General features: G+C 71.6%; 55 protein-coding genes (1 of these 55 only partly in view). 23 read left to right on the forward strand and 32 right to left on the reverse strand.

All coding sequences use genetic code 11. From position 1 onward, the window contains the following. Positions 1-155: 155 nt before the first annotated feature. From KBY32_RS30815 to KBY32_RS30830, 4 genes are all read right to left on the reverse strand, one after another. A complete protein-coding gene (locus tag KBY32_RS30815; protein WP_210982404.1) occupies positions 156-908 on the reverse strand; it encodes a GntR family transcriptional regulator in 753 nt (250 codons plus the stop codon). 147 nt (positions 909-1,055) lie between these two features. Further along, a complete protein-coding gene (locus KBY32_RS30820; protein ID WP_210982405.1) occupies positions 1,056-2,240 on the reverse strand; it encodes a DUF4190 domain-containing protein in 1,185 nt (394 codons plus the stop codon). Positions 2,241-2,532: 292 nt separating this feature from the next. Beyond that, entirely contained in the window at positions 2,533-4,110 is a 1,578-nt protein-coding gene (locus tag KBY32_RS30825; protein ID WP_210982406.1) for a S8 family peptidase, read from the reverse strand. A 188-nt stretch (positions 4,111-4,298) separates the two neighbouring features. Beyond that, positions 4,299-5,129, reverse strand: a complete 831-nt coding sequence (locus tag KBY32_RS30830; protein ID WP_210982407.1) for an SDR family NAD(P)-dependent oxidoreductase — start codon at positions 5,127-5,129, stop codon at positions 4,299-4,301. A 92-nt stretch (positions 5,130-5,221) separates the two neighbouring features. Here KBY32_RS30830 and KBY32_RS30835 point away from each other — a divergent pair, with 92 nt between their 5' ends. After that, positions 5,222-6,133: a LysR family transcriptional regulator gene (locus tag KBY32_RS30835; protein ID WP_210982408.1), complete on the forward strand. Its 912-nt coding sequence runs from the start codon at positions 5,222-5,224 to the stop codon at positions 6,131-6,133. A 15-nt stretch (positions 6,134-6,148) separates the two neighbouring features. On the opposite strand, the gene KBY32_RS30840 is transcribed toward KBY32_RS30835, so the two are convergent. Beyond that, complete coding sequence (locus KBY32_RS30840) at positions 6,149-8,326, reverse strand: DEAD/DEAH box helicase (RefSeq protein WP_210982409.1); 2,178 nt, start codon at positions 8,324-8,326, stop codon at positions 6,149-6,151. A gap of 124 nt (positions 8,327-8,450) precedes the next feature. Here KBY32_RS30840 and KBY32_RS30850 point away from each other — a divergent pair, with 124 nt between their 5' ends. After that, on the forward strand, positions 8,451-9,203 hold the full coding sequence (locus KBY32_RS30850) for a HEAT repeat domain-containing protein (protein ID WP_247690235.1): 753 nt from the start codon (positions 8,451-8,453) through the stop codon (positions 9,201-9,203). Positions 9,204-9,206: 3 nt separating this feature from the next. Further along, positions 9,207-9,839 (forward strand): DUF6000 family protein, encoded by a 633-nt coding sequence (locus KBY32_RS30855; RefSeq protein ID WP_210982410.1) that lies wholly within the window; start codon positions 9,207-9,209, stop codon positions 9,837-9,839. A 57-nt stretch (positions 9,840-9,896) separates the two neighbouring features. Here KBY32_RS30855 and ychF read toward each other — a convergent pair whose 3' ends face one another. Next, entirely contained in the window at positions 9,897-10,985 is a 1,089-nt protein-coding gene (gene ychF, locus KBY32_RS30860; RefSeq protein ID WP_055621807.1) for a redox-regulated ATPase YchF, read from the reverse strand. Between the two features lie 534 nt (positions 10,986-11,519). On the opposite strand from ychF, the gene KBY32_RS30865 reads away from it, so the two are divergent. Next, complete coding sequence (locus KBY32_RS30865; protein ID WP_308293811.1) at positions 11,520-12,032, forward strand: DUF6542 domain-containing protein; 513 nt, start codon at positions 11,520-11,522, stop codon at positions 12,030-12,032. Positions 12,033-12,040: 8 nt separating this feature from the next. On the opposite strand, the gene ppgK is transcribed toward KBY32_RS30865, so the two are convergent. Further along, a complete protein-coding gene (gene ppgK, locus KBY32_RS30870) occupies positions 12,041-12,796 on the reverse strand; it encodes a polyphosphate--glucose phosphotransferase (RefSeq protein ID WP_210982411.1) in 756 nt (251 codons plus the stop codon). 29 nt (positions 12,797-12,825) lie between these two features. Then, complete coding sequence (locus tag KBY32_RS30875; protein WP_079033619.1) at positions 12,826-13,839, reverse strand: 4-hydroxy-3-methylbut-2-enyl diphosphate reductase; 1,014 nt, start codon at positions 13,837-13,839, stop codon at positions 12,826-12,828. Positions 13,840-13,980: 141 nt separating this feature from the next. On the opposite strand from KBY32_RS30875, the gene xseA reads away from it, so the two are divergent. The 3 genes from xseA to KBY32_RS30890 all read left to right on the forward strand — a co-directional run bounded on the left by xseA (position 13,981) and on the right by KBY32_RS30890 (position 16,208). Next, positions 13,981-15,201, forward strand: coding sequence for an exodeoxyribonuclease VII large subunit (xseA, locus tag KBY32_RS30880; protein WP_210982412.1), 1,221 nt, complete (start codon positions 13,981-13,983; stop codon positions 15,199-15,201). Between the two features lie 10 nt (positions 15,202-15,211). Then, positions 15,212-15,454 (forward strand): exodeoxyribonuclease VII small subunit, encoded by a 243-nt coding sequence (locus KBY32_RS30885; RefSeq protein ID WP_210982413.1) that lies wholly within the window; start codon positions 15,212-15,214, stop codon positions 15,452-15,454. 163 nt (positions 15,455-15,617) lie between these two features. After that, on the forward strand, positions 15,618-16,208 hold the full coding sequence (locus KBY32_RS30890) for a malonic semialdehyde reductase (protein WP_055621803.1): 591 nt from the start codon (positions 15,618-15,620) through the stop codon (positions 16,206-16,208). Positions 16,209-16,295: 87 nt separating this feature from the next. Here the strand turns inward: KBY32_RS30890 and KBY32_RS30895 are convergent, their stop codons facing one another. Continuing rightward, positions 16,296-16,817, reverse strand: a complete 522-nt coding sequence (locus KBY32_RS30895) for a DUF4245 domain-containing protein (protein ID WP_210982414.1) — start codon at positions 16,815-16,817, stop codon at positions 16,296-16,298. Positions 16,818-16,943: 126 nt separating this feature from the next. Here KBY32_RS30895 and glpX point away from each other — a divergent pair, with 126 nt between their 5' ends. Next, the gene (glpX, locus tag KBY32_RS30900) at positions 16,944-17,981 is read left to right on the forward strand and encodes a class II fructose-bisphosphatase (RefSeq protein ID WP_055621801.1); all 1,038 of its coding nucleotides are present in this window, start codon (positions 16,944-16,946) and stop codon (positions 17,979-17,981) included. A gap of 69 nt (positions 17,982-18,050) precedes the next feature. Here the strand turns inward: glpX and KBY32_RS30905 are convergent, their stop codons facing one another. Together KBY32_RS30905 and KBY32_RS30910 are read right to left on the reverse strand one after the other, a co-directional pair. Then, on the reverse strand, positions 18,051-18,428 hold the full coding sequence (locus tag KBY32_RS30905) for a WhiB family transcriptional regulator (protein WP_079033618.1): 378 nt from the start codon (positions 18,426-18,428) through the stop codon (positions 18,051-18,053). Between the two features lie 164 nt (positions 18,429-18,592). After that, positions 18,593-19,270 carry a DUF1707 domain-containing protein gene (locus tag KBY32_RS30910; RefSeq protein ID WP_210982415.1) on the reverse strand — a complete coding sequence of 226 codons (678 nt, stop codon included), beginning with the start codon at positions 19,268-19,270 and terminating at the stop codon, positions 18,593-18,595. Between the two features lie 168 nt (positions 19,271-19,438). Here KBY32_RS30910 and KBY32_RS30915 point away from each other — a divergent pair, with 168 nt between their 5' ends. The 4 genes from KBY32_RS30915 (at position 19,439) to KBY32_RS30930 (ending at position 25,762) form a co-directional block, all read left to right on the forward strand. Further along, positions 19,439-21,106: a fumarate hydratase gene (locus KBY32_RS30915; RefSeq protein ID WP_210982416.1), complete on the forward strand. Its 1,668-nt coding sequence runs from the start codon at positions 19,439-19,441 to the stop codon at positions 21,104-21,106. Positions 21,107-21,183: 77 nt separating this feature from the next. Further along, positions 21,184-22,587, forward strand: coding sequence for an aspartate ammonia-lyase (locus tag KBY32_RS30920; protein WP_210982417.1), 1,404 nt, complete (start codon positions 21,184-21,186; stop codon positions 22,585-22,587). A 72-nt stretch (positions 22,588-22,659) separates the two neighbouring features. Beyond that, positions 22,660-23,355: a DUF402 domain-containing protein gene (locus tag KBY32_RS30925; RefSeq protein WP_181890381.1), complete on the forward strand. Its 696-nt coding sequence runs from the start codon at positions 22,660-22,662 to the stop codon at positions 23,353-23,355. Positions 23,356-23,638: 283 nt separating this feature from the next. After that, positions 23,639-25,762: an ATP-binding SpoIIE family protein phosphatase gene (locus tag KBY32_RS30930; protein WP_208645949.1), complete on the forward strand. Its 2,124-nt coding sequence runs from the start codon at positions 23,639-23,641 to the stop codon at positions 25,760-25,762. A gap of 42 nt (positions 25,763-25,804) precedes the next feature. On the opposite strand, the gene KBY32_RS30935 is transcribed toward KBY32_RS30930, so the two are convergent. Then, complete coding sequence (locus tag KBY32_RS30935; protein ID WP_210982418.1) at positions 25,805-28,192, reverse strand: transglycosylase domain-containing protein; 2,388 nt, start codon at positions 28,190-28,192, stop codon at positions 25,805-25,807. A 247-nt stretch (positions 28,193-28,439) separates the two neighbouring features. On the opposite strand from KBY32_RS30935, the gene KBY32_RS30940 reads away from it, so the two are divergent. The 6 genes from KBY32_RS30940 to KBY32_RS30965 all read left to right on the forward strand — a co-directional run bounded on the left by KBY32_RS30940 (position 28,440) and on the right by KBY32_RS30965 (position 33,931). Continuing rightward, entirely contained in the window at positions 28,440-29,384 is a 945-nt protein-coding gene (locus KBY32_RS30940) for an SPFH domain-containing protein (protein WP_210982419.1), read from the forward strand. Then, the gene (locus KBY32_RS30945; RefSeq protein WP_055621793.1) at positions 29,381-29,626 is read left to right on the forward strand and encodes a hypothetical protein; all 246 of its coding nucleotides are present in this window, start codon (positions 29,381-29,383) and stop codon (positions 29,624-29,626) included. The genes KBY32_RS30940 and KBY32_RS30945 overlap by 4 nt, the downstream gene beginning before the upstream one ends. Before the next feature lie 105 nt (positions 29,627-29,731). Continuing rightward, positions 29,732-30,256 (forward strand): PadR family transcriptional regulator, encoded by a 525-nt coding sequence (locus tag KBY32_RS30950; protein WP_015658114.1) that lies wholly within the window; start codon positions 29,732-29,734, stop codon positions 30,254-30,256. Continuing rightward, the gene (locus tag KBY32_RS30955) at positions 30,253-30,942 is read left to right on the forward strand and encodes an ABC transporter ATP-binding protein (protein ID WP_055621791.1); all 690 of its coding nucleotides are present in this window, start codon (positions 30,253-30,255) and stop codon (positions 30,940-30,942) included. Before KBY32_RS30950 ends, KBY32_RS30955 begins: the two co-directional genes overlap by 4 nt. Further along, positions 30,939-33,275 carry an ABC transporter permease gene (locus KBY32_RS30960; RefSeq protein ID WP_210982420.1) on the forward strand — a complete coding sequence of 779 codons (2,337 nt, stop codon included), beginning with the start codon at positions 30,939-30,941 and terminating at the stop codon, positions 33,273-33,275. The genes KBY32_RS30955 and KBY32_RS30960 overlap by 4 nt, the downstream gene beginning before the upstream one ends. 116 nt (positions 33,276-33,391) lie before the next feature. Continuing rightward, positions 33,392-33,931: a carboxymuconolactone decarboxylase family protein gene (locus KBY32_RS30965; protein ID WP_210982421.1), complete on the forward strand. Its 540-nt coding sequence runs from the start codon at positions 33,392-33,394 to the stop codon at positions 33,929-33,931. Between the two features lie 8 nt (positions 33,932-33,939). On the opposite strand, the gene KBY32_RS30970 is transcribed toward KBY32_RS30965, so the two are convergent. The 5 genes from KBY32_RS30970 to KBY32_RS30990 form a co-directional block, all read right to left on the reverse strand. After that, positions 33,940-35,331, reverse strand: a complete 1,392-nt coding sequence (locus tag KBY32_RS30970) for an AI-2E family transporter (protein WP_210982422.1) — start codon at positions 35,329-35,331, stop codon at positions 33,940-33,942. A 134-nt stretch (positions 35,332-35,465) separates the two neighbouring features. Next, positions 35,466-36,176 carry a transglycosylase SLT domain-containing protein gene (locus KBY32_RS30975; protein WP_079033616.1) on the reverse strand — a complete coding sequence of 237 codons (711 nt, stop codon included), beginning with the start codon at positions 36,174-36,176 and terminating at the stop codon, positions 35,466-35,468. 418 nt (positions 36,177-36,594) lie between these two features. Beyond that, a complete protein-coding gene (locus tag KBY32_RS30980) occupies positions 36,595-37,920 on the reverse strand; it encodes a PhoH family protein (RefSeq protein ID WP_055621787.1) in 1,326 nt (441 codons plus the stop codon). 323 nt (positions 37,921-38,243) lie between these two features. Further along, positions 38,244-39,017 (reverse strand): isoprenyl transferase, encoded by a 774-nt coding sequence (locus tag KBY32_RS30985; protein ID WP_055621786.1) that lies wholly within the window; start codon positions 39,015-39,017, stop codon positions 38,244-38,246. Positions 39,018-39,720: 703 nt separating this feature from the next. Next, entirely contained in the window at positions 39,721-40,524 is an 804-nt protein-coding gene (locus KBY32_RS30990) for a methyltransferase domain-containing protein (protein WP_210982423.1), read from the reverse strand. A gap of 50 nt (positions 40,525-40,574) precedes the next feature. On the opposite strand from KBY32_RS30990, the gene KBY32_RS30995 reads away from it, so the two are divergent. After that, positions 40,575-41,090 (forward strand): DinB family protein, encoded by a 516-nt coding sequence (locus tag KBY32_RS30995; protein ID WP_210982424.1) that lies wholly within the window; start codon positions 40,575-40,577, stop codon positions 41,088-41,090. A gap of 15 nt (positions 41,091-41,105) precedes the next feature. Here the strand turns inward: KBY32_RS30995 and KBY32_RS31000 are convergent, their stop codons facing one another. Further along, entirely contained in the window at positions 41,106-41,984 is an 879-nt protein-coding gene (locus KBY32_RS31000; RefSeq protein WP_210982425.1) for an LLM class flavin-dependent oxidoreductase, read from the reverse strand. Between the two features lie 70 nt (positions 41,985-42,054). Between KBY32_RS31000 and KBY32_RS31005 the strand changes: the two genes are divergently transcribed. Next, entirely contained in the window at positions 42,055-42,420 is a 366-nt protein-coding gene (locus KBY32_RS31005; protein ID WP_115507406.1) for a DUF192 domain-containing protein, read from the forward strand. Between the two features lie 21 nt (positions 42,421-42,441). Here the strand turns inward: KBY32_RS31005 and KBY32_RS31010 are convergent, their stop codons facing one another. The 13 genes from KBY32_RS31010 to KBY32_RS31070 all read right to left on the reverse strand — a co-directional run bounded on the left by KBY32_RS31010 (position 42,442) and on the right by KBY32_RS31070 (position 52,165). Beyond that, positions 42,442-43,056, reverse strand: coding sequence for an OmpA family protein (locus tag KBY32_RS31010; RefSeq protein ID WP_055621781.1), 615 nt, complete (start codon positions 43,054-43,056; stop codon positions 42,442-42,444). Positions 43,057-43,063: 7 nt separating this feature from the next. Further along, positions 43,064-43,648 carry a hypothetical protein gene (locus KBY32_RS31015; protein WP_055621780.1) on the reverse strand — a complete coding sequence of 195 codons (585 nt, stop codon included), beginning with the start codon at positions 43,646-43,648 and terminating at the stop codon, positions 43,064-43,066. 15 nt (positions 43,649-43,663) lie between these two features. Then, on the reverse strand, positions 43,664-44,302 hold the full coding sequence (locus KBY32_RS31020) for a pilus assembly protein TadG-related protein (protein WP_210982426.1): 639 nt from the start codon (positions 44,300-44,302) through the stop codon (positions 43,664-43,666). Next, a complete protein-coding gene (locus KBY32_RS31025; RefSeq protein ID WP_055621778.1) occupies positions 44,299-44,493 on the reverse strand; it encodes a Flp family type IVb pilin in 195 nt (64 codons plus the stop codon). Before KBY32_RS31025 ends, KBY32_RS31020 begins: the two co-directional genes overlap by 4 nt. A gap of 123 nt (positions 44,494-44,616) precedes the next feature. Next, positions 44,617-45,339, reverse strand: a complete 723-nt coding sequence (locus tag KBY32_RS31030; protein WP_210982427.1) for a response regulator transcription factor — start codon at positions 45,337-45,339, stop codon at positions 44,617-44,619. A 9-nt stretch (positions 45,340-45,348) separates the two neighbouring features. Further along, positions 45,349-46,242 (reverse strand): DUF5936 domain-containing protein, encoded by an 894-nt coding sequence (locus tag KBY32_RS31035; RefSeq protein WP_210982428.1) that lies wholly within the window; start codon positions 46,240-46,242, stop codon positions 45,349-45,351. A gap of 11 nt (positions 46,243-46,253) precedes the next feature. Beyond that, positions 46,254-47,201: a type II secretion system F family protein gene (locus KBY32_RS31040; RefSeq protein WP_210982429.1), complete on the reverse strand. Its 948-nt coding sequence runs from the start codon at positions 47,199-47,201 to the stop codon at positions 46,254-46,256. Positions 47,202-47,211: 10 nt separating this feature from the next. Beyond that, on the reverse strand, positions 47,212-48,549 hold the full coding sequence (locus tag KBY32_RS31045; RefSeq protein WP_055621775.1) for a CpaF family protein: 1,338 nt from the start codon (positions 48,547-48,549) through the stop codon (positions 47,212-47,214). A gap of 12 nt (positions 48,550-48,561) precedes the next feature. Beyond that, a complete protein-coding gene (locus KBY32_RS31050; protein ID WP_055621774.1) occupies positions 48,562-48,912 on the reverse strand; it encodes a TadE/TadG family type IV pilus assembly protein in 351 nt (116 codons plus the stop codon). A 1-nt stretch (position 48,913) separates the two neighbouring features. After that, entirely contained in the window at positions 48,914-49,240 is a 327-nt protein-coding gene (locus KBY32_RS31055) for a pilus assembly protein (RefSeq protein WP_234350844.1), read from the reverse strand. Positions 49,241-49,287: 47 nt separating this feature from the next. Beyond that, positions 49,288-50,568 carry an AAA family ATPase gene (locus tag KBY32_RS31060; protein ID WP_055621772.1) on the reverse strand — a complete coding sequence of 427 codons (1,281 nt, stop codon included), beginning with the start codon at positions 50,566-50,568 and terminating at the stop codon, positions 49,288-49,290. 9 nt (positions 50,569-50,577) lie between these two features. After that, the gene (cpaB, locus tag KBY32_RS31065; RefSeq protein WP_210982430.1) at positions 50,578-51,285 is read right to left on the reverse strand and encodes a Flp pilus assembly protein CpaB; all 708 of its coding nucleotides are present in this window, start codon (positions 51,283-51,285) and stop codon (positions 50,578-50,580) included. Positions 51,286-51,355: 70 nt separating this feature from the next. After that, positions 51,356-52,165: a hypothetical protein gene (locus tag KBY32_RS31070; RefSeq protein WP_247690254.1), complete on the reverse strand. Its 810-nt coding sequence runs from the start codon at positions 52,163-52,165 to the stop codon at positions 51,356-51,358. A gap of 278 nt (positions 52,166-52,443) precedes the next feature. Here KBY32_RS31070 and KBY32_RS31075 point away from each other — a divergent pair, with 278 nt between their 5' ends. Then, complete coding sequence (locus tag KBY32_RS31075; protein ID WP_055621769.1) at positions 52,444-54,147, forward strand: chitinase; 1,704 nt, start codon at positions 52,444-52,446, stop codon at positions 54,145-54,147. Here the strand turns inward: KBY32_RS31075 and KBY32_RS31080 are convergent, their stop codons facing one another. After that, positions 54,148-54,573 carry a hypothetical protein gene (locus KBY32_RS31080; protein ID WP_210982432.1) on the reverse strand — a complete coding sequence of 142 codons (426 nt, stop codon included), beginning with the start codon at positions 54,571-54,573 and terminating at the stop codon, positions 54,148-54,150. Between the two features lie 127 nt (positions 54,574-54,700). Between KBY32_RS31080 and KBY32_RS31085 the strand changes: the two genes are divergently transcribed. Both KBY32_RS31085 and KBY32_RS31090 read left to right on the forward strand, forming a co-directional pair. After that, positions 54,701-55,207, forward strand: coding sequence for a SigE family RNA polymerase sigma factor (locus KBY32_RS31085; RefSeq protein WP_055621767.1), 507 nt, complete (start codon positions 54,701-54,703; stop codon positions 55,205-55,207). A 42-nt stretch (positions 55,208-55,249) separates the two neighbouring features. After that, positions 55,250-55,267, forward strand: partial view of a hypothetical protein gene (locus KBY32_RS31090; protein WP_210982433.1) — the 5' end (the start) only. It continues 1,209 nt past the right edge of the window; 18 of the gene's 1,227 nt are visible here — the first part of the coding sequence; its start codon is at positions 55,250-55,252; the stop codon falls past the right edge of the window.

The raw sequence follows: 55,267 nt of genomic DNA on the forward strand, positions 1-55,267 counted from the left end.
TCGCGGGCGTATCGCGCACACCCGCGCCGACCTGCGGGAACGACCGGCGCACAACAGAGTGCGCGGGGACGGGTGTTACCGGTCCGCACAGGGCAACGGATGGGAGGTGTGCGCTACTTCACTCGCACACACGCTTCGTCACTCGCACACGCGCGCTACTTCACCGGCAGGTGGTACGCGACCCGGTAGCGGTCGGCGGGGACGACCACGTCCGCCGTCTCCACCGGGCGGCCCGAGGCGTAGTAGGTGCGCTGGATGACGAGGACGACATGGCCGGGGACACCGCCCAGCGCGTGCAGCTCCTCGGCGAGGCCGGGGCGGGCGCCGACCTCCTCGGTGACGTTGTCCACGACGACGTCGATGGCGGCCATGCGCTCGACGACGCCCATGCCGCCGAGCGGTCCCTCCTCGGGCAGCAGCACGGGCGTGCGGCCGGTGACGGAGAGGGGCTCCCAGGAGGTGGAGAGCATCATGGGCTCGCCCGCCTCCCGGAACAGATACCGCGTGCACATCACGCGCTCGCCCGGCCGGATGGCCAGCCGCTCGGCGACGGCACGGCCGGCGAGCGCCTGCTCGCTGCTGGACTCCCAGGTGCCGCGCACTTCCCCGTCGGCCTGCTCCTGCCGGAAGGGCGTGGCACCGCTCGGCGGGCGGAAGCCGGAGCGGGCGATACGGCGGGGCACGGGCCGCTCGCGCACATAGGTCCCGGAGCCGGAGCGGCCCTCGACCAGGCCCTCGGCCATCAGCACCTTGCGCGCCTCCAGGGCGACGGTGTCGGAGACGCCGTACTCCTCGCGGATCCTGGCCTGTGAAGGGAGGCGGGTGTGCGGAGGGAGTGAACCGTCGACGATCTTCTTACGGAGATCACCCGCGACACGCAGATACGCCGGCTGCTCACCGAAAGTCACTGGCCGCTCCCATCAGGTTGTACAGACAGCAACAGCGTGGCAACCATCCGTTGTCCTGTGCAAGCAAAGGCCAGAGAATCACTCGATGTGATGACTTGTGGTGGCGGGGGGCTTTACGCAGGCACTTTCTCCCCGCTATGGCCGCGCTCACACCTGGAGATCGCCCGCGTCCTCGCCGCCGCCCCCGCTGTCGGAGTCGTCCGTGTACTCCGGGACGGTGGTGTCGAGGCCCAGAGCCTCGCGCGCGGTGACCGTCGTGGGCCCGTCGACGTACGCGTAGCCCTTCTCGTAGTGCGCGAAGTACGTGTCCGTGTCCTTCGCGGCGGCGGCCCGCGCCCACTCCTTGCGGGCGTCCTCCATCTCCTCGACCAGGTCGGTGACCGGCTTCTCCGCCGTGCCGGACCAGCCGTGCCCGCGCAGCGCCGTGATCTGCTCGCCCAGCACCCGGTGCACGTCCCTCGCCCACGCCTGGTTGGCGCCCAGGTCGTCGTCGGGGTGGTCCTCCGGCTCCTCGTAGAGGACCGTGTCGACGGCGTTGACCGCGGACAGGAAGGCGACCTGGTCGGCGTCGAGCGTGGTGGCGTCGCCGCGCAGCGAGCCGGTCAGCCGGCGCTCCTCGACGCTGCCGAACAGACAGGTGAGTTCACGGTCGCCGAACCGCCAGCTCTGCGCGGTGGGGATGAAGTAGTAGACGTCGACGTCGTCCGGCACGCCCCAGGTGTCCATGGCGTAACCGTCGCTCAGCGCGTAGCACTTGTCGTCGGCCGTGCGGGACAGCTCGTCCTCGCCGGGGTAGCCGCCGTCCGGCAGCTCGACCACCGCGAAGACCTCACCGTCGTGCTCACCGGAGCAGGGCACCTTCTCGGCGTCGAAGGTCTCCCCCTCCAGGCTTCCCGCCGGGGTGTCGAAGCAGTCGCCTTTTTCCAGCGCGAAGGCGCTGCCCTCCCCGGTCGCGGCGCCCTTGAAGCCGTCCCAGAAGTCGGCGGCGGCACCGGTGGACAGCGTCAGCGCCCACAGCGCGAGGCCCACCGTGGAGAGCACCGAACCGGCGATGGCCATGCCCTTGCCGCGCTCGCCCTTCCGCCGGATCTGCGCGAGCGCGACGATGCCGAGCACCAGGCCGACGGCCGGCACGAAGCACAGGATGCCGAGCACGAGGGAGCCGATCGCCAGCCCGTTCACCGGCGCCTGCCCGCCGAAGGCCCCGTACGGACCGTAGGGGGCCCCGTACGGCGCCCCGTAGGGCGAGCCGGGACCGGCGGCGTACGGCCCGTGGGGCGGTGCCGGTGGCCCGTACGGCTGCTGGGGTCCGGACGGCGGGGGTATCGACACGGCTACCGTGCTCCTGGTTCGGGCGGTGGGGAGGGGCGTACGACTGCGCGCATCGTAAGCGCGCCGCGAACCGGGACGGCACGGGGGGCGGCCGGGTTCACCAGTCGTCGCCGATGTCGAAGTCGGCGGCGACCGGCATGCCGTCGTACGCGAACACCACCACGAGGCAGTCGCCCGACGCAGTCAGCCCGTCGTACAAACGCCTCGTCCCCGCGGGGAGCCGGGTCACGGGACCCGGACTCCGCCGCGAGGACGAGGACGTGGATGGCTGGTGGTCACTCAGAAGCCTGGGCTAGAACTGCAGCGCCCAGGAGTCGATCCGCCCTGTGTCCAGTCGGGCGTTGTCGCTGACCCTCAGTTTCCATGTGCCGTTGGCCGCTTCGGAAGAGGCGTTCACGGTGTACGTGGTGTCGATGTTGTCGGCGCTGCCGCCGGTGCCGTACGACTTCAGGGTGTAGGCGGTGCCGTCGGGGGCGACCAGCTGGACCTGCAGGTCACCGATGTAGGTGTGGACGATGTGCACCTCGACGGCGAGGGCCGAGGGCGCGTTGCCGGAGACACCGGAGACCGTCACCGGGGACTCCACGGTGGAGTTGTCGGCGATGGTGAAGTCGGCGGCGTTCTCGAAGCGCGGCCCGGGCGGGGTGGTCGTGCCGCCGCCCACGTACAGCAGACGGTTGGGCGAGCCGGTGCCGGGGCTGGTGACGACGCCGGACGTGGCGGCCGCCGTGAGTGCCGAGGCGACCTGCGCCGGGGTGGCCGTGGGGTTGTCGGCGAGGTACAGGGCGGCGGCGCCCGCGACGTGCGGGGTGGCCATCGACGTACCGGAGATGGTGTTGGTCGCCGAGTCGCCGCTGTTCCAGGCCGAGGTGATGGAGGAGCCGGGCGCGAACAGGTCGAGCGCCGAACCGTAGTTGGAGTAGCTCGCCCTGGCGTCGGTGGAGGTCGTCGCGCCGACCGTGATCGCCTCGGCGACGCGTGCGGGCGAACGGGTGGAGGCGTCGGTCGACTCGTTGCCGGCGGCCACCGCGAAGGTGACGCCGGAGGCGATGGCGTTGCGTACGGCCGTGTCGAGCGCGGAGTCGGCGCCGCCGCCGAGGGACATGTTGGCGACGGCCGGCTTGACCGCGTTCTGCGCGACCCAGTCGATACCGGCGACGACCTGGGCGGTCGTGCCCGATCCCGAGTTGTTCAGCACCCGGACGCCGACGATCTTCGCCTTCTTGGCGACGCCGTACGAGGATCCGGCGACCGTGCCGGCGACGTGTGTGCCGTGCCCGTGCCCGTCCTGGGCGGTGTTGTCGTTGTCGATGGCGTCATAGCCGTAGGAGGCCCGGCCGCCGAAGTCGCTGTGCGTGATGCGGACGCCGGTGTCGATGACGTACGCCGTCACACCCTGCCCGGCCGAGTCCGGGTAGGTGTAGGAGCTGTTGAGCGGCAGGTTCTTCTGGTCGATGCGGTCCAGGCCCCAGGACGGCGGGCTGGGCTGGGTGCCCTCGACGTGGAACGTGCGGTTCTGGACGACGGAGGCGACGGCCGGGTCGGCGGCGAGCCGCTTGGCCTCCGCCTCGGACGCCTCGACCTCGTAGCCGTTGAGCGCCTTGCGGTAGGTGCGCTCGATGCCGGCGCCGTAGCGCTCGACGAGGGCGCGCGCGGACTTCGAGCCCGAACGGGCCTGGTCGGCCTTGAGGGTGACGATGTAGCTGTCGGCGACGGCGTTCGCCGCGCCCGCGTACTGGACGCGGCCCTCGGGGGCGGCCACGGCGGGGAGTGCGGTGACGAGGCCCGCGGCGAGGACCGCGGTGGCCGCCGTGCTGAGCAGCGCCAGTCTTCGGCGGGTCGTGCGCTGGGGGGTACGCATCACTGCCATCTGAGGGTTCCTCCTCAATCGGTGGTGCGCCGGCGTGGGGTGGCACGAGAACGACGAAGGAAGGCATGATCATGTCAAGTTCCGACGCGTCAGGTGCGCCAGCCGAAAGATTGAGGCCTGCACAGGAATTGCACAAGAGTGCTGCGTGAGCCAGTCATGGGGCGGCCGGCTCACGCAGGGAGGAACCGTCAGTCGTCGAAGGCGGTCGCGCGGGCGCTCTTCTCCCAGGGCGCGATGTCCTCGCGGACCTGGTCGAGGTGGCCGAGGACCGCGCCGACCCCGTCGTCCCCGAGGGGCAGCCGCAGCGGGGTCCGCTCCGCCTCCAGGGCGGCCACGATGAGGGCCGCCGCCTTCGCCGGGTCACCGGGCTGCGATCCGTCGCCGCCCGCGACGAAGCCCCGGGTCCGGCTCACCTTCGGGTAGAGCCCGCTGTCCGGGCTGGCCCCGGCCCGGTCCGTCTCGAACAGCGAGGTGCGGAAGGCGCCCGGCTCCACGATCAGCACCCGGATGCCGAAGTCCGCGACCTCGTCGGCCAGCGCCTCGGACATGCCCTCCAGCGCGAACTTCGTGCCGCTGTACGCCGAGAAACCGGCGAACGACATCTGCCCGCCCATGCTGGAGAACTGGACGATCGCCCCGGACCTCCGCCCGCGCATGTGCGGCAGCACGGCCCGCACCAGGGCGGCAGGGCCGAAGACATGCACGTCGAACAGCGCGCGCAGCTCGTGCTCCGTGGTCTCCTCGAAGGCGCCGACATGCGTACGTCCCGCGGCGTTGACCAGCACGTCGATCCGTCCGTGCCGCGCCACGACGTCCGTCACGGCCGCCTCGGCGGCGCCCGTCTCCGCGACGTCCAGACGCAGCGCCTCCACCTGGTCGGGGTGCGCGGCGACGAGGTCGTCCAGTGCCTCGGGCCGCCGTACCGCGCCGACCACCACATCGCCGTCGGCGAGCGCCAGCTCCGCGAGGGCACGTCCGAAACCGCTGTTCGCCCCGGTGATCAGCCACACCTTGTTCATGTCCGCTCCTCGATCCGCGGGGCCCCCGTCGGCCCACGGGTTCAGCCTGCTGCGGAACGGCCTTGCCCGTCCAAGACCCACGCTGATAACCGATGGCTATGACGTCGGACGTTCATGTACGGGACCTGCGGTACTTCGTGACGGTCGCCGAGGAGCTGCACTTCACCCACGCGGCCGCCCGGCTGTACGTCTCCCAGCCCGCCCTCAGCAAGCAGGTACGGGCGCTGGAGCGGCAGTTGGGCGTGGAGTTGCTGGACCGGGGGCCGCGCGGGGTGACGCTCACCGAGGCCGGTGCGGCTCTGCTGCCGCACGCGCGGCGGGTGCTGGCCGCCTGGGCGGAGGGGGCGGCGGCGCTGGACGCGGTGCGGGCGGCGGCCCGCGGCACCCTGGTCGTGGGCATGAGCACCAGCCCCGGCCGTGGCGGGCTGCTGCCGGCGATCAGGTCGCGGTTCACGGCCGCGCACCCCGAGGTGTCGGTCCGGTTGCGGCAGGTGAGCTGGGAGGACCCCACGGCCGGTCTGGCGCACGGCGAGGCGGACGTCGCCTTCGTCTGGCTGCCGCTGCCCGACGCCGGCCGCTACGGCTGGACGGTGGTCGCCGAGGAGCCCCGGCTGGTCGCGCTGCCCGAGACGCATCCGCTGGCCGACCGGCCCGAGGTGGACTTCGCGGACCTCGCCGACGAGCCGTTCCTCGCCCTGCCGCAGAGCGCCGGGCCGCTGCGCGACCACTGGCTGGCGCTGGACGAACGCGGCGGACGGCCACCGCGGATCGGCGCCGAGATCGCGAGCACCGAGGAGACCTACGAGGCCCTGGTCGCCGGCCTCGGCGTCTGCCTGCTGGCCTCGGGCAACGCGCCCCTGATCACCCTCGGCGGTGTGGTGACCCGCCCGGTCCGGGGCCTCTCCCCGACCCGCTACGCCCTGGCCTGGCGCCGCACGGACGCCGACCGCCCGTGGGTACGGGCGTATGCGCGGGCGTGCGGGGAGGTGAGGGGGCAAGGGTGACCGGCTCCGTGACGGTCAGGCGTCCTCGGTGGCCGCCTGGCGGGCCCCCGCACCCAGCCGGGCCTGTTCCTCCTCGACGATACGGCGGGCCAGGCCCAGGTCGGAGACGTCCACCGCGTCCGGGGTCGACTCGGCGACCGCGCTGCGGCGGGCGTAGGCGTCGAAGAGGCGGGACTTGTTCTCCAGGAGCCGCACCAGGCGTTCGTCCACGCCGCCCGTGCACAGCAGGCGGTGCACCTGCACCGAGCGGACCTGGCCCATACGGTGGGCGCGGGCGACCGCCTGGTGCTCGACGGTCGGCTTGAGCTGCGGCTCGCACAGGATGACCACGGACGCGGCCTGCATGTTCAGGCCCACTCCCCCGGCCTCGATCTGCGCGAGCAGCACCGCGTGGCCGGGCGCGGCGGCGAAGTCGTCGACGAGCCGCTGCCGGCGCGCGGGCGGCACACTCCCGGTGAGCGGCCCGAACATGTGCCCCTCGCCGCTCTTCCCGAGTGCCTCGTGAACCGTGCTGAGCACGTCACGGAACGCGGAGAACACCACGACCTTGAGCCCGTTCTCGGCGGCCTCCGCGGCGATCTCCCGCAGCCGGTCCAGCTTCGCGGACGCGGCGGGCCGCGCGTAGGCCGCCCTGCGCATGGCCATGAAGTTGCCCGCCCGCACGGCCTCCCGGTACGCCTCCTCGTCCTGGGCGCTGGGCTCCTCCCACTCGTCGGTGTGCTGCAGCGCGGGGAGTTCGGTGAGGACGTCCTGCTGGTTGCGCCGGAGATAGACCGGCGCGACGGCCTTGCGGAACGCCTTCGAGCCCGCGACGCCGTCGTGTTCGTCCACGCGCGCGGCGAGGTCCGGCTGCAGGATCCGCACCAGGCTGCGGAACTCCTCCACCCGGTTCTCCATGGGTGTGCCGGTCAGGAACAGCACGCGGTCGCAGGTGCCCGCCCAGGCGGAGACGGCGCCGGCGCGGCGCGTGCTCGGGTTCTTGACGTAGTGCGCCTCGTCGACGACGAGCAGGCCGAGCTCGCCGGTGCCGGGCGCGGGGAAGCCGCGCAGGGCGTCGAAGGTGGTGACGGCGACGCCGCCCCGCTCCTTCCAGTCGGTGAACGCGTCCTGCCGGTCCGGGCCGTGCACCGGGGTGACCCGCAGCGTGCTGCGCTTCTCGATCTCCCGGGTCCAGTTGATGAGCACGCTGGCCGGGCAGACCACCAGGAAGTGGGTCTCGCCCCGGGCCGCCAGATGCGCCAGCGCGGCGATGGCCTGGATCGTCTTGCCGAGCCCCATCTCGTCGCCGAGGATCACCCGGCGCTGGGCGAGCGCGAAGCGGGTGCCGAACGCCTGGTAGCCGCGCAGCGACACCCGGCGGTGGGTGTCGTCCAGCGGCTGGTCCCGCACCCGGTCGGCCACCTCGTCCGGCAGGAAGCCCTCGGCGGCGGCCGGGTCGGGGGCGCGGCCCGTGACCTCGGCGAGCAGGCTGTAGTACTCGGCGGAGCGCAGCTCGAAGTCGACGAGGGCGGCCAGGTCGGACTCCGGGCGGCGCAGCAGGTCCACCGAGGCCTGCGCCAGCAGCTCCGGCACCCCGTCCTCGCGCGCCCGCTCCGTCAGCGCGCGGACCTCCGCCACGGCGGCGACCGCCCGCTCCCGGCCGGCCCGCCCGGCGAACAGCATCCGCAGCCGCCCGGCCGCTGGAGCCGCCTCGGCCAGCAGCGGGCCGAGCCGCTTCTCCAGCCCGGCGGCCGTCTCCACGGCCCGGCGCGCCTCGGGCCCCGCCTCCACCAGCACGTGCAGGGCCGCGACCAGCGCGGTGGTCCGCGGCTCCGGCCGGTCCACGTCGATGTGCACGGCCACGGTGTCCCGTACGGCGTCGGCGATCCGCCGCGCGGCGGCCACCGTCTGATCGGCGGTCTGCCTGCCGACGCCGGGCAACTGCTGCAAGCGGTAGGACCCGGCATCGAGCACCTGCCCGACCGTCCGGAACCCGCCCTTCTCCACCTCGCCGAGCCGCAGCCGGCCCTCGGTGAGGTCCTTCAGCCGGGCGACCGGGATCGCGTCCAGCTCATGCCGTACGAGCTCGTCGTGGATCGGCTCCAGCGCCGCGCGCACGGCGGCCACGGCCCGCGCGTGGTCCCCGGCCACCCCCTGCACGGCCTCGTACAGCCGCCGCCCCCCGGCAACCGCGTCCCGCTCACTGCGCCCCATGCCGCCCCCGCCCTCCCGACGCGTCCTCGCATCCTGCCACTGGGACGGGGGCACCTCCGAGCCCGGTCCACCGACACCGCACCATCCCGCGCTCGGACCTGCGCCGAGTCGCTACCGTCGCACCATGACAGCGCTGCCCGACTGGATGCGCCCACCACGTGAGGAGGGCTGGTCCGCGGACGACCTGGATCACCTCCCCGCGGCACCTCGCCACACCGAACTGATCGACGGGGGCGGAGTCGTCCGACAGGAGGAGGACCGGGTCGGAGACCTCCCGCAGCTCGATGACGCGTCCGGCCGGTCGTACGACGCCCGCGCGGAACTGATCGACATCGGCCCCGACGCGATCCCCGCCCTCATCGGCGGACTGCCCTCCCTCGGCGGCTTCGGTCAGCTGACCGCCATCGAGGTCTTCGAAGAGGTGGCGGACCCCCGCTGCGGCCCGGCTCTGATCGCCCTCCTCGGCAGCGACGACTCGACCGTCCGGGAGTGGGCGGCGACGGCCCTGGCGAGCCTGAAGATCGACGGCGCGGTCGAGCCCGTACGCCGCGCCTACCGCGCCTGCCTGGAACGGGCGACCCCACCGGACTGGACCGAGTCCGTCGGCATCCGCTGGGCCCTGACCGAACTCGGCGCCCGCACCCCCGTCGTCCCACCACACACGGCGCGCCTACGAGCCAGCGCCGCGGACGACGCCCCCGGCTGGCCCTCGGCCCATTTCACCGAGATCATCGACGACCTGGCCGACCACGCCCAGGTGATCCTCTACTCCCAGTTCTGGCGAGTGGACACCGGCCGCACCTACGGCGTCCCCGGCCCCGGCCTGGACTGGGAACTCGACTGGATCGACCGCGCCGACCTGCACCCGGAGAGGTGACCGATGCCGTTCCAACACCCCGAGGAAGTCGGCTACGGCCACGTGATCGAGCGCTACGCGGCAAGGAAGGACTCGGGCCGAGCGCGCTACCTCGTCCTGAAGAGTGGTCGATTCCTGCGGCCCGAATGGCCTCACGGCGAAAGCTTCGCCCATCACCTCATCGACGACGCGGCCACGATCACCGATGCGGAGTTGGAAGCCCTCCTCGGCTACGAGTGGCGTTCGCGCCTCACCGCCGCATGGCTGATCGGCGTCGACCGCCGCGACCGGTTCCGCGAACGCATCGGCGACCTGCTCCTGGCCAGCGAGGTCTGCTTCTCGGGTAGCGCCTACTGCTTCGCCCTGGCCCGCTTCGGCACCCACGCGGACGCCGAGATCCTCACCGCCTACCTCGACCACTACCTCCCGCGCACCGATCTCCGCTACGACCAGCACGCAGCCCTGGGCGCCCTCCTTCGCCTGGACGCCCACCTCGGCACCCACCACGCCGACCGCTTCACCCGGCCCGACGGTCTCTGGGACCAGTGGGTCGACGCCCTGCCCCACCTCCGCGGCCACCCCGCCTACACCCCCGTCGAGCGGCGCCGCGCGACAGACCTCCAGTGCGACTTCGCCAACGGCTGGCGACGCCCGTGACCACAAAGGCCGCCCGACCCGCCGCATCGCAGGTCGGACGGCCTTTGGCCGGGCGTATCAGACGTTGAAGCGGAACTCCACCACGTCGCCGTCCTGCATGATGTAGTCCTTGCCCTCCATGCGGGCCTTGCCCTTGGCGCGGGCCTCGGCGACCGAGCCGGTCTCGACCAGGTCCTCGAAGGAGATGACCTCCGCCTTGATGAAGCCCTTCTGGAAGTCCGTGTGGATGACTCCGGCGGCCTCGGGGGCGGTGGCGCCCTTCTTGATGGTCCAGGCGCGGGACTCCTTGGGGCCGGCCGTCAGGTAGGTCTGCAGGCCGAGGGTGTTGAAGCCCACGCGGGCCAGCGTGGCGAGGCCGGGCTCCTCGGCGCCGACCGACTCCAGGAGCTCCATGGCGTCCTCCTCGTCCAGCTCGGCGAGGTCCGCCTCCAGCTTGGCGTTGAGGAAGATCGCCTCGGCGGGGGCGACCAGGGCGCGCTGCTCGGCCTTGAAGTCGTCGTCGACCAGCTCGTCCTCGTCGACGTTGAAGACGTAGAGGAAGGGCTTGGTGGTCAGGAGGTGCAGGTCGTGCAGCAGCTCCTCGTTGCCGGAGCCCTGGACGATGCCCGCGGAGAACAGGGTGTCGCCCTTCTCCAGGATCTCCTTGGCCTCCTCGACGGCCTTCACCTTCGGCGCGATGTCCTTCTTGATCCGCGACTCCTTCTGCAGGCGCGGCAGGACCTTCTCGATGGTCTGGAGGTCGGCGAGGATCAGCTCGGTGTTGATCGTCTCGATGTCGTCCTTCGGCGAGACCTTGCCGTCGACGTGGACGACGTTCTCGTCCTTGAAGGCTCGGATGACCTGGCAGATCGCGTCCGACTCACGGATGTTCGCCAGGAACTTGTTGCCCAGACCCTCGCCCTCGGAGGCGCCGCGCACGATGCCCGCGATGTCGACGAAGTCGACGGTCGCCGGGAGGATCCGCTGGGAACCGAAGATCTCGGCCAGCTTCGCCAGACGCGCGTCGGGGACGCCGACCACACCGACGTTGGGCTCGATCGTGGCGAACGGGTAGTTGGCCGCCAGCACGTCGTTCTTGGTCAGGGCGTTGAACAGGGTCGACTTGCCGACATTCGGCAGACCGACGATTCCGATCGTGAGCGACACGTTGCGACTTCCCGTACGTGAGAGGTGAGGACTGGGGGGCTTGGCCGATCCACCAGTCTACGGCGTGCCGGGCCCGCCTCCCGCGTGCCGTCGAACACCTGGCCAAGGTGCGCCCCCGGGCGTGTCCGTCGCCCGCCGCACCCCGTGCCCCGGCCTAGGTTGGTCCGGTGGAGCGGCACGGCGCGCGACCCGCCGGGTACGGAATGCCACGAGATACGCGGTTCCACGTGGGGTGAGGGCGGGTACGCGGCGCGCGAGCGGTTTGCGGATGTCGAGGCGGACGGGGACACGGTGGAACGGCGGGGCGAGGGCCGTACGAGGCGCGGCGAGGGCGGGCTCATGCCCGGCGGTGGTGAGCGGGGTGGCGGAGAAGGCGGTGGCGGGAACGGGCGGAGGTCCGCCTGGCCGGCCTCGCGGTCCGCACAGTCGCCTCAAGGGCTGTCCCGGTCGGCACAGTCGCCCCAAGGGCTGTCCCGGTCGGCCCGGTCCGCTCAGGACGCCCGGGAGCGGCGGCCGCTGCGGAGGGACGCTCCCGTGCGGCCCGCTCCGGCCACGCGGCCCGTCGCCCAGCGGCGGCCCGTCTCCGCACGGCCCGCAGGGGCCGTACGGCGGCCCGGTCCGGCCCCGGTGGCAGCGCAGGCCCGGCGGTTTCCGAACCCCCGGCTGACCGGACTCGGCAGCGGGCTGTTCTGCGGCGCCGCGATGCTGCTGCTCGGCTTTATCGACGCGGCGGTGTCCGGCTCGCTCGGTCTCTACAGCGTCGCGTTCCTGCCGGTGTGCGCGCTGACCGCGCTGTGGGTGCGCGAGGGTGATCTGCTGACCGCCCCCGTGGTTCTGCCGAACGCGTTCGCGCTGGGGCTGCTGCCGGCGGCCGACCATGGCGGGGGCTTCGGCGGTCACCTGATGGGGCTGGTGACCGCCCTCGCGACCGAGGCCGGATGGCTGTACGGCGGGACGCTGCTCGCCGGTGTGGTCGTCCTGGTGCGCCGGGTCCGGCTGGTGGCCCGCCGGAACGCCGCCCGGCACCCCGGGCACCCCGGGGTCTGAGCGCCGCCCTACCCGGCGATGTCCGTCTCCGCCGCGTGCATCGCGGCGCCCACGATCCCCGCGTTGTTCTGCAGCTGCGCCGGGACGATCTCCGCGCGGATGCCCTCGATGTGGGGCAGGAACTTGTGCGCCTTACGGCTCACGCCGCCGCCGATGATGAACAGCTCGGGCGAGAACAGCATCTCCACGTGCGCGAGGTACTTCTGGACCCGGCGGGCCCAGTGCTCCCACGTCAGGTCCTCGTCCTCCTTGGCCTTGCTGGAGGCGCGCTTCTCCGCGTCGTGGCCGTTCAGTTCCAGGTGGCCGAGCTCGGTGTTGGGGACCAGGCGACCGTCGATGAACAGGGCGCTGCCGATGCCCGTGCCGAAGGTGAGCAGGACCACCGTGCCCTTGCGGCCGCGCCCGGCGCCGAAGTGCATCTCGGCGACACCGGCGGCGTCCGCGTCGTTGACCACCGTCACCGGCAGGCCGCCGAGGCGCTCGCCGAACAACGCGCGCGCGTCGGTGTCGATCCAGCTCTTGTCGACGTTCGCGGCGGTGCGGATCGTGGAGCCGTCGGTCACCACACCGGGGAAGGTGAGGCCGACCGGGCCGGTCCATCCGAAGTGCTCGACCACCTGGCGCGCACCGTCGGCGACCGAGTCGGGGGTCGCCGGGTGCGGGGTGAGCACCTTGTGGCGCTCCTGGGCGAGGTCGCCCTTGTCGAGGTCCACCGGGGCACCCTTGATCCCGGATCCGCCGATGTCCAAGCCGAAGATCTGCATGGCCCTACGGTACGACGGACGCCTGACGGTCACTCACCGGTCGCGGTGGCGGTCCGCTCGGCGATGAGCGTGGCCGCCTCCTCGCGCAGGTCGCGGCGGAGCTCCTTGGGCAGCGAGAAGGTGATGGACTCCTCGGCCGCCTTGACGATCTCGACGTCCTCGAAGCCGCGCTGCGACAGCCACTCCAGGACCTGCTCGACCAGAACCTCCGGCACCGAGGCGCCCGAGGTGACGCCGACCGTGGTGACGCCCTCCAGCCAGGACTCCTCGATCTCGTCGGCGAAGTCCACGAGGTACGCGTCGCGGGCGCCCGCCAGCTTGGCGACCTCCACCAGCCGCTTGGAGTTGGAGGAGTTGCGCGAGCCGACGACGATGACCAGGTCGGCCTCGGCGCCCATCTGCTTCACGGCGAGCTGGCGGTTCTGCGTGGCGTAGCAGATGTCGTCGCTGGGCGGCGAGATCAGCTGGGGGAACTTCTCCTTGAGCGCGTCGACGGTCTCCATGGTCTCGTCGACGGAGAGCGTGGTCTGGGAGAGCCAGACGACCTTGGACTCGTCGCGGACCTCGACCTTGGCGACGTCGCCGGGGCCGTCGACGAGCTGGATGTGCTCGGGGGCCTCGCCGGACGTGCCGATGACCTCTTCGTGGCCCTCGTGTCCGATGAGGAGGATGTCGTAGTCCTCGTTGGCGAAGCGGACCGCTTCCTTGTGGACCTTGGTGACCAGCGGGCACGTCGCGTCGATGGTGGCCAGCTTGCCGCGCGCGGCCTCCTCGTGGACGACGGGGGCGACGCCGTGGGCCGAGAACATCACGATGTTGCCCGGCGGCACCTCCTCCGTGCGCTCGACGAAGACGGCGCCCTTCTTCTCCAGGGTCTGCACGACGTACTTGTTGTGGACGATCTCGTGCCGGACGTAGACGGGAGCGCCGTACTGCTCCAGGGCTTTCTCGACGGCGATCACGGCGCGGTCCACACCCGCGCAGTAGCCACGGGGGGCGGCGAGCAGGACACGGCGGCCAGGCGAAGCAGTCATGCGTCCCATCGTAAGGGTGCGCCGCCCGCCCCGAAGATCGCCCGGGGTGTGGGGTGGTGCGAGGGGCGGAACGCGGCGCGCGGGGCGCCCGTCCACGCCCTCGCCGCACGGACGGGCGGTGTTGTCGGTGGCGGCCGTTACGCTCGCGGCATGGCTGTGAACACGTCGCCCGAGTCCCCGTTGCCCGTCGGTGAGGTGTCCCGGCTCATCGGGGGGTGGATCGACCGGCTCGGCGCGATCTGGGTGGAGGGGCAGATCACCCAGCTGTCGCGGCGGCCCGGCGCGGGCGTGGTGTTCCTGACGCTGCGCGACCCGTCGTACGACATCTCGGTGAGCGTGACCTGCTACCGGCAGGTGTTCGACGCGGTGTCGGACGTGGTGAGCGAGGGCGCGCGGGTCGTGGTGCTGGCCAAGCCCGAGTGGTACGCGCCGCGCGGGCAGCTCTCGCTGCGGGCGACCGAGATCAAGCCGGTCGGCGTCGGGGAGCTGCTGGCCCGGCTGGAGATGCTGAAGAAGTCCCTGGCCGCGGAGGGTTTGTTCGCTCCGGAGCGCAAGAGGGCGCTGCCGTTCCTGCCGCAGCTCGTCGGCCTGGTGTGCGGGCGGGCGTCCGCCGCCGAGCGGGACGTCCTGGAGAACGCGCGGCACCGCTGGCCCGCCGTCCGCTTCGAGGTGCGCAATGTCCCGGTGCAGGGTGTGCACGCGGTGCCGCAGGTGGTGCAGGCGGTCAAGGAGCTGGACGCCCTCGACGACGTGGACGTGATCATCGTCGCGCGGGGCGGTGGCAGCGTCGAGGATCTGCTGCCGTTCTCCGACGAGCAGCTGGTGCGGGCCGTGGCTGCCTGCCGTACGCCCGTGGTGTCCGCGATCGGGCACGAGCCGGACAATCCGCTGCTGGACCTGGTCGCCGATCTGCGCGCCTCCACCCCGACCGACGCCGCCAAGAAGGTCGTCCCGGACGTGGGCGAGGAGTACGAGCGGGTGCGGATGCTGCGGGACCGGGCCCGGCGGTGCGTGGAGGCGTACGTCGAGCGGGAGGAGCGGGGGCTCGCGCACGCTCTCGCGCGCCCCTCGATAGAGGATCCGCACCGGATGATCGACGAGCGGGCCGACCATGTGGCCTCGCTCCTCGACCGCGGTCGCCGCTGCCTCGGGCATCACCTGGACCGGGCCGCGTCCGAGCTGACGCACACGCACGCGCGCGTGGTGGCCCTCTCCCCGGCGGCGACCCTGAAGCGGGGGTACGCCGTGCTGCAGCGGGAGGACGGGCATGTGGTGCGCGATCCCGGTGAGGTGACGGCGGCCGAGGTGCTGCGCGCCCGGGTCGCCGAGGGCGAGTTCTCCGTACGAGTCGACGCAGGAAGCGATGCATAGGGTGGGCGGCATGACCGGCAAGGTGGAAGAGGCCCTCGGGTACGAGCAGGCCCGGGACGAGCTGATTGAGGTCGTACGGCGGCTGGAGGCGGGCGGCACGACGCTGGAGGAGTCGCTCGCGCTCTGGGAGCGCGGCGAGGAGCTGGCGAAGGTGTGCCGGCGCTGGCTGGACGGCGCGCGGGCGCGCCTGGACGCGGCGCTCGCCGGGGAGGAGGCCGGCGACGGGCCGGAGGAGACCGGCGACGACGACTGAGCCGCCCGCTCGGGGACTGTGAGGCGACTCACCAGAGACCATTTGTTGAACATTGAACTTTTCTCGCGTACTGTCGCTCGCGTAAGCGGTCCACGGTCCGTTTACGCGTGCCGTGCGGCCCCCGTGCGGCGCCCCCCACGACGTACCACCGAGAAGGTTCCGCATGTCTCTCGTCCTCGACCCCGCCGCCCAGGACCTGCTGTTCCGTGAGGCCCGCACCGCCAACACCTTCACCGACGAGCCGGTGACCGACGAGCAGGTGCAGGCGGTCTACGACCTGGTCAAGTACGGCCCGACCTCCATGAACCAGTCCCCGCTGCGGGTCACGCTGGTCCGCTCCGCCGAGGCCCGTGAGCGCCTGGTGCAGCACATGGCCGAGGGCAACCGGCAGAAGACCGCCACCGCCCCGCTGGTCGCGATCCTCTCCGCGGACAACGAGTTCCACGAGGAGCTGCCGGCCCTCTTCCCGCACTTCCCGCAGGCCAAGGACGCCGTCTTCGGCGACCGCGTGGTCCGCGAGAACAGCGCCGCGCTGAACGGCGCCCTCCAGGCCGCCTACTTCATCGTCGGCGTCCGCGCCGCCGGGCTGGCCGCCGGCCCGATGACCGGCTTCGACTTCGAGGGCGTCCGCAAGGAGTTCCTGGACGACGACCACACCCCGCTGATGGTCGTCAACATCGGCCGCCCCGGCCCGGACGCCTGGTACCCGCGCTCCCCGCGCCTGGCGTACGAGCAGGTCGTCACCACGGTCTGATCCGGCGCGCGGCCCAGGTCGTGTCCGCCCGCCCATGACGAAGGCCCCCGGCAGCACTCGCCGGGGGCCTTCGCCGCGCTCAGGGGGTCACTCGGCCCGCAGGGCCTTCGCCATCCGGGTCAGCTCGCCGAAGGAGCCGGTCCCGGCGACCACGGTCGTCGCGCCGTCCTCCTGGGAGACCAGGGCGTCGTAGCGGCCGCCGGTCCAGCGGGTCCAGGTGCGCTCGCCGATCCGCTCGGTGACGTCCGTCCTGCCCGCACCCTGGGTGGCCTGCTCGATGAACTCGGCCGGCTTCTCCGTCGACTGCTGGACCTGCACATAGCCGCCGTCCGGGGTGTGATAGCCGAGATGCCATGCGTCGAACTGGTCGGCCCGGAAGCGGACGGAGGTCGGCTTCCACGTGTCGGGCAGCCCCTGGGGCGCCACCACCGGGTAGGACGCCGCCCGGCGGGCGGTGAGCAGCTCGACGCGGTAGTCGACCCGCGGGATGTCGGGCGTGCCGTCGTCGTGCGGCACGAAGAGATAGACGACTCCCGCCGCGAGCACGGTCACCCCGAGGGAGAGAACCATGTTGCGGACCGACTTCTGCTTAACCTTCGAACCAGCCACGCCTCTATCGTCGCAGGTGCCCTGGCTGCTCATCCGTGGGGCCCCCTGCTCATTCTGTTCACCCGGGGATAGAGTCGAGCCGGTCACCCTCATCCGGCCGTCGTCGTATCAGAAAGGTGCGCTCCGATGACCGAGAATCATCATCATCTGCCGTCCGAACTCGAGGTACCGAGCGAAGCCCCCGACCGCAACCTGGCCCTGGAACTGGTCCGTGTGACCGAGGCGGCCGCGATGGCGGCGGGCCGCTGGGTCGGTCGCGGCGAGAAGAACGGCGCCGACGGCGCCGCGGTGCGCGCCATGCGGACCCTCGTCCACACCGTGTCGATGAACGGCGTCGTCGTCATCGGTGAGGGCGAGAAGGACGAGGCGCCCATGCTCTTCAACGGGGAGCGGGTCGGCGACGGGACGGGCCCGGAGTGCGACATCGCCGTGGACCCGATCGACGGCACCACGCTCACCGCCAAGGGCATGCCCAACGCGATCTCCGTGCTGGCCGCGGCCGACCGGGGCTCCATGTTCGACCCGTCGGCCGTGTTCTACATGGACAAGCTCGTCACCGGGCCCGAGGCCGCCGACTTCGTCGACATCGACGCGCCCGTCGGGGTCAACATCCGCCGGGTCGCCAAGGCCAAGCGGGCCACCGTCGAGGACGTCACCGTCGTCATCCTCGACCGCCCCCGCCACGAGGGCATCATCAAGGAGATCCGGGACGCCGGCGCGCGGATCAAGCTGATCTCCGACGGCGATGTCGCCGGCTCCATCTACGCGCTCCGCGAGGGCACCGGCGTCGACATGCTGCTCGGCATCGGCGGCACCCCCGAGGGCATCATCTCGGCCTGCGCGGTGAAGTGCCTCGGCGGCACCATCCAGGGCAAGCTGTGGCCCAAGGACGACGAGGAGCGGCAGCGGGCGATCGACGCCGGGCACGACCTGGACCGGGTCCTCATGACGGACGACCTGGTCGCCGGCGACAACGTCTTCTTCGTCGCGACCGGCATCACCGACGGCGAGTTGCTGCGCGGTGTGCGCTACCGGTCGGAGACGGCGACGACCGACTCGATCGTGATGCGCTCGAAGTCGGGCACGGTGCGCCGGATCGACTCCGAGCACCGGCTGAGCAAGCTGCGGGCCTACAGCGCCATCGACTTCGACAGGGCGAAGTGACGGCGGAGCGGTCCCGCTGAGCGGCAAGGGCGCCCCCGGTGCGGAGGGGGCGCCCTTTTCCGTCGTGTCTCAGCCGGCCTGGGCTATCCGGTTCGCGGCGCCCACCGTCTTCTTCAGCTCCATCTCGCGGCGGCGGCGCCGGGCGAGGACGACCCGGCGCTCGGCCGCGGTCAGTCCGCCCCACACGCCGTACGGCTCGGGCTGGAGGAGGGCGTGCTCCCGGCACTCGACCATGACCGGACAGCGCGCGCAGACGCGCTTGGCGGCCTCCTCGCGGGAGAGGCGGGCCGCGGTGGGCTCCTTGGAGGGTGCGAAGAACAGGCCCGCTTCGTCGCGCCGGCACACCGCTTCGGTGTGCCACGGGGCGTCCTGATCCCTGTCTCGCGCTGGCACCCGCTGGGCCGGAACGGCGGCTACCTGCAGGGACGAATGCGGCGGTTGCAGCACGGTCTACTCCTGACGACGGCTTCGCGAGCGAGAGACGATGCGACAAGGTCTACCCGCTGTACGCGCGCCTATGCGGGGAGTTCCGAACCGCTGGGTCCCGGGCCGCCCCAGACGCCCCGCCGGGCCCGCCGAGCGCGGGAACCGGCCCGTCCGGTTCACGACCGTCAATGCTCCAGGTGCCGGCGCAAACTCCGGTCGACCTTGCGGTGCACCCGGTCCAGGATGTCCGCGACGAGCTTCCCGCGCCGGGGCCTGCCCTCGATGCTGCCGAGCACGGCCCAGCCGTCGATGTGGACGACCGGCGCGTCCGGGTCCTCCGCGTCGAGATGGTCCACCTCGAAGGCGCCGAGGACGCCGCCGCCGGTGCCGCGCAGCGACACGTTCTCCGGGACGCGGACCTCGACGCTGCCGAAGACCGACCACGCCCGGATCACGATGTGCTGGTACTGGAAGAGGGCCTCGCTGAGATCGATCTCCACGCTGCCGAAGACGGCGTACGCGTGGATACGGCGGCCCGCGCGCCAGCGCCCCTTGCGCACGGCGCTGCTGAACACCGCGACCACATGGTCGTCGGCGTCGGCCGGGACCGGGCCCGGCGCCGGGAGCGGGGCGGCGGGGGCGACACGGCGCGGATGCCCGGCCGGCAGATCCCGGATGAACGCCTCCAGCTCCCCGACCGTCCGGGCCGCCAGCACGCCCTCGACCCGCTCGGCGTGCTCGTCGGCGGTCAGCCGCCCCTCGGCCAGGGCGTCGCGCAGTATGTCGGTGATGCGGTCACGGTCCGCGTCGGAGGCGCGGAGCTCGGCGGCGGGAGCGGGCGCGGTGCGCTTCTGAAGGTCCACGGCAGCAGCGTACCGAAACACGATAGATCGCGATAGCCCTGGACCGATTCGTCCCGCGGTCACCGAACTGAGCCGGACCTCACAGGCTCGCCGTCAGAGGCAGGTTCTACGCTGGTGGACGCTGCCAACGGAGGCCAGCCGCTGTCTGTCGAGTGAGGAATGGGCGACATGCCTGAGTTCGCGTACACCGATCTGCTCCCCATGGGAGAGGACACCACCCCGTACCGGCTGGTGACCTCCGAGGGTGTCTCCACCTTCGAGGCCGACGGGCGGACCTTCCTCAAGGTGGAGCCCGAGGCGCTGCGCAAGCTCGCCGAGGAGGCCATCCACGACATCCAGCACTACCTGCGCCCCGCGCACCTGGCCCAGCTCCGCCGGATCATCGACGACCCCGAGGCGTCGGGCAACGACAAGTTCGTCGCGCTGGACCTGCTGAAGAACGCGAACATCGCGGCCGCCGGCGTCCTCCCGATGTGCCAGGACACCGGCACCGCGATCGTCATGGGCAAGCGCGGCCAGAACGTGCTGACCCAGGGCGAGGACGAGAAGGCCCTCTCCAAGGGCATCTACGACGCCTACCAGAACCTGAACCTGCGTTACTCGCAGATGGCTCCGCTCACCATGTGGGAGGAGAAGAACACCGGCTCCAACCTCCCGGCCCAGATCGAGCTGTACGCCACCGACGGCGGCGCCTACAAGTTCCTCTTCATGGCCAAGGGCGGCGGCTCGGCCAACAAGAGCTTCCTCTACCAGGAGACGAAGGCCGTCCTGAACGAGGCCTCCATGATGAAGTTCCTGGAGGAGAAGATCCGCTCCCTCGGTACGGCCGCCTGCCCGCCGTACCACCTGGCCATCGTCGTCGGCGGCACCTCCGCCGAGTACGCGCTCAAGACCGCCAAGTACGCCTCCGCGCACTACCTGGACGAGATCCCCGCCGAGGGCTCCGAGCTCGGCCACGGCTTCCGCGACAAGGAGCTGGAGCAGAAGGTCTTCGAGCTCACGCAGAAGATCGGCATCGGCGCGCAGTTCGGCGGCAAGTACTTCTGCCACGACGTCCGCGTGATCCGCCTCCCCCGGCACGGCGCGTCCTGCCCGGTCGCCCTCGCCGTCTCCTGCTCCGCCGACCGCCAGGCCGTCGCGAAGATCACCGCCGAGGGCGTCTTCCTGGAGCAGCTGGAGACCGACCCGGCGCGCTTCCTGCCGGACACCACCGACGAGCACCTGGACGAGTCCGGGGACGTCGTGAAGATCGACCTCAACCAGCCGATGGACACCATCCTGGCCGAGCTGACGAAGTACCCGGTCAAGACCCGCCTGTCCCTCTCCGGCCCGCTGGTCGTGGCCCGCGACATCGCGCACGCCAAGATCAAGGAGCGGCTGGACGCGGGCGAGGAGATGCCGCAGTACCTGAAGGACCACCCGGTCTACTACGCGGGCCCGGCCAAGACCCCCGAGGGCTACGCCTCCGGCTCCTTCGGCCCGACGACGGCCGGCCGCATGGACTCCTACGTCGAGCAGTTCCAGGCCGCGGGCGGCTCCAAGGTGATGCTCGCCAAGGGCAACCGCAGCAAGCAGGTCACCGACGCGTGCGGCACCCACGGCGGCTTCTACCTCGGCTCCATCGGCGGCCCGGCCGCCCGCCTCGCCCAGGACTGCATCAAGAAGGTCGAGGTCGTCGAGTACGAGGAGCTCGGCATGGAGGCGGTCTGGAAGATCGAGGTCGAGGACTTCCCGGCGTTCGTCGTCGTGGACGACAAGGGCAACGACTTCTTCCAGGATCCCGCGCCCGCGCCCACCTTCACGTCCATTCCGGTGCGCGGGCCCGGGCTCGGCTGAGCCGCGCGGTGACGATCCGCCTCCGTGGGGAACAGTGGTCGGGGTGCCGGTGCTGTGACACGTGGAGGTGATCGTCGATGACCGACGGACAGGACAGGGACGGGTACCGGGTCGAGCACGACTCGATGGGCGAGGTGCGGGTGCCCGCCCATGCCAAGTGGCGGGCGCAGACCCAGCGGGCCGTGGAGAACTTCCCCGTGTCCGGGCAGCGCATCGAGCGGGCGCACATCGAGGCGCTCGCCCGGATCAAGGGTGCCGCCGCGAAGGTGAACGCCCGGCTCGGGGTGCTCGACAAGGACGTCGCCGAGGCGATCCAGGAGGCGGCCGCGGAGGCCGCCGAGGGCCGGTGGGACGAGCACTTCCCCGTGGACGTGTTCCAGACCGGGTCCGGCACCTCGTCCAACATGAACACCAACGAGGTCATCGCGACCCTGGCGACCGAGCGGCTCGGCCGGGACGTGCACCCGAACGACCACGTCAACGCGTCCCAGTCGTCGAACGACGTCTTCCCGTCCTCGATCCACATCGCGGCCACCGCCGCCGTCACCCGGGACCTGATCCCGGCGCTCGAGCACCTCGCGGCGGCCCTGGAGCGCAAGGCCGGGGAGTTCGCCGACGTCGTGAAGTCGGGGCGGACGCATCTGATGGACGCCACGCCCGTGACGCTCGGTCAGGAGTTCGGCGGGTACGCGGCCCAGGTCCGGTACGGCGTCGAGCGGCTGCGGGCCTCGCTGCCCCGGCTCGCCGAGCTGCCGCTGGGCGGTACGGCCGTCGGCACCGGCATCAACACCCCGCCCGGGTTCTCCGCCGCCGTCATCGAGGAGGTCGCCCGGGCCACCGGGCTGCCGCTGACCGAGGCGCGCGACCACTTCGAGGCGCAGGGCGCCCGGGACGGCGTCGTGGAGACCAGCGGGCAGCTGCGGACGATCGCCGTAGGCCTGACGAAGATCGCCAACGATCTGCGGTGGATGGCGTCCGGGCCGCGCACCGGGCTCGCGGAGATCTCGCTGCCCGATCTGCAGCCCGGGTCGTCGATCATGCCGGGCAAGGTGAACCCGGTCATCCCGGAGGCCGTGCTCATGGTCTGCGCCCAGGTGATCGGCAACGACGCCACCGTCGCCACCGCGGGGGCGGCCGGCAACTTCGAGCTGAACGTGATGCTGCCGGTGATCGCGAAGAACGTGCTGGAGTCGGTGCGGCTGCTCGCGAACGTGTCCCGGCTGCTGGCGGACCGGACGGTCGACGGCATCGTGGCGCACCGCGAGCGGGCCCGGGAGTACGCGGAGTCCTCACCGTCGGTCGTCACGCCGCTGAACAAGTACATCGGGTACGAGGAGGCCGCCAAGGTCGCCAAGCGGGCGCTGGCGGAGCGCCGGACCATCCGCGAGGTCGTCCTGGACGGCGGATACGTGGAGCGCGGCGACCTGACGCTGGAGCAGTTGGACGAGGCGCTGGACGTGCTGCGGATGACACGGCCGTGACCGGTGGTCACGAAGGCGTGAACCGTGACCCGTCTCGCAGCGTCGTATGCCTGGGGCACCTAATATCTGTGCATGGCAGACGGCGGGTCGGTGACGACGGAAGTGGAAACGGGCGGGTCGACGGGCTTCTGGGCCCCCGGCTCGCACATCCTGTGGCGGTACCGGGAGAACGCGGGCCCGCGTTTCCACATCGCGCGTCCGGTCACCGTCGTCCGTGACGACGAGGAGCTGCTCGCGGTGTGGCTCGCGCCGGGCACGGAGTGCGTCAAGCCGGTGCTGACCGACGGGACGGCGATACATCTGGAGCCGTTGCGGACCCGGTACACCAAGCCGCGTACCGTCGCGCGGGGCCGCTGGTTCGGGACCGGGGTGCTGAAGCTGGCGCGGCCGGGTGAGCCGTGGTCGGTGTGGCTGTTCTGGGAGCCGGGCTGGCGGTTCAAGAACTGGTACGTGAACCTGGAGGAGCCGCTGGCCCGTTGGGCGGGCGGGGTGGATTCCGAGGACCACTTCCTCGACATCTCGGTGCATCCGGACCGCAGTTGGCACTGGCGGGACGAGGACGAGTTCGCGCAGGCCCGGCGGGACGGTCTGGTGGACGAGCGGCTGGCCGCGCGGGTGCGGCGGGCCGGGGAGTCGGCGGTGGAGGTGATCCGCGCGTGGGGGCCGCCGTTCCGCGACGGCTGGCAGAACTGGCGCCCCGATCCGTCCTGGGCTGTACCTTCTTTGCCTGAGGACTGGGACCGTACGCCCGCGCGGCTGTCGTCATGAGACCCTTGATGCGCCCCCCTGCAAGAAACGTAGGATCGTCCTCCGCACGGGCGCGCGGGGACAACTGACGGACGAAGCGCCGGGCTTGACCGATCGTCACCGAGGGGCGGCAGGACGTGAGCGAGGGTTACCAGGGCGGCGCCGGCACGGACCGGCGCCGGTACCGCACGGGTGGCACAGGAACTGCCTCTGGTCACGCGAAATTTCCGTTCCCAGGGCATGTATTGCGGGTATCGGAGTCTCGGCGGGACGAACTGCACGCGTGGCGCGCAGCCCCGGACGGATGGATTCGAGAGGCGTGACGGAGCAGCCGACCTCCTACGAGCGCCCCGAGGCGGGCGTCGACCCCGCGGAGCCCCGCGGGGCGCTCGCGCGTTCCTCGGCGCCCCGCGCCACGTCCACGCGCCCCTCCGGAGGCGGTGCCGCGTTACCCGCGCAGGCCCGCACCGGAGAGACCCCTTCCACGCCGGGCACCACCGCACCGTCCGGCCCGAGCAAGGAGCCCCCAGTCATCGTCGGCAACGGTCCCGAGCACGCGCAGCCCTCCGTCGCCGAGCCCGACGCGCACCGGCCACGGCCGGCGCCGGAGGCGATTCCTCCGCAGCCGGGTGCCGAGCAGCCCCCGGCGTCCGCGGAGCGGCGTACCGGTCAGGGGGTGCAGCCGGGCCGTCCCACGCCGATGCGGCGGGACGGGGACCGGCTGCGTTTCGTGGGCGCGGCGACCCGGCGGATCGCGCGCGGCATAGACCTGGACGAGATCGTGATGGGGCTGTGCCGGGCGACCGTGCCGACGTTCTCCGACGCGATCCTGGTCTATCTGCGCGATCCGCTGCCGGTCGGGGACGAGCGGCCGACGGGGCCGGTGGTGCTGCGGCTGCGGCGTACGGACCGCATCCCGGAGGAGCGGGACACCGAGGGTTTCCTGCCGCCGGCGCCGCCCGCGGACCCGGCGGAGCTGTCCGGGCTTTCGGCGGTGACGGCCGAGCTGTGCGAGGTGCGTCCCGGGGGCGCGCTGGCGGAGGTGCTGCGCGGGGTGCGTCCGGTGTTCGCGGACGCGCCGGCCGCGCGGGCCGCGCTGCCCGAACTCCTCGGCGAGGAGGGCGAGTCGATCATTCCGGACGGTCAGCGGGCGATCCTGGCCCCGCTGCGGGGGCGGCGCCGGGTGATCGGCGCGGCGGTGTTCCTGCGCCGCCCGGAGCGCCTCGCGTTCGAGCCGGACGATCTGCTGGTGGCGGCGCAGCTGGCCACGCACAGCGCGCTGGGCATCGACAAGGCGGTGCTGTACGGCCGTGAGGCGTACATCGCGGACGAGCTGCAGCGCACGATGCTGCCGGAGACGCTGCCGCGTCCGACGGGGGTGCGGCTCGCCTCGCGCTATCTGCCGGCCGCTGAGACCGCCCGGGTCGGCGGCGACTGGTACGACGCGATCCCACTGCCGGGCAGCCGGGTGGCGCTGGTGGTGGGCGATGTCATGGGGCACTCCATGACGTCCGCCGCGATCATGGGCCAGCTGCGGACGACGGCGCAGACCCTCGCGGGGCTGGACCTGCCGCCGCAGGAGGTCCTGCACCATCTGGACGAGCAGGCGCAGCGGCTGGGCACCGACCGGATGGCGACCTGCCTGTACGCGGTCTACGACCCGGTCGCGCACCGGATCACGATCGCCAACGCCGGGCATCCGCCGCCGGTGCTGCTGCATCTGGGCGGGCACGCGGAGGTGCTGCGGGTGCCGGCGGGCGCGCCGATCGGTGTCGGCGGTGTGGACTTCGAGGCGGTGGAGCTGGACGCGCCGGCCGGGGCGACCCTGCTGCTGTACACGGACGGCCTGGTGGAGTCGCGGCTGCGGGACGTGTGGACCGGGATAGAGCAGCTGCGGGAGAAGCTCGCGGCGACCGCGCAGCTGACCGGCCCGGACCATCCGCCGCCGCTGGAGGCGCTGTGCGACGACGTGCTGGACATGCTCGGTCCCGGTGACCGTGACGACGACATCGCGCTGCTCGCCGCCCGGTTCGACGGGATCGCGCCGAGCGATGTGGCGTACTGGCATCTGGACCCGGAGGACGCGGCGCCGGGGCGGGCCCGTCGGCTGGCCCGGGGCGCGTTGTCGGGCTGGGGGATGGAGGAGCTGACCGACTCGGTCGAGCTGCTGGTGAGCGAGATCGTGACGAACGCGGTCCGCTACGCCTCCCGTCCGGTGACGCTGCGGCTGCTGCGCACGGATGTGCTGCGCTGCGAGGTCGGCGACGACGTGCCGCAGCTGCCGAGGCTGCGGCAGGCACGGGCCACGGACGAGGACGGGCGCGGGCTGTATCTGGTGAACCGGCTGGCGCGGCGCTGGGGTGCGACCCGGCTGAGCACCGGCAAGGTGGTCTGGTTCGAGCTGAACCGCGGCTCGGCCGCGGGCTGAAAAGGGCGCCGCGCCCCTGGGAGGGCGCGGCGCCGGGCCGTACTAGTCCTCGTCGTCGGGGCGGGCCGGGTCCAGCGTGATGCCGCCCGTCGGCCGGCCCGTGGGGTCGGTCGTGGGCTTCTGGGTGGTCGGCTCGTCCGTCGGTTCCTGTGTCGTGGGTTCGTCGGTCGGTTCCTGGGTCGTGGGCTCGTCCGACGGTTCCTCGGTGGTGGGCTCGTCGGTCGGTTCCTCGGTGGTCGGCGTCTGCGACGGCGTCGGCGTCCAGGTGGGCCGGACTCCGGCGCCCTGGTCGGTCTGGAGGCTGAACCGCGCGTCGGGCCTGGTCACGCCGAACATGTACGAGGCCCAGATCTTCGCCGGGAAGCCGCCGCCGTTGACGCGGTCGAAACCGCCGGCGCCGTACATCTTGGTCTGCGCGTGGGTCTTGGCGTCCTCGCCGAACAGGCCGACCGAGGTGACCAGGTCGGGCGTGTAGCCGGTGAACCAGGCGGACTTGTTGTCGTCGGAGGTGCCGGTCTTGCCGGCGACCTTCTGCCCGCTGCGCTTGGGGTTGTTCGCCACGGCCTGGCGGGCGGTGCCGTCGTCGACCACGCCGGTGAGGACGGAGGTGACGGTGTCCGCGGCGCGGCGGGAGATGACGCGCTCGCCGATGGGGTCGGGGATCTCGACCTTGCGGGTGTTGTGCTCGGCCTCCTTGAGGATGCCGGGGGTGACCTTCACACCGTGGTTGTCGAGGGTGGCGTACACGCCGGCCATCTGGAGCGGGCTGGCGCCCATGGTGCCCAGGGTCTGGGCGGGTACGGCCTGGGCGTCCTCGGTGTCCATGCCGAGCGCGCCGGCGACGGCCATGACGTCCTTCATGCCGACGTCGACGCCCATCTGCGCGAAGACGGAGTTGACGGACTTGTTCATCGCCGTCTGCACGGTGATGTCGCCGTAGTCCTGGTCGTCCTCGTTCTCCGGGGCGAAGCCGACCTTGGCGCCGCCGTCGACGACCGGGCGCTTGCTGGTGCCGTCGTACACCGTGTCGGCGGTGATCGGGTCGCCGTCCTGGGTCTGCGCGGCGTTCTCCAGGGCGGCCGCGAGGATCACCGGCTTGAAGGTGGAGGCGGGCTGGTAGTCGGCGCGGGTGGCGTTGCTCGTGTAGTGCTTGAAATAGTCCTCGCCGCCGTAGAGGGCGACGATCTTCCCGGTCTTGGGGTCGACGGAGACGGCGCCGGCCTGGATGTTCTTGTCGACCTTGCGCTTCTTCGGGTCGAGCTGCCGGGTGAGTTCGGCCTTGACGGCCTTCTCCAGCGCGGCCTGCCGCTTCTTGTCGACGTTGAGGGTGATGGTCCAGCCCTGGTCGACGACGGCGGCCTCGGCCTGGGAGCGGGTGAGGCCCTGCTGCTCCATCAGCTGGTCCTCGAGCTGACGGTTGGCCAGCTCGATCAGATAGCCCTTCTGGCCCTCGCGGCCCGCGGCGGGCTTGGGCTCCCTGGGCACCGGCAGCTTGGTCATCTCCTGGCGTTCGGAGCGCTTCAGCCAGCCTTCCTCGACCATGTTGTCGAGGACGTAGTTCCAGCGGTTGGTGACGAGCTTCTTGCCGGTGTCGGAGGCGCTCGACCAGTCGTACTGGCTGGGCGCCTGGAGGAGGGCGGCGAGGTAGGCGCCCTGCTCGACGGTCAGCTTCTCGGCGTCGACGCGGTAGTACGCCTGGGCGGCGGCCTGGATGCCGTAGGCGCCGCGGCCGTAGTAGCTGGTGTTGATGTAGCCGGCGAGGATGTCGTCCTTGGTCATCTGGCGGTCGACCTTCAGGGAGATGACCATCTCCTTGAGCTTGCGGCTGACCGTCTGCTCCTGGCTCAGGTAGTAGTTCTTGACGTACTGCTGGGTGATGGTCGAGCCGCCCTGCGCGCCCTTGCCCATCGCGGTGTTGAGCAGACCGCGGGCGGTGCCCTTCAGGTCGATGCCGTGGTCGTTGTAGAAGCTCTTGTTCTCGGCGGCGACGAACGTGTACTGGACCTTCTTCGGGACCTTGGACAGGTCGACGATCTCGCGGTTCACGTCGCCGGCGCGGGCGAGGACGCTGCCGTCGCTGTACTTGTAGACGTTGCTCTGGCGCTGCGCGGCCTGGGCGGCGGCGTTGTCGCCGGGGACGTCGACGTACAGGTAGAGCGCGATGAAGGAGCCGATGGCGAGCAGGCAGGTGCCCAGGAAGGTCCCGAGGATCTTCTTCCAGGTGAACAGCCGGCGTATCCGGCCCTTGCCGTCGCGGCCGGCGCCCTTGGCGGCGCGGCGGGCGGCGGCGCGGCCTCCGCCGGACTCGGACGGTGTGCCGACGACCGTCGGCCCGTCGTCTCCGGTGTGCGGGGGCACCCCGGAGGAGCGCCGGGGCGCGGCGCGGTGGCCACTGCGCCCGCGCGCTCGTCTCTCTTCCGCTCGTCCCATGGTTCGTTCCGCTCCGCTTCGCTTGGGTGTGCGCTCCTGACACACGGGTTCGCCGCTTCCGGTCAGCTCCGAAAGCTAACACCGGAAGTTGTGACAAAGGGCTGCCGATCCGGGCTTTTACGGACGTGACAATCAGCACCCACCCCAACGGAACCGACGGCTCAGGGGGCTTCAAGGTTGCCCGCGTGGGGTAATCTGATATCACTTAGCTAGATGGATGAGAGCACCAACGAACGGGGGCACCACCATGCCGAACGACAGGAACGACAGAAACGCCGCGGCGGCGGACGTGCCGGAGATGCCCGCGCCGCGGGTGCGCGAGTTCGCCGCCCACAGCATCGGCGGCGGGCTCGCCCTGCTGCTGGGACTGGTCGGGCTGCTGGCGGGCGCGGGCCTGATCGCCGGGGCCACCGCGGTCGAGGGGGCCGGCGGCAAAGCGGCCCTGATCGTCGCGGGCGTCCTGGTCTCGATCGCCGCACTGCTCGCGATGTCGGGGCTGAACATGGTCGCGCCGGGCGAGGCCCGGGTGGTCCAGCTCTTCGGCCGCTACCGGGGCACGATCCGGCAGGACGGACTGCGCTGGGTGAACCCGTTCACCTCGCGCACGAAGATCTCGACGCGGGTGCGCAACCACGAGACGGCCGTCCTGAAGGTCAACGACGCCTACGGCAACCCGATCGAGCTGGCCGCGGTCGTGGTGTGGCGGGTCGAGGACACCGCGCAGGCCACGTTCGAGGTGGACGACTTCCTGGAGTTCGTCTCCACGCAGACCGAGGCGGCCGTGCGGCACATCGCCATCGAGTACCCGTACGACGCCCACGACGAGGCCGGTCTCTCGCTGCGCGGCAACGCCGAGGAGATCACCGAGAAGCTCGCCGCGGAGCTGCACGCGCGCGTGGAGGCCGCGGGTGTGCAGATCATCGAGTCGCGCTTCACGCATCTCGCGTACGCTCCCGAGATCGCCTCCGCGATGCTCCAGCGCCAGCAGGCCGGCGCGGTCGTCGCGGCCCGCCGGCAGATCGTCGACGGTGCGGTGGGCATGGTCGAGGCGGCACTCGCGCGGATCAACGAGCGGGACATCGTGGAACTGGACGAGGAGCGCAAGGCGGCGATGGTGTCGAACCTGATGGTGGTGCTGTGCGGTGACCGGGCTCCGCAGCCGGTCCTCAACACCGGGACGCTCTACCAGTGACGGCTTCCGCCGGGGGCTCCGCCCCGCAGGGCCGGCCGCAGCGCAAGCAGGTGCTGCTGCGGCTGGACCCGGCCGTGTACGAGGCGCTCGCGCGCTGGGCGGGCGACGAACTGCGCTCCGCCAACGCGCAGATCGAGTTCCTGCTGCGGCGCGCGCTGGCCGAGGCGGGCCGGCTGCCCGGCGAGGCGGGGCCGATCCCCCGCCGGGGCCGGCCCTCCGCGCGGCCGCCCGAGACGCCGTAGCGGAACCGTGACAATCGGCCCTCACCTCGGCCTTCACACACCCTGACGACAACTGCACACCGTGCGTATACACGCCGGGTATACACCCCGTGTAGTGTCCTCGGCATGTCCATCGGTCACACCCTTCTAGGGCTCCTTGAGTCGGGCCCCCGCCACGGTTACGACCTCAAGCGGGCCTTCGACGAGAAGTTCGGTCACGACCGGCCGCTCCACTACGGCCAGGTCTACTCGACGATGTCCCGGCTGCTGAAGAACGGCCTCGTCGAGGTCGACGGGATCGAGCCCGGAGGCGGGCCCGAGCGCAAGCGGTACGCGATCACCGACGCCGGTGTCACCGACGTCCAGCGGTGGCTCGCGACCCCGGAGAAGCCGGAGCCGTACCTCCAGTCGACCCTCTACACCAAGGTCGTCCTCGCGCTGCTGACCCGGCGCGACGCGGCCGACATCCTCGACACCCAGCGCGCCGAGCACCTGCGGATGATGCGCATCCTCACCGACCGCAAGCGCAAGGGCGACCTGGCCGACCAGCTCATCTGCGACCACGCGCTGTTCCACCTGGAAGCCGACCTGCGCTGGCTGGAGCTGACCGCCGCCCGCCTCGACAAGCTGGCGGAGGTGGTGGTCAAGTGACTCCTCCCCCCGGCTCCCTGCTCGCGGCCTCCGAGCTGCGCAAGGCCTACGGCCCGACGGTCGCCCTCGACGGCGCCGACTTCTCCATCCACCCCGGCGAGGTCGTCGCCGTCATGGGCCCCTCCGGCTCCGGCAAGTCCACGCTGCTGCATTGCCTGGCCGGCATCGTCCCGCCCGACTCCGGGTCCATCGTCTACAACGGACGCGAGCTGGCCACCATGAACGACTCCCAGCGCAGCGCCCTGCGCCGCTCGGAGTTCGGCTTCGTCTTCCAGTTCGGCCAGCTCGTGCCCGAGCTGACCTGCGTGGAGAACGTCGCCCTGCCGCTGCGGCTGAACGGCACCGGCCGCAAGGAGGCCGAACGGACCGCGCTGACCTGGATGGAGCGCCTGGAGGTCGACGACCTGCGCAAGAAGCGGCCCGGCGAGGTCTCCGGCGGTCAGGGGCAGCGCGTCGCCGTCGCCCGTGCGCTGGTCACCAGCCCGCGTGTGCTCTTCGCGGACGAGCCGACCGGTGCGCTCGACTCCCTCAACGGCGAGCGTGTGATGGAGCTGCTGACGGACGCCGCCCGGTCCACGAACGCCGCCGTCGTGCTGGTCACCCACGAGGCACGGGTCGCCGCCTACTCCGACCGCGAGATCGTCGTCCGCGACGGCAAGTCCCGGGACATGGAGCGCGTCGTATGAACGTGCGTCAGTGGGCCAGGGACCTCGGCATGGGGGTTCGGTTCGCCTTCGTCGGCGGCCGTGAGGGCTGGGTCCGTGCCCTGCTGACGGCCGTCGGCGTCGGCCTCGGGGTGGCGCTGCTGCTGCTCACCACCGCGATCCCCAGCATGCAGTCGGTCCGGCACGACCGGGAGAGCGCCCGCGCCGACGTCGACTACAGCGAACTCGACAAACGGCCGAACGACCACAGCCTGATCGTCGCGGACGTCGACACGGACTGGCGGGACAAGGACATCCGGGGCCGCGCCATCGAGCGCGAGGGCGCGAAGGCACCGCTGCCGCCGGGCGTCGACCGCTTCCCCGCGCCCGGCGAGATGCTGGTCTCCCCCGCCCTCGAACGGCTTCTGAAGTCGGACGACGCCAAGCTGCTGCGTGAGCGGCTGCCCGAGAAGATCGTCGGCACCATCGGCGAGAGCGGACTGGTCGGCTCGCAGGAACTCACCTTCGTCCGGGGCGGCGAGGGCCTCGCGCAGGCGATCGACGGCGCCCGGGTCGCCCGGATCGACCGGTTCGGGGACACCAGCCCCACCGAGACCCAGACCGACCCCGTGCTGCTCCTGCTGGTCATCGTCGTCTTCGTGGTGCTGCTCATGCCGGTCGGCGTGTTCATCGCCGCGGCCGTCCGCTTCGGCGGCGAGCGGCGCGACCGGCGGCTCGCGGCGCTGCGGCTCGTCGGCTCCGACGGACGTATGGTCCGCCGGGTCGCGGCCGGCGAGGCGCTCGCGGGCGCTGTGCTCGGCCTGGTCTTCGGCACCGTCTTCTTCCTCATCGGACGCCAGGTCGCGGGCTCCGTCGAGGTGTTCGGCATCAGCGTCTTCCCGAGCTATCTGAACCCCTCCCCCGCGCTGGCCCTGCTCGTCGGTCTCGCGGTGCCGGCCGCCGCCGTGATCGTCACCCTGTTCGCGATGCGCGGCGTGGTGATCGAGCCGCTCGGCGTCGTCCGGACGGCGAAGCCCGCGCGGCGCCGGCTGTGGTGGCGGCTGCTCACGCCGCTCGCCGGTCTGGCCATGCTGTGGCCGATGATCGGCCAGGGCCGCACCAACGGAACCTTCAACGCGTACCTGGTGATCGGCGGTGTGCTGCTGCTGCTCATCGGTGTCACCACCCTGCTGCCCTGGGTCGTCGAGGCGGTCGTCGCCCGGCTCGGCTCGGGCGGTGTGGCCTGGCAGCTCGCCGTCCGCAGGCTCCAGCTGAGCAGCGGCACGGCGGCCCGCATGGTCAACGGCGTCGCGGTGGCGGTGGCCGGGGCGATCGCCCTGCAGATGCTGTTCGCCGGTGTCGAGAGCGACTACACCAAGGACAGCGGCAAGGACGTCGCCCGGGCCCAGATGGAGGTGTCGCTGTCGCGGCACACCGGGATCGGCCCGGCGGCGGAGCGGTTCCGCGGCACCGAGGGCGTCGAGAAGGTCTTCGCCTACGACCGTGGCTATGCGGGCGACCGGCGCAAGGAACCGGAGAAGGGCCTCGAGTTCAGCGTCGGCGACTGCGCGTCGCTGCGCGAGGTGGCCACCCTGCCCTCCTGCAAGGACGGCGACGCCTTCTACGTGTCCGACGCCGAGTGGGACACGGACACCCCGAAGCTGGCGAAGCAGCCCGGCCGGACGATGTACCTCGACCCGTCGTACGAGGGCGGACCGCGGCGCGCGGAGATCGCCTGGAAGATCCCGAAGGGGCTGAAGCCGGCCCACGCGCGTCAGGACCTCACGGGCGGCGAGCGCGGCGGCGTCCTTCTCACGCCGAAGGCGGTGGACCCGTCGATCGCGCCCGCGCTGCGCGGCCAGGTGTACCTCCAGCTCGACGAGTCCGTGCCGAACGTGCACGACCTGGCGCGCAACACCGCGGCGGCCGTCGACCCGCTGTCGAACCCGATGAACTGGTACCGCACGGAGACGTCCACGCGCTACGCCACCATCCGCACCGGCCTGTTCGTCGGCGCCGTCTGTGTCCTGGCGCTGATCGGGGCGAGCCTGCTGGTCTCCCAGCTGGAGCAGTTGCGGGACCGCAAGAAGCTGCTGTCCTCGCTGGTCGCCTTCGGCACCCGGCGGCGCACCCTGAGTCTGTCGGTGCTGTGGCAGACGGCCATCCCGATCGCCCTCGGACTGCTGCTGTCGGCCATCGTCGGCGTGACGCTGGGCACGGTCCTGCTGAAGATGACGGAGACGCCGGTCACCATGGACTGGGGCAGCATCCTGTCGATGACGGGCGTCGGCGCGGCCGTGATCATCGTGGTGACGCTGCTCAGCCTGCCGCCGCTGATGCGGCTGATGCGCCCGGACGGCCTGCGCACGGAGTGACGCCCGTCCTGCCCCGGCCGGTGGCCGTACCGTCTCGCGCGGTGCGGCCACCGGTCGTACGTGTTCGGGCGGGCTGTGCCAGGATCGGTCGGGTCCGAACCCCAGGAGCGCGCGTCATGTCCCTCGACTCCCTGAAGTCCCGCCTACCGCACTACGCCCCGGACCTGCGGCGCAACCTGGACGCCGTGTTCGGCCGTCCGCGCCTTTCGGCGCAGCAGCTGTGGGGCACGGTGCTCGCCACCGCGATCGCCTCCCGCTCCCCGGTCGTGCTGCGCGAGCTGGCGCCGGAGGCGAGGGCGAACCTGTCGCCGCAGGCGTACACCGCGGCGAAGTCGGCGGCCGCCGTGATGGCGGTGAACAACGTCTTCCACCGTACCCGGCATCTGCTGTCCGACCCCGGCTACGGCGACCTGCGCACGGGTCTGCGGATGAACGTCCTCGGCGATCCGGGCGTGGCCAGGGTCGACTTCGAGCTGTGGTCGCTGGCGGTGTCCGCGATCAACGCCTGCGGTGCCTGCCTCGACGCGCACGAACGGGTGCTGCGCAAGGCGGGCGTGGACCGGGAGACGGTCCAGGAGGCGTTCCGGATCGCGTCCGTGATCCAGGCCGTCGGCGTCACGCTGGACGCCGAGGCCGTGCTGACCGACATCGAGTAGACCCCCGCTCAGGCCTTGGGCGCGGGGACCTCGGTGTCTGCGGGGCCCTCGCCGGGGCCGTCCGCCGCCTCGACGGGACCGCCCACGGGCTCGGGGACGGCAGGTTCCGGCACGGCCCGTCCGCTCTCCAGGTCCAGCTCCAGCGAGTACCGCCGCAGATAGCCGACGATCGTGTTGGTCACCGCGACCAGCGGGACGGCCACCACGGCGCCGCCGATACCGGCCACCATGCCGCCGGCCGCCACCGCCAGCACGACCGCGAGCGGATGCACGCGGACGGCGCGGCCGAGGATGAACGGCTGCAGGATGTGCCCCTCGATCTGCTGCACTGCGAGCACCACGACGAGCGTCATCACGGCGGTGAAGACACCCTGGGTCACCAGGGCGACGACCACCGCGAGCGCGCCCGACGCCACGGCGCCGACCAGCGGGATGAAGGAGAACAGGAAGATGAACACGGCCAGCGGCACGGCCATCGGGACGTCGAGGAAGTAGATGCCGATGCCGATGAAGACGGCGTCGATGAGGGCGACCACGACCGTGCCGCGCACATACGCGGTGAGCGTCGCCCAGGCCCGCGGTCCGGCGCCGGCGACACCGGGCCGGGCGGCGGCCGGGACCAGCTTGAGGGTCCACTGCCAGATCCGCTTGCCGTCGTAGAGCAGGAACAGCGTCGAGAAGACGGACAGCAGGATGCCGGTGAGGGCCTCGACGATGACCGTCACGCCTTCGAGGCCGGCGGAAGTGATCTCGTCGGTGTTGGCGCCGACGGCGTCCCGCAGGTTCTCCGCGATCTCGTTGATCTGCTTGTCGGTGACGTGGAACGGGCTGTTGAGCAGCCAGTTGCGCAGCTCGTCGATGCCGTCCTGGATCTGGTCGGACAGGTCGTCGATGTTCTCCATGACCTGCCAGCTCACGAACCAGCCCATCAGCCCGATGACGACGAACCCGAGGATCGCGGTGAGGGCGGTGGCCAGTCCGCGCGGGACGCCGCGCCGGGTCAGCCAGGCCACCGAGGGCTGCATCAGCGCCGTCAGGAGCAGGGCGATGACGAAGGCCAGCACGACCAGCTGGACCGCGCTGATGATCCGCATCAGCACCCAGAGGGTCCCGGCGAGGACCAGCAGCCGCCAGCCCGCCTCGGCGGCGACCCGCATCCCCCACGGCACGGCCTGGGCGGGGTCGGGGCGCGGGGGCGCGCTGACGGGCGCCCGCTCGGGACGCCGCGGCGCGGTGCCCTTGGACATGGGGACGTCACCGGCCGCGGGTCCGGCGGACGGCCGGTCGGCGGGGAGCTCGTCGCTCTCCCGCTCCGCCGCGGCACGGCGTTCGTTCAACCGCTCGCTCATCTCGGTCAGTCCGGCTCCGAGCCGGCCGAGCCACCCTGGCACTCGTGACATGATCCGTCCTCTTCCCCCGTCCGTGCCCACCACTCCTCCCCGGAGCCGGTCCGACGCTACAGGGGCGGCGCGCGGCAACGCGAAAGCCCCTCACCTGAAGACGGTGAGGGGCGATGCGGGGTTGAGCGGCGGGCCTAGTACCAGTGGTTGGCCTGCCAGAAGCTCCATGCGCCACAGGGGCTGTCGTAGCGCTCGTTCATGTAGTTCAGGCCCCACTTGATCTGGGTGGCCGGGTTCGTCTGCCAGTCCGCGCCGACGGACGACATCTTCGAACCGGGCAGGGCCTGGAAGAGGCCGTAGGCGCCCGAGGACGGGTTCACGGCCCGGTAGTTCCAGCTGGACTCGTGGTCCACGATGTTGCTGAAGCACTGGAACTGGTCGGCCGGCACCATCTGGCGGGCCATCGCCTGGATCTGCGCGATCGTGTAGGAGCTCTGGACGGGGAAGTCGGCGGAGGACCGGGAGGCCTTGGACTGGGCCTCTTCACGCTCCTTGGCTTCCTTGGCCGCCTTCTCCGCCTTCGCGGCGGCTTCCTTCTTCTCGATCGCGCTCTGGGCGGCAGCCTTGCGGGCCGCCTCCTCGGCGTCCTTCTTGGCGCTCGCGTCCGCGGCGATGGCCTGGACGTCCGCCTGCGCCGACAGGGACTCGGTCTGCACCTGGGCCTGCTGGCCCGCGGGTATGTCCGCGAGGAGCGTCGTCTCGGCTGCCGTCGCCTCGGCGTCGTTCGTCTGCGCGGTGCTGCCCGAGGCAACGCCGACGACGCTTCCGACAGCGGTGACCGCGGTGGCCGACGCCACTGCGAATCCCCTGACCGAAATCGGACTCACACGGTTTCCTTCCAGCATCGCCCGCTTCGGTGACCCTGGCGGACGCAATCGTGCCCCTGGCGCTGGCCTCCCAACTGCGGGGTCACGGGAGGCACGGACCCGCTGGGCAACTCCCTTGCGGGGAGCGCCGCGTGTTGACTCGGGCGGCATACGACGTCGCTATGCAGTTGGTGGTGCTGCTGTGGCGCCGTACCGCTGGGGGCACGGCTGTGTCGTATGCGGGGCCTGACAGGAGTGAGACTCTGCCGCACCCGCACACCGCAAGGCAATTCTGTGTTGCGTGTGAAAGCTCACACCCAGTTTGCCCCTCGGCTTTTCCGGAAAGCGGCACACGCCAAGGCGCCGCCCGGCTAGGCTCTTCGCCTTTCCGAACGGCGCCAACTGACGCGTAACCGCTATGAAGTTGGGCAGCTCTCCGCAGGAGCGTGCAGACCCGTCAGATCTGCCCGTCCTCGAGCATTTCGGTCACAAGGGCGGCGATCTGGGACCTCTCGGACCGGTTCAGCGTGACGTGGGCGAACAGCGGGTGTCCCTTCAGCTTCTCGACGACGGCGACCACTCCGTCGTACCGGCCGACGCGCAGGTTGTCCCGCTGTGCCACGTCATGGGTGAGAACGACCCGTGAGTCGGCGCCGATCCGGGACAGGACGGTCAGCAGAACGTTTCGCTCCAGCGACTGCGCCTCGTCCACGATGACGAACGCGTCGTGCAGCGAGCGTCCGCGGATGTGGGTGAGGGGAAGCACCTCCAGCATCCCTCGCGCGGTGACCTCCTCGATGACCTCGCGGCTGGTGACCGCGGAGAGGGTGTCGAAGACCGCCTGCGCCCAGGGGCTCATCTTCTCGGCCTCGGTGCCGGGCAGATAGCCGAGCTCCTGCCCGCCCACCGCGTACAGCGGCCGGAAGACCATCACCTTCTGGTGCTGACGGCGCTCCAGCACGGCCTCCAGTCCCGCGCACAGCGCCAGGGCCGACTTGCCGGTGCCGGCCCGGCCGCCCATGGAGACGATCCCGACGTCCGGGTCGAGGAGCAGGTCGAGCGCGATCCGCTGCTCGGCGCTGCGCCCCTTGATGCCGAACGCCTCCCGGTCGCCGCGCACCAGACGGACGTTGCCGTCGGGGGTGACCCTGCCGAGCGCCTTGCCGCGCTCGGAGTGGATGGTCAGGCCCGTGTGCACGGGGAGGGCGGCGGCTTCGGGCACATGGACGCGGCCCTCCTCGAAGAGGATGTCCACCTGCTCGCCCGGGAGGGTCAGTTCGGACATGCCGGTCCAGCCGGAGGAGTCCGTGATGGCCAGTTCCGCGCGGTACTCCTCGGCGAGGAGTCCGACGGACGAGGCCTTGATCCTCAGCGGCAGGTCCTTGGACACGACCGTGACGTCGAACCCCTCCGCCTGCAGATTGCGGGCGACCGCCAGGATGCGGGAGTCGTTGTCCCCCAGGCGGTAGCCGCTGGGCAGCACGCTGGGGTCCGAGTGGTTGAGCTCGACACGGACGGTCCCGCCGAGGTCCCCCGTGGGGATGGGGGAGTCGAGACGGCCGTACCGGACCCGGAGGTCGTCGAGCAGGCGCAGGGCCTGCCGGGCGAAGTAGCCGAGTTCGGGATGGTGCCGCTTGGCCTCCAACTCCGTCACCACGACGATGGGGAGCACGACCTCGTGCTCGTCGAAGCGGCTCAGGGCGTTCGGGTCGGCCAGCAGGACGCTGGTGTCGAGAACATAGGTGCGCCGGTCGGGCTTGTGGCGCTTTGTGCTGGTCACCACGGAAGGACGTACCCCCTCGGATGAGGTCGGGGAGCGACGGAGTGGAGCTGGACCGGTCGTCGGCCTCGGTGCACGTCCCGCACGGGCCGGAAACCGGCCCTCCACTGCTTCGTCCGTGCCGTCACCGCACGGTCGGGCTGGTGCAAAGGGCCTCCCGGGCGGACGGCTCCGGCGCCGTCCGCTGAGATCCGACACCCGTGGTTCGGGCGTCGACCTGCTTGGTCTATGCCCTCGAACACGCGCCGCCATGCCGACGCATATGACGGCGCGCCGGTGAACTCCTCTTTACGTCCGTCCCCGCCGGCTCACGCGGGGGTGTGGTGTCAGCCGCCGTAACGGCGGTGCCGTGCCGCGTAGTCGCGCAGGGCACGCAGGAAGTCGACCTTGCGGAAGGCCGGCCAGAAGACCTCACAGAAGTAGTACTCCGAGTGGGCCGTCTGCCACAGCATGAAACCGGACAGCCGCTGTTCACCGCTGGTGCGGATCACGAGGTCGGGGTCGGGCTGGTCGCCGGTGTAGAGGTGACGGCCGATGAGGTCGACGCTGACGGACTCGGCGAGCGCCTCCATCGAGGTGCCCTTGTCGTTCGCCTCGACGATCATCGAGCGCACGGCGTCGGCGATCTCCTGCCGACCGCCGTATCCGATGGCCACGTTGACGAGTATTCCGTCGACGTGGGCGGTGGCCTCCTCGGCCTCCTTGAGCGTGGTCTGCATCGGGCCGGGGAGCAGGTCCGGGGTGCCGACGTGGTGCACGCGCCAGCGGCCGTCGGCGGCGAGGGTGCGGACGACGTCCTCGATGATGCCGAGCAGGGGGACGAGTTCCTCCTGGGGGCGGTCGAAGTTGTCGGTCGACAGCAGCCAGAGGGTGACGACCTCGACGTCCGTCTCGCTGCACCAGCCGAGGAACTCCTCGATCTTCTCGGCGCCGGCCCGGTGTCCGTGCACGGTGGAGGAGCCGGCGGCCTTCGCCCAGCGACGGTTGCCGTCCATGATCACGCCGATGTGCTTGGGCACCTGAGCGTGGTCCAGGTGGCCTTCCACCCGGCGTGCGTACAGCCTGACCAGCAGGCCGCGCAGCCTGTCGCGCAGGTTCACGTGATTGTCAGCCCCTCCGTACGGATGCGGTCCCCGCGCATGGAGCGTACCGGGGTTCGGGGCGGGTGCGTCCCGGGGGGCGGGCCTGGAACAGTCCTGGAACAGAAGAGGGACCGGTCCCCGGAACTGGGGACGGGCCGCGCCCGGAACAGAAAACGGGCCGGTCCGTGGGGGGGAGACGGACCGGCCCGAGGGGGGGTTTCCACCATAACCCTTCGTAAGTGCTGCCGCGTGCATCAGCGCGACACAACTACGCTCCGGAGTCGCCCGGCGACGGCGGGATGAGAGGCAAAACGATCCCTCGGGACAGGGACGCGGCGAGGTACACACCTGTGACCAGGGAAAACGCGGATCGCGTGGCCGGTAATGGTGGGTTTGGCCGGTTGTGTGCGCCGCTCGGCCATCCGAGGAGCCGTCCCTCCCAGGGGTGACCCCGGCCGCGAACGTCCGCTTGACGCTCCGGAATCGATCCCGGAGGCGGGTCACAGCAGGGCAGGGCACCGCGCAGCCCCCTCCACCGCGCGGTGCCACCGCGCAGCTTTGCTTACGCGAATTGCCTTGGTCCGAACTTACGGGACAGCTTCACGGAAAGCGAGCCGACCCCCATAACAATGTGGAAAAGGTGAGGGCTCCTTGGATACCGAGGCCGGAACCCGCACCGGACCCTTGAATGTACGATTCGCACTGTTTGCCGCAAAGGTGGCTACCCGCAGTCGGAGTCTCCGTCCCCCGGCTTGCGTGCGACGAACAGATGCCGCGTGCTGTGCGCCACGAAGGGGCCCTCGGACTCGATCCGCTCGTGCAGGGCGCGCAGCCGGGGCCGGCACGCCTCGACCGTGAAGCCCGGCACCATCCACACCACCTTGCGCAGGAAGTGGACGACGGCGGCGATGTCGTGGAACTCCACCCGCAGGGTCTCGGCGCGCAGATCCACGACCTCCAGGCCCGCGGCCTCGGCCTCGGCGCGTTCACGGTCCGGGTGCCGGGCGTCGCGCACCTCGTCCGGCTGGGGCCCGAGGAAGTACTCGACCAGCTCGAAGACGCTGCGCGGGCCGACGTGCTGGGCGAAGTAGGTGCCGCCGGGCCGCAGCACCCGGGAGATCTCCGCCCACGGGGCCCGGACCGGGTGCCGGCTCGACACCAGGTCGAAGGCCGCGTCGGCGAACGGCAGCGGCGCGTCCTCCGGCACGGCGACGACCGCGACCCCGCGCGGGGCGAGCAGCGCGGTGGCCTGGGTGACGTTCGGCGGCCAGCCTTCCGTGGCGACGGTGAGCGCGGGGGTCTTCGGGGCCCGTCCTAGGGCGAAGTCGAGGACCTCCCCTCCCCCGGTCTGCAGATCGAGCGCGGCCGTGGCGGCGGCCAGACGGTCCGCCAGCGACACGGCGTACCCCCAACTGGGCCGCTCCTCGGTGGCCCGCCCCTCGAACCACGAGAAGTCCCAGCCCTCGGTGGGCACGGCGGCGCCCTCCGCGACGAGTTCCTCGAACGACCTGCTGCCCTGTCCCATCCGGGCATGGTCGCAGGGCGTTGTCGGTGGCCGCTGATAATTTCCGGCCCATGACGAACCCCGCGGAGTTGAAGAACCCGACGTACACGGCGGACGAGAAGGCCGTGCTTCGCGAGAGCCTGGACCGGCACCGGGACGCGGTGTTGTGGAAGCTGGAGGGGCTGGACGACGAGGCGCTGCGCCGCCCGATGACACCGACCGGCACCAGCCTGCTGGGGCTGGTCAAGCACCTTGGCTCGGTGGAGTACGGCTGGTTCGTCGCGAGCTTCGGCGGCGAGGTCGAACCGCTGTGGTTCGACCCCTACAGCGACGAGGACATGCGGGCCGACCAGGGCGAGACGACCCAGCAGATCATCGACTTCTACGGCCGGGCGCGCGCCGCCGCCGACCGTGTGATCGAGAGCCGGTCGCTGGACGAGCGGGGCCGGCCGGACTGGCGGGACGTCGAGGTGTCCCTGCGCTGGGTGCTCGTCCACATGATCGAGGAGACGGCGCGGCACGCGGGCCACATGGACATCGCGCGCGAGCTGATCGACGGGGCGGCGGGCAGCCACCGCCCCGGCTGACGCTCACCCTCCTGGTCAGGGGACCAGCTGGCGCACCTCCTCGGCCACGAACCGCACGAACCCCTCCGGGTCCGGCTCGTCCCCGGTCGGCTGCAGGACGACGGTGTCGGCGCCGGCCTCCGCATACCGCCGTACGGCCTCGGCGACGGCCTTCGCGTCTCCGGCGACCCCGAGCCCGGGCACGGACGCGACGCCCTCCGCGGCCAGTTCGGCCCGTACGCGCTCGGGGCCGTCGGGGCCGGTGGCGGCGAGCAGGTAGACGACGATCGGGTGCGGCTCGGCGTCGGTGCGCCCGGCCGCGCTCCGCCCCTCGTCGACGAGCTGCCGGGCCCGGCGTACGCCGTCCGGCGGGGTGGAGGCGGTGAGCAGCGTCCCGTCGGCGGCGGCGCCGGACAGCCGCAGCGAGCGGGGGCCGGTGACCCCGGCGATGACCGGCGCGGGTCCGTCCGGCGGCCAGTCCAGGGCCACGTCGTCGAGCCGGACGTAGCGCCCCTCGACGGTGAGGCGTTCCCCGCGCAACAGGGCGCGCAGCGCGTCGAGATGCTCCCTCAGCAGCGTCACCGGCGACTCGGCCCGGGCACCGACCTGCCCCATCCAGTCCTGCACGCCGTGGCCGAGGGCGAGGAGGGGCCGCCCCGGGAACATCCGGTGCAGCGAGGCGGCCTCCATCGCGGTGAGCGCGACGTTGCGCAGCGGCACGGGCAGCAGGCCGACGCCGACTCTCACCCGCTCGGTCCACGCGAGGGCGGCCGCGGCGGTGGAGACACCTCCCTCACGGAAGCAGTCCTCCCAGAGCCACAGCTCCTCCAGGCCCGCCTCGTCGGCGGCCCGTGCGACGGATCGCAGTCGTTCGGGGGCGAGTTGGGGGCGGAACACCGCACCGAGTCCGGTCATGGGATCTTTCCTACCCGGGTATGCCCGGCAGGACAACGCGAATGTCGCGACGGGCGGGAGGGGGGCCACGATGGCTCGGCGGTGGCAGGACGGACGGGGCACGCTGGTCGTCCACGGGGACCGGGGCGAGGTGGCGGTACCGCTGGAGATCGCGGCGTCCTACCGTGCCCGGACGAAGGGCCTGCTGGGCCGGGACTCGGTCGACGGGGCGCTGCTGCTCACCCCGGCCGGCAGCGTGCACACCGTCCGGATGCGCATACCGATCGACGTCGCCTACCTGGACCGCCACCTCCGCGTCCTCACCGTCCGCACGATGCCCCCGAACCGCCTGGGCCTCCCCCGCCTCCGCTCCCGCCACATCCTGGAGGCGACGGCGGGGGCGATGGCGGGGTGGGGGGTGCGGGCGGGGGTACGGGTCGATGTCCAGCCGGGCTGAGACGCGCTCCCCCGTCGGCGTTCACGAGCGGGGGAAGGACACCTCGACTCTGCGGTTCTTCTTGCGGCCGGCCTCGGTGGCGTTGGAGGAGATGGGGTACTGCTCGCCGTAGCCGCGGACCTCGTAGGTGATCGTGGAGTCGTCGAGCTCCGATTCCAGGACGCCCTGTACGGCGTTGGCGCGCTTGCGGGACAGGACGTCGCCGTGGGCCGAGGAGCCCAGGTTGTCGGTGAAGCCGAAGACCCGGATGCGGGTGGCGTTCTGCTTGCCGATCTCCTCCGCGATGGCGGCGATACGGGCCTTCGCCTCGCCGGTGAGCTTGGCGCTGTCCTTGGGGAACAGCACCTCCGCCTGGAGCGCGAACTTCACGTCGGCGTTGGTGTCCTCGCGGCGCTCCTCACCGGCCTGGTCCTCGACGACCTGCTTGATGTCCAGCACCTTGGCGGCGGCGAGGGTGGCGCCCTCGGGCAGTTTGAGATCGGGGTCGTTGGCGTCGACCTCCACGGGCGCGGCGGCGGACGCCTCGGTGCCGGGCGGCACGGCGGGGTCGTCGTCGGCCTCGGCCGTGGTGGCGGTCAGGAGATTGGCGGCGATCATGACGCCGACCGCGGTCAGGGTGAGAGGGAGGCGGGTCATGGGCGGCTCATCCGGAGATCTGGATGGAGGCGGAGGCGAAGGTGGGGAGCTGCAGGCTCACTTCCCCGGTGCTGGCCGGCGGGGCCGGGAACTGCATGAACACGGGGATGGTGTCACCGGCCTTGATGCGTGGCACGCCGGTGGTGGTCAGGGGGCGCCCGTCGGTGTCGCGCAGGACGTAGTAGCGCTTCTTGCTCGCCGAGTCGACGAGTGTGGCTCCGCCGAACGACGTCCCGTGCCGGACGATCTCCGTCTCGTCACCCGAGGTGCGCGCCGAGAGGCGGGCGGGTTCGTCCCCGTCGTTCTTGAGCTCGCCGCTGACGGTGACGAATCCCCCCGAGTCCCTCTGGGCGGAGGTGATCCGCAGGATCAGCCCGTCCTCGCCCTTGAGTTCGGCGAGGAGTTCGTCGGTTCCCTCTTGTGTGCTCGGCTTGGATCCGCCGGTGTCCTTGGAAGTGGACGCGGAGCCCCGGGGCTTCTTGCCGTCGTCGCCGCCCCCTCCGCCGCAGCCCACTGCACCGAGTGCCAGTCCGGCCGCAACGGTCATCGCGACCATCCCCCGACCGGCCTTCGTAGAGAACCGCATGCTCATGTCCTGCTTCCTTCGTCACTCGTCGTTCGTTGCGTCGGCCAGGTGGACGTCGAACAGGTCCTCGGGGTCCGGAAGAGTGGTCGGGTCATCCGGATCCGGCTCCCAGTCCGTGTCACCGCAGTCGAGTACGGGCAGCGGAAGCGTCTCGTTCCCGTCGCCGTCACCGTTGTCGCCTTCCTCGTCCGTCGGAGGCTCGAAGGAGCAGCGCGGTTCGATCACCGCTGTCGCCGACGCGGTCGAGTGGAACTCCTCGGTCCCCGGGACGATGGATTCGCCCACGGACTCCTGGGCGGTCACATCGACCGTGTAGCCCAGCGGGCCCGACGGGCCACAGGCGTCGACGTCGGCGCGATTCTGCTCCGCCAGTTCATACGCACGGGGGCAGCCGTCGAGCACCGCCGTGTCCCCGTCCAGGAACTCCAGCCACTTGTCCGGGTCGTCGATCACCGACAACCAGTCCCCCGCAAGCTGGTCACGCGTGTCCTGTGCCGCCGCCAGCGCCGCCGCGTCCGCCGCCGTCTGCGCGCCGTTGCGATTCACACCGGCCTGCCCGACGGCGAGATAGGCGAACGCGAGAAAGAGCAGGCCCCCCACCACCGTGATGTAGACGGGGAAGGCCTGCCCTGAGTCGCCCGGCGAGCGACGCCGCCTCATCCCGTGAGCTCGTCGATCTGCTCCACGATGGCGTCGTAAATGGTCTGCCCGATGTCCGTCCCCGTGATCGCCAGCACGATCGCCACCACCACCGCGATGATGCCCAGGTACTCCACCGCCGTCTGTCCCCTGTCGTCCCGTGCGGTGCGGGAGCGCAGGTACGCGGCGGTCGCGTTGATCCAGTTGCTCATGGGGGTCCCCTCCGGTGTCCGGCGATCGTTGAGCGCTCTGGGGAGAAACGTAGGCGGGAACGGCCGCGATGCCAGAGGTTCCCTGGACCCGTTTCCACGCCATGACCGAAAACAGTCGTCGCGTCATCGCCCCTCAGCTCCGCCCTGGTGTGAACCGGGCTGCGTACCACGCCACTTGGCTGCGGCCTCCGCCCGGTTGGTGCTGTGAAGTTTGGCGAAGATGCGGTTGATGTGGTTCTTGACCGTCTTTTCGGTGATGAAACAGGTGGCGGCGATCTGCTGGTTGTTCATGCCGGATGCGATGAGGTCCATGATCTCCGCCTCCCTCCTGCTCAATCGGAACCGTGACCGGTACGACGACTGTGCCACAGGTGGTTGCACTTGCGAAAGTCGTTCCGGTGAAGTCCCAGCTCTGTAGGCTCGTTCGGTGTTTGCTTGCGCGAGTAGTACGGCGACTGACGGGGTCAGGGGGGTGCGTCCCCGTTTCACTTCCCGTACCGCCGCAACCAGTTCGGCCGCCGTGAAGTCCTCCTGCACCAGGTAGCCGCTCGCTCCTCGGCGCAGTGCCTCCCTCGCGGTCTCGGGCTCCTCAGTGTGTGTCAGCATCAGGACCGGGGCCACACCGGCCAGTTGGGGGATGTCCAGGCCCGGCAGGTGCACGTCCGGCAGGATCGTGTCCGGGTGGTGGTGGCGGGCCGCCTCCCAGGTCTCGGGGCCGTCGGCCGTCTCCGCCACGATCCGCAGGGCGGGGTGGCCGGACAGCAGGGCGGTCAGGGCCGCCCGTGCCGCGGGGTCGCCGTGCGCCACCACGATCCGCAGCGCCTCCTGCGCCGGAATGCCGGTCATGTGCTCCCCCTACTCCCCCGTCAGCGTCCCGAAGTCCGTGCCGGACCCGAGCAGCAGGCCCGCGCCCAGCAGGATCAGCGTCGCCGGGACCATGAAGGTGGTGATCATCAGCGTGGCCCTGGGCACCGCGCGGGCCGCCTTGCGGCGGGCGTTCTGCGCGTCGGTGCGGCGCATGTCCTTGGCGAGGGCGACCAGGGTGTCGACGATCGGGGCACCCAGTTCCTCGCCCTGCTGGAGCGCGGTCACGAACATCGCGACCTGCTCGGAGTCGTTGCGGCGGCGCAGTTCCGCGAACGCCTGGCGGCGGCTCATGCCGAGGTCCATCTGGCGCAGGGTGATGCGCAGTTCGTCCGCCCAGGGGCCCTCGTACCGGCCGGCGACGCGGTCGAGGGCCTGGCGGAAGCCGAGGCCGGCGCTGACCACGACGGCCAGGACGTCCAGGAAGTCCGGCAGGGTGCGTTCGATCTCGTCCTTCCTGATCCGGATGGCCGACCAGATGCCGACCTCCGTCCAGAAGGCGCCGAACGCGAGCAGCAGCAGCGCGACCAGCGGCTGGCCGCGCAGCAGGAAGACCAGGAAGCCGACGGCGCCGAGGAAGCCGTACACGGCGCGGCGGGCCGCGTACCGGTCGATGGTCAGGCCGCCGGGGTTGCCCGCGAGGTCGATCTTGCGGCGGTACCGGGCGACCAGCTTGGGTCCCATGAGGCGCAGGACGGCCGGGGCGTACCGCATGCCCATGCGGTCGATCAGGGAGTCCACGGCGCCGGTGCGGGTCGCGCCGACCTCCAGCGCGAGCGCCAGGTCGGCGGGGAGTTTCGTCTCCGCCCGGTACATGCGGACACCGGCGAAGACGCCGGCGACGCCGAGGGCCATGACGGTGGCGAGAAGCAGTCCGATTCCCATGTGCGGTCCCCTCAGACGTCGATCCGCGACATGCGGCGGATCAGCAGGAAGCCGAGCGCGTACAGCCCGAACGCGATCAGGACGGCCGCCTGTCCTACGGGGCTGCCGGTCATCCGTTCCAGGGCGCCGTCCTTGACGCCGTTCATCAGGAACAGCGATCCGACGCCGAGCACGGGAACGGCGTACGACGTCATGCTGACCTGGGAGAGCTGGGTGCGGACCTCGCGCCGGGTCTCCTTGCGCTCCTCCAGCGTCTCGGTGAGGTTCCGCAGGGCGCTGACGACCTGGCCGCCGGCCCGGTTGGACAGGACGAGCGTGGTGACCAGGACGACGAGTTCGCGGGAGGGGAGGCGTTCGGCGAGTTCGCCGAGCGCGTCGTCCATGGAGGCGCCGAGCGCCAGCTGGTGGGAGACCTTGGCGAGTTCCTCCCCGGCGGGGGCCTCCAGTTCCTCCGCGGCGAGGCCGATCGCGGTGCGCAGGGCGAGTCCGGCGTGCGCGGCGTTGGCGAGGATGCGGGCGAGTTCGGGGAGCTGGTTGATGAAGCGCTCGATGCGTTTCTGCCGCTGCCAGTCGAGGAACTGGACGGCCGCCCACGCGCCCAGCAGACCGGCGATGGGGCCGAAGAAGGGGGCGAGGGCCGCCTGCCCGACCAGCCAGAGCCCGGCCACCACGGCGAGCATGGTCACGAAGAACTCGCCGGGGGTGATGTCCAGGCCGGTGGCGACCAGCCGCAGTTCGAGGCGACGGCCCAGGCGGGTGCGGCGCAGCCGGCGGTCCAGGCCGGCGAAGCGGCGGCGCCGGCCACCGGCGTCGGCGATCTGGCCGGCCGCGGTCAGACGGTCGACCAGGGCCTGGCGGCGGGCCCGTCCGGCGGCGTACGCCTGGACGCCCAGCACGGCCAGGACGCAGGTCAGCAGCGCGATGCCGGTGGTGAGCGTGATGCGGGTCTGCAGGTCCATGGGCGGGGTCCTACCTGGCCTCTCGGGTGGCGAGCTCGAGCGGGGACGCGGCGACGCCGAACGCCTGCGGGATCGGCTGGTTCGCCATGTAGAGGCGGTCGGCGGTGCGGCGCGGGAGCGGATAGCAGGCGAAGGCGCCGTGGACGCGGCCGTCCGGTGTCATCGGCTGGGCGTTGAACCGGGCCACCGTGACCAGCCGGTACGGCTCGGCCCCGTGGCTGTCGAGGACGGCGATCTCGGTGATGCGGCGGGCGCCGTCCGGGAAGCGGGTCAGCTGGATGATGACGTCGACGGCGCTGTTGATCTGGTCGTGCAGCGCCTCGAAGGGGACGGCGACCTCGGACATGGACGCGAGGGTCTTCAGCCGCATCAGGGCGTCCTCGGCGCTGTTGGCGTGCACGGTGGCCAGCGAGCCGTCGTGGCCGGTCGACATCGCCTGGAGCATGTCGAGGGACTCGCCGCCGCGCACCTCGCCGACGACGATCCGGTCGGGGCGCATCCGCAGGGAGTTGCGGACGAGGTCGCGGATGGTGACCTGCCCCTTGCCCTCGACGTTCGGCGGGCGGGACTCCAAGCGGATCACATGGGCCTGCTGGAGCTGGAGTTCGGCGGAGTCCTCGATGGTGATGATGCGCTCGTGGGCGGGGATCAGGCCGGACAGGGCGTTCAGCAGGGTCGTCTTCCCGGTGCCGGTGGCGCCGGAGACGATGACGTTGAACTTGGCCTGTACGAGGCCGGCCAGCAGGAACACCATGGGCTCGTCGAGGGAGCCGAGGCCGGTCATCTCGTGCAGGGTGAAGGAGCGCGGGAAGCGGCGGATGGTGAGGGTGGCGCCGCTGAGGGAGAGCGGCGGGATGATGACGTTGACGCGCTCACCGGACGGCAGCCGGGCGTCCACCATCGGGTTGGACTCGTCGACCCGGCGGTTCACGGTGGAGACGATCCGCTCGATGGTCTGCATCAGCTGGTCGTGGGAGGCGAAGCGCAGCGGCAACTGCTCGACCCGGCCGCCGCGTTCGACGAAGATCGCGTCGGGTCCGTTCACCATGATCTCGGTGATCGACGCGTCCTCCAGGAGCGGTTCGAGGATGCCGAGGCCGAGGGCCTCGTCGACGACCCGGCGGATCAGCTGGGAGCGCTCGGAGGTGGACAGCACCGGGCCCTCGCGGCTGATGATGTGCCCGAGCACGCGCTCCAGGCGGGCCCGGCGTTCGGCCGCGGCCAGCGAGCTCATCTCGGCGAGGTCGATCTCCTGGAGGAGCTTGGCGCGGTAGGAGGCGACGAGGTGGCCGTCCTCGCCCCGGCCGCCGTTCTCCTCGGGGGTGGTGATGCGTGACCTCAGGCTCATGGGGATCCTCGTTCAGTGGTCGAGCGGCATGATCGCGGTCTTCTCGGCGGGGTCGAATTCCCAGCCGGGGACGATCGACGGGATCTCGACCGTCGCCGTGACGGTGACCTCGTCGCCGCCCAGGGCGGGCGGGCAGCTGACCTCCAGCCATTCGCTGACCGCGGCGGAGCAGGCCTCCTGCGCGCTCTCGTCCAGGGAGGCGGCGCGGGCCCCGGCCCGGGCCGCGGTGCCGGCCTGCTGGGCGGCGTAGGCGATGAGGCCGAGCTGGATGCCGGCCAGGGCGACGAGGATCAGCAGCGGGACGAACCCGAGGTATTCGAGGGCGACCTGTCCGCGGTCGCGGTTCTTCCTGCCGTACGCCATGTCAGTCGCCCCTCTCCTCCTCCACGGCGCCGGCGTGGCCGTCGACCGTGAACGGGAACCCGATGGACCCGGGGAAGAGGACGGGCACCTCCAGGTGCACGTCGGCCGTCACCAGCCCGCCGCCGGTGGCGCACTCCACCTCGCCGGTCCAGGCGCCCGGCAGGTCCTCGAGCCCGGCCTCCTGGCACGCGGCGTCCCGGGCGCCGGGGTCCGCGGCCGTCCCGGCCCGCACCGCCTCGTCGGCGGCGTGCCCGGCGAGGGTGTACGTGTAGCCGACCAGGACGCACTGCCACAGCACGATCAGCGTCAGCAGGATGAGCGGGGTCATCCCGAGGAACTCGACGGCCACCTGGCCGCGGTCCCCCCGGCGCCGCCTCACCGCCCTATCTCCTTGCGCCGCCGGAACGTCACCGCGGGCCGCTCCCCGCCCCGGGCCCGCTCCCCGCCCCTGGCCCGGCCGCCGCGCCGCTGGACGGCGCCCTCGGTGCCCTTCACCAGGCCCAGTTCGCCCGCGAGGGCCCACAGGGCCTGCTTGACGCTCGACTTGGCGTCCAGTTCGTGCACCCGGCCGGCGTCGACGGCGCCCTGGAGCTCCTTGTAGTTGGCCGGGACGGCGGTGGCGGCGACCGCGGTGCCGGTGATGCGCTGGACCAGGGCGGGCTGGATCTCCGCGGACCGGGTGTGGCGGTTGACGACGATGGTGGTCTCCTCCGCCTTGCGGATCTGCAGGCGGTCCCACATCCGCACGGCGCGCTTGGCGCCGCGCACCGCGAGCACGTCCGGGGTGGTGACGAGGAGCGCGGTGTCGGCCATCTCGACGGCGGCCGCGCTGGCACCGCTGAGCTGGGCCCCGCAGTCGACGACGACCACCTCGTAGCGGGAGCGCAGCGCGCCGACGATGTGCCGGGCGGCCCGGTCGGTGACCTCCTCGCCGCGCTCGCCGTCGCCGGGGGCGAGGAGCAGCGCGACCCCGGTGTCGTGGCGGAACACGGCGTCCGCGAGGACGCGCGGCGAGATGTCGGTGATGGCGGCGAGGTCGGCGACCGAGCGCCGGAACTGGATGTCCAGGTAGGAGGCGATGTCACCGGTCTGCAGGTCCATGTCGAGCAGGGCGGTGCTCCGGCCCGACGCCTGCGCGGCGAGGGCGAGCTGGATGGCGGTGAGGGTCGCGCCGACGCCGCCCTTGGCGCCGCTGACGGTGACGACGGTGCCGCCGGTCCCGGCGAACACGTCGCCTCCGGCGCCCAGGTGCCGCCGTACGCCCACCGACCACTGGGCCACGGCGTTGACCCGGCTGGCGAGTTCCTCGTAGTGCAGGGGCAGCGCGACCAGGCCGCGGGCGCCGTGGTCCATGGCGGCCTGGAAGAGGCCGGGGCTCGCGTCGGAGGTGACGAGGACGACGCCGACGGCGGGGAAGCGCAGGGCGACCTCGCGGATGAGCTCCAGGGCCGGGACCGGACCGATGCGCTCGTGGACGACGACGACCTCGGGCAGCTCGTCGACGGACTCGGCGGCGAGGCGGGCGAGGGTGTCGACGAGCTGCGTGGAGTCGGTGACGGGGGCGACCGGCTCGGCGTCGGGGAGCTGGCTGAGCAGGGTGGTGAGGGAACGGACCGCGTCCGCGTCGCCGACGGCCGGGAGGATCCTCGTGGGCATGGGGGCCTCTCACTTGTCCTTGGCGAGTTCGTACGTGCGGTCCGACGGGGCGATGTCGGACGCGGTGCCCGGGGCCACCAGGGCGAGCCGTACCTCGTCGGCGAACGACTCGGCATAGGTGATGCGCTGGGCGTCCACGGTCTTCAGCGCGAAGGTGATGGGGACGGCCTCGACGGTACGGCGGTCCCGGTCGTCGCGGTCGGGCTGCAGGGAGGTCAGGTCGCCGACGTCGATGACACGGGCGTTGGCCACGATCAGCTTGGACTGGTCGGGTTCGCCGTCGCGCTGCCCCTCGAAGGTGGCGTAGACGTTGACCGTGGCGCCGGGGGTGATCTTCCCGGCGACGCCGGTGGCCGCGTCGATCATGATGGCGAGTTCCTGCTCGTCGGCCTTGAGGGCGGGCTGGTCGACGACCATGTCGCTCTGGAGGAGGGAGCCCTCCTTGAGCGTGGTGACGGCGATCTTGCCGCGGATCTCGCGCAGGTCGGTGACGGCGTTCGGGGACAGCCACCGCTCGGGCATCTCGATCTTCTCGAACTGGGCCGCGCCGAGCGGGGTGTACGGGGCCACGTCGCGGGTGAGCCGGTAGGCGGTGGTCTCGGGGCCGACCTTGGACTTCACGTCGCTGATGACGGACAGCACGCCGGCGAAGGCGCCGAGGGCGCACAGGACCGACAGGAGCAGGAGTATCACGCCGCGGCGCTGACGGGAGTTCATGAACCGTGCAACCTCATTGGGGGAATCGGTCGGGGGCGGTCGGTGGGCCCGGTCCGGGGTCCGGGTCCTCTCAGCCTGCGCGGGCGGGCTGCTCGTGGACGGGCGGGGTGGCGGAGCAGAAGACGCAGCGGTCGCCGATGACGTCGATGCCGCACCAGTGGCAGGAGCTCTGCCGGACGGAGGTGACGAGCTGGTAGAGCACCGGCAGGCCGGGCAGGAAGGCGCAGAACTCGATCAGTTTGGGCGTCCCCCACCAGCGGGCGGACTCGGCGGGCAGCACCACCTCGCGCAGGCCCTGGGCGCGCCACGACGGGGCGAGGGTGCCGGCCACCCAGTCGGACTGGAGCTGGCCCTGGGCGATCAGCATCGACGTGCCGAACTCCGGTCCCGGCAGGGTGACTCCGGGGGCGGCGCGGACCAGTTCGGGGGACGGATGGGCGAGGACGCCGAACTGGCTGCCGGGCATCCAGGACCGGGCGTGCGAGCCGAGGTCGACGGGGACGCGGTCGAGCCTGGCGACGGAGCCGAGGAGCGCGCCCGCGTGCAGGTAGTGGGTGAGCAGCCGGCCTGCGGAGGCGAGGATGCCGGGGCTGAGGTCGCAGGAGGCGAGCTGGCGCAGCTGGCGGGCGAGGACGGCGAGCGCGAGCGGCGGCAGATCGGGTTCGAAGACGGCGATCCGGTCGCTCTCCAGCAGGGACCGCACGGTGTGCAGCCGTTGCCGGGCGCGCCGGGAGACGGCCCGGGAGCAGACGACGATCACATGGCCGTGGTGTTCGGTCAGGGCCTGCAGATGCGCCAGCGAGCTGTCCAGCGGCTCCTGTTCGAGGTCCTTGAGCACCACGGCGGGCACGGTCCGCTCGTCCTGCGCCGGCAGTGCCATGTCGGCACTGGTCACGGCAATGGCAGTTGGCACGCGTCGCTCCCCGCTCCCCACCCGGCCCCGGCGCTCCGGTGTCACTCCGCCGCGCCGGGACGACTTCGTTGCGTGACTGTCCCTGCACTGTATCCACGGCTCGATGACCGGAGAACAGCGTTTCAGCAGCCGGGGGACAACTGCCCACCCCCAACTCCCGTCAAAACGGGGCAGGTCGCGCGCACAAAGTCTCCACGTCCGGAACCTCTTGACAGTTTGATTGGTCTGGACCACCTTGTTTTGGCATGTTCACTAACAGATCCCGGGGCTTCCCCGGACGGGCGGCGCGCCTGTGTGCGGCTCTCGCCGCCTCGGCCCTCTCCCTGACCTTCCTCGGCGCCGGTCAGGCGTCCGCGGCGGACGTCAACAACGCCAGGAACGCCGGCTTCGAGTCCGGCCTGACCAACTGGACCTGTACCGCGAACAGCGGCACCACGGTCACCTCACCCGTGCACGGCGGCGCGAGCGCGCTCAAGGCGACGCCCGCCGGGCAGGACAACGCCCGGTGCAGCCAGAGCGTGGCCGTGAAGCCCAACTCGACCTACACGCTCAGCGCCTGGGTCCAGGGCGGCTACACCTACCTCGGCGTGACCGGCACCGGCACGACCGACGTGTCGACCTGGACGCCTGACTCGGCGGGCTGGAAGCAGCTCTCGACGACGTTCACCACCGGCGGCTCCACCAGCTCGGTGACGGTCTACACCCACGGCTGGTACGGCCAGGCGGCCTACTTCGCCGACGACATCTCCGTGTTCGGGCCGGACGGCGGCGGGGGCACCGACCCCGCTCCGACGGTCCCCGGCGTCCCGGGCGGGCTCAGCGTCTCGGGCCGCACCAGCTCCTCGATCTCCCTGGCCTGGAACACGGTCTCCGGCGCCACCGGCTACAACGTCTACCGCAACGGCACCAAGGTGACCGCGGTCGGCGGCACCTCGGCGACGGTCACCGGCCTCGCGGCCTCCACGTCGTACTCCTTCCAGGTCACTGCCACCAACGCGGCGGGTGAGTCCGGAAAGTCGGCGACCGTGACGGGCACGACCACGGCGACCCCGACGGGGCCCTCGCTGCCCAAGCACGCGGTGACCGGCTACTGGCAGAACTTCAACAACGGCGCGGCCGTGCAGAAGCTGGCCGACGTGCAGTCCCAGTACGACATCATCGCCGTCGCCTTCGCCGACGCGACCGGGACTCCGGGCGCGGTCACCTTCAACCTGGACTCGGCCGGGCTCGGCGGCTACACCGTCGACCAGTTCAAGGCGGACATCCGGGCCAAGCAGGCCGCCGGGAAGAAGGTCATCGTCTCGGTCGGCGGTGAGCGCGGCACGGTCGCCGTGAACGACTCCGCGTCGGCGGCGAACTTCGCGAACTCGGTGTACGCGCTGATGCAGGAGTACGGCTTCGACGGCGTCGACATCGACCTGGAGAACGGCCTCAACGCCACCTACATGACCCAGGCGCTGCGGTCCCTGTCGGCGAAGGCGGGCTCGTCGCTCATCATCACGATGGCGCCGCAGACCATCGACATGCAGTCGACGTCGAACGCGTACTTCCAGACGGCGCTGAACATCAAGGACATCCTCACCGTCGTCAACATGCAGTACTACAACAGCGGTTCGATGCTGGGCTGCGACGGCAAGGTCTACAGCCAGGGCTCGGTGGACTTCCTGACCGCCCTGGCCTGCATCCAGCTGGAGGGCGGCCTGGCCCCGTCCCAGGTCGGCCTGGGCCTGCCCGCCTCCACCCGGGGCGCGGGCAGCGGCTATGTGTCGCCGGCGATCGTGAACAACGCCCTGGACTGCCTCGCCAAGGGCACGAACTGCGGCACGTTCAAGCCGTCCCGGACCTACCCCGATCTGCGGGGCGCGATGACCTGGTCCACCAACTGGGACGCGACCGCGGGCAACGCCTGGTCCAACGCGGTGGGGCCGCACGTCCACGCCCTGCCGTAGTCACCCCGCCGGACGGTAGTGGCCGAGCACCCAGGCCAGCTGCGGGAACCACTCCCGCAGCCTGGCCCGGGGCTTGGCCTCCACCACACACTCGTAGAACCGCCCGTCCTGGTGGACCACGGCGACCATCAGCGCCTTGCCGTTCGGGCTCGCCTGGTAGTGGACGCTGCGGATCTCCGGCCAGCGGAACTCCACCGACAGGCCGTACATCTCGAAGACGACCCCGGAGGCGTCGACGACGACCGCGTTGCGCTTGTCGACGGCCAGGAACTCCGGCCCCGCCGCCTGCTGCTGCGGCTGCGGCGGGACCGGCCCGTACCCCGGCTGCGCGGGGGCGTACGGCGGTGGCGCGGGCGCCTGATGGGGCGCGTACTGCGGCGGGGGCGGGCCGAAGCCCGGGCCGGGTGCGGGTGGCTGCTCGCTCATCGGTGGCGTCCTGGTCCTCGTCCTCGCGGGATGCTCCGGAAAATTCCGGGTGCTGCGGTGAAACATTCTCCCCGCCCCACCGCATCAGTGAGGTGAGGGCCTCACCGCACAGCCAACAGGGGGACGTATGAGACAGCCGCGCGCCGACGAGTACGCGCGGTTCGCGGCGGCCAGGGCCGGGCATCTGTACCGCTCGGCCTGTCTGCTGACGGCCGGGGACACCCATCTCGCCGAGGACCTCGTCCAGGAGACCCTCGGCCGGATCTACGTCCGCTGGGGACGGATCTCCCGGGTGGACAACCCGGCCGGCTACGCGCAGACCGTCCTCACCCGCGCCTTCCTCGCCCACCAGCGGCGGCGCAGCAGCACCGAGCGGGCCACCGGCGCCATCCCCGACCGGGCCGCGGCCGACGGCGACCTGCCGCTGCGGCTGACGCTGCTCCAGGCGCTGGCGCGGCTGCCCGCCAAGGACCGGGCGGTCGTCGTGCTGCGCTACTGGGAGGACCGCTCGGTCGAGGAGACCGCCGACGTCATGAACGCCAGCTCGGCCGCCGTGCGCACCCGGTGCACCCGGGCGCTGGGCCGGCTGCGCGAACTCCTCGGCGAGGAACTCGGCGAGTACGCCGCCCGCTGAGCCCGCCCCCCTCACCCTTCTCCGAGAAACGGTGGATCCGCCATGCCCGTGGAACACGAC

The sequence above is a fragment of the Streptomyces sp. RK62 genome (assembly GCF_018070255.1).
GTDB classification, from domain to species: Bacteria; Actinomycetota; Actinomycetes; order Streptomycetales; family Streptomycetaceae; genus Streptomyces; species Streptomyces nigra.

What these genes read in the sequence shown, in the direction of transcription:
- KBY32_RS31020 (WP_210982426.1), bottom strand. Translation starts at nt 44,302, where the DNA reads ATGAGGCGGCGTCGCTCGCCGGGCGACTCAGGGCAGGCCTTCCCCGTC.
- KBY32_RS30825 (WP_210982406.1), bottom strand. Translation starts at nt 4,110, where the DNA reads ATGGCAGTGATGCGTACCCCCCAGCGCACGACCCGCCGAAGACTGGCG.
- KBY32_RS30875 (WP_079033619.1), bottom strand. Translation starts at nt 13,839, where the DNA reads ATGGGACGCATGACTGCTTCGCCTGGCCGCCGTGTCCTGCTCGCCGCC.
- KBY32_RS30970 (WP_210982422.1), bottom strand. Translation starts at nt 35,331, where the DNA reads ATGTCACGAGTGCCAGGGTGGCTCGGCCGGCTCGGAGCCGGACTGACC.
- KBY32_RS31045 (WP_055621775.1), bottom strand. Translation starts at nt 48,549, where the DNA reads ATGAGCCTGAGGTCACGCATCACCACCCCCGAGGAGAACGGCGGCCGG.
- glpX (WP_055621801.1), top strand. Translation starts at nt 16,944, where the DNA reads ATGACCGAGAATCATCATCATCTGCCGTCCGAACTCGAGGTACCGAGC.
- KBY32_RS30940 (WP_210982419.1), top strand. Translation starts at nt 28,440, where the DNA reads ATGCCGAACGACAGGAACGACAGAAACGCCGCGGCGGCGGACGTGCCG.
- cpaB (WP_210982430.1), bottom strand. Translation starts at nt 51,285, where the DNA reads ATGAACTCCCGTCAGCGCCGCGGCGTGATACTCCTGCTCCTGTCGGTC.
- KBY32_RS31005 (WP_115507406.1), top strand. Translation starts at nt 42,055, where the DNA reads ATGGCTCGGCGGTGGCAGGACGGACGGGGCACGCTGGTCGTCCACGGG.
- KBY32_RS31000 (WP_210982425.1), bottom strand. Translation starts at nt 41,984, where the DNA reads ATGACCGGACTCGGTGCGGTGTTCCGCCCCCAACTCGCCCCCGAACGA.
- KBY32_RS30835 (WP_210982408.1), top strand. Translation starts at nt 5,222, where the DNA reads ATGGCTATGACGTCGGACGTTCATGTACGGGACCTGCGGTACTTCGTG.
- KBY32_RS31055 (WP_234350844.1), bottom strand. Translation starts at nt 49,240, where the DNA reads ATGACCCCGCTCATCCTGCTGACGCTGATCGTGCTGTGGCAGTGCGTC.
- KBY32_RS30975 (WP_079033616.1), bottom strand. Translation starts at nt 36,176, where the DNA reads ATGCTGGAAGGAAACCGTGTGAGTCCGATTTCGGTCAGGGGATTCGCA.
- KBY32_RS30930 (WP_208645949.1), top strand. Translation starts at nt 23,639, where the DNA reads ATGGATTCGAGAGGCGTGACGGAGCAGCCGACCTCCTACGAGCGCCCC.
- KBY32_RS30935 (WP_210982418.1), bottom strand. Translation starts at nt 28,192, where the DNA reads ATGGGACGAGCGGAAGAGAGACGAGCGCGCGGGCGCAGTGGCCACCGC.
- KBY32_RS30990 (WP_210982423.1), bottom strand. Translation starts at nt 40,524, where the DNA reads ATGGGACAGGGCAGCAGGTCGTTCGAGGAACTCGTCGCGGAGGGCGCC.
- KBY32_RS30850 (WP_247690235.1), top strand. Translation starts at nt 8,451, where the DNA reads ATGACAGCGCTGCCCGACTGGATGCGCCCACCACGTGAGGAGGGCTGG.
- KBY32_RS30855 (WP_210982410.1), top strand. Translation starts at nt 9,207, where the DNA reads ATGCCGTTCCAACACCCCGAGGAAGTCGGCTACGGCCACGTGATCGAG.
- KBY32_RS30840 (WP_210982409.1), bottom strand. Translation starts at nt 8,326, where the DNA reads ATGGGGCGCAGTGAGCGGGACGCGGTTGCCGGGGGGCGGCGGCTGTAC.
- KBY32_RS31035 (WP_210982428.1), bottom strand. Translation starts at nt 46,242, where the DNA reads ATGGGAATCGGACTGCTTCTCGCCACCGTCATGGCCCTCGGCGTCGCC.
- KBY32_RS31080 (WP_210982432.1), bottom strand. Translation starts at nt 54,573, where the DNA reads ATGAGCGAGCAGCCACCCGCACCCGGCCCGGGCTTCGGCCCGCCCCCG.
- KBY32_RS30915 (WP_210982416.1), top strand. Translation starts at nt 19,439, where the DNA reads ATGCCTGAGTTCGCGTACACCGATCTGCTCCCCATGGGAGAGGACACC.
- KBY32_RS30965 (WP_210982421.1), top strand. Translation starts at nt 33,392, where the DNA reads ATGTCCCTCGACTCCCTGAAGTCCCGCCTACCGCACTACGCCCCGGAC.
- KBY32_RS31010 (WP_055621781.1), bottom strand. Translation starts at nt 43,056, where the DNA reads ATGACCCGCCTCCCTCTCACCCTGACCGCGGTCGGCGTCATGATCGCC.
- KBY32_RS31085 (WP_055621767.1), top strand. Translation starts at nt 54,701, where the DNA reads ATGAGACAGCCGCGCGCCGACGAGTACGCGCGGTTCGCGGCGGCCAGG.
- KBY32_RS31060 (WP_055621772.1), bottom strand. Translation starts at nt 50,568, where the DNA reads ATGCCCACGAGGATCCTCCCGGCCGTCGGCGACGCGGACGCGGTCCGT.
- xseA (WP_210982412.1), top strand. Translation starts at nt 13,981, where the DNA reads ATGGCTGTGAACACGTCGCCCGAGTCCCCGTTGCCCGTCGGTGAGGTG.
- KBY32_RS30995 (WP_210982424.1), top strand. Translation starts at nt 40,575, where the DNA reads ATGACGAACCCCGCGGAGTTGAAGAACCCGACGTACACGGCGGACGAG.
- KBY32_RS31030 (WP_210982427.1), bottom strand. Translation starts at nt 45,339, where the DNA reads ATGACCGGCATTCCGGCGCAGGAGGCGCTGCGGATCGTGGTGGCGCAC.
- KBY32_RS30890 (WP_055621803.1), top strand. Translation starts at nt 15,618, where the DNA reads ATGTCTCTCGTCCTCGACCCCGCCGCCCAGGACCTGCTGTTCCGTGAG.
- KBY32_RS31075 (WP_055621769.1), top strand. Translation starts at nt 52,444, where the DNA reads ATGTTCACTAACAGATCCCGGGGCTTCCCCGGACGGGCGGCGCGCCTG.
- KBY32_RS31040 (WP_210982429.1), bottom strand. Translation starts at nt 47,201, where the DNA reads ATGGACCTGCAGACCCGCATCACGCTCACCACCGGCATCGCGCTGCTG.
- ppgK (WP_210982411.1), bottom strand. Translation starts at nt 12,796, where the DNA reads ATGCAGATCTTCGGCTTGGACATCGGCGGATCCGGGATCAAGGGTGCC.
- KBY32_RS31025 (WP_055621778.1), bottom strand. Translation starts at nt 44,493, where the DNA reads ATGAGCAACTGGATCAACGCGACCGCCGCGTACCTGCGCTCCCGCACC.
- KBY32_RS31015 (WP_055621780.1), bottom strand. Translation starts at nt 43,648, where the DNA reads ATGAGCATGCGGTTCTCTACGAAGGCCGGTCGGGGGATGGTCGCGATG.
- KBY32_RS31050 (WP_055621774.1), bottom strand. Translation starts at nt 48,912, where the DNA reads ATGGCGTACGGCAGGAAGAACCGCGACCGCGGACAGGTCGCCCTCGAA.
- KBY32_RS30920 (WP_210982417.1), top strand. Translation starts at nt 21,184, where the DNA reads ATGACCGACGGACAGGACAGGGACGGGTACCGGGTCGAGCACGACTCG.
- KBY32_RS30950 (WP_015658114.1), top strand. Translation starts at nt 29,732, where the DNA reads ATGTCCATCGGTCACACCCTTCTAGGGCTCCTTGAGTCGGGCCCCCGC.
- KBY32_RS30960 (WP_210982420.1), top strand. Translation starts at nt 30,939, where the DNA reads ATGAACGTGCGTCAGTGGGCCAGGGACCTCGGCATGGGGGTTCGGTTC.
- KBY32_RS30830 (WP_210982407.1), bottom strand. Translation starts at nt 5,129, where the DNA reads ATGAACAAGGTGTGGCTGATCACCGGGGCGAACAGCGGTTTCGGACGT.
- KBY32_RS30925 (WP_181890381.1), top strand. Translation starts at nt 22,660, where the DNA reads ATGGCAGACGGCGGGTCGGTGACGACGGAAGTGGAAACGGGCGGGTCG.
- KBY32_RS31070 (WP_247690254.1), bottom strand. Translation starts at nt 52,165, where the DNA reads ATGGCACTGCCGGCGCAGGACGAGCGGACCGTGCCCGCCGTGGTGCTC.
- KBY32_RS30885 (WP_210982413.1), top strand. Translation starts at nt 15,212, where the DNA reads ATGACCGGCAAGGTGGAAGAGGCCCTCGGGTACGAGCAGGCCCGGGAC.